The organism is Psychrobacter sp. AOP5-GZ1-6, from assembly GCF_052376345.1.
In the GTDB taxonomy this organism is placed as follows: domain Bacteria; phylum Pseudomonadota; class Gammaproteobacteria; order Pseudomonadales; family Moraxellaceae; genus Psychrobacter.
The window spans coordinates 1-57,671 of record NZ_JBQSVP010000005.1 but is presented as its reverse complement, the minus strand read 5'-3'; the positions used below and the strand labels follow the sequence as shown (position 1 = coordinate 57,671).

General features: G+C 41.1%; 46 protein-coding genes (1 of these 46 running past the window's edge). 5 read left to right on the top strand and 41 right to left on the bottom strand.

Annotated features, from left to right (window positions below; genetic code table 11):
- The 8 genes from yjgA to mazG all read right to left on the bottom strand — a co-directional run.
- Positions 1-41, bottom strand: partial view of a ribosome biogenesis factor YjgA gene (gene yjgA / locus ACT3RN_RS01715; protein ID WP_444518440.1) — the start only. It extends 472 nt beyond the left edge of the window; the window shows 41 of its 513 coding nt (coding positions 1-41); it begins with the start codon at positions 39-41; its stop codon lies off the left edge, out of view.
- Between the two features lie 100 nt (positions 42-141).
- The gene (rapZ, locus tag ACT3RN_RS01710; protein WP_444518439.1) at positions 142-1,107 is read right to left on the bottom strand and encodes an RNase adapter RapZ; all 966 of its coding nucleotides are present in this window, start codon (positions 1,105-1,107) and stop codon (positions 142-144) included.
- A gap of 42 nt (positions 1,108-1,149) precedes the next feature.
- Positions 1,150-2,058, bottom strand: coding sequence for a pantoate--beta-alanine ligase (panC, locus tag ACT3RN_RS01705; RefSeq protein ID WP_444518438.1), 909 nt, complete (start codon positions 2,056-2,058; stop codon positions 1,150-1,152).
- Between the two features lie 41 nt (positions 2,059-2,099).
- Entirely contained in the window at positions 2,100-2,900 is an 801-nt protein-coding gene (panB, locus tag ACT3RN_RS01700; RefSeq protein WP_444518437.1) for a 3-methyl-2-oxobutanoate hydroxymethyltransferase, read from the bottom strand.
- Between the two features lie 149 nt (positions 2,901-3,049).
- Positions 3,050-3,571 carry a 2-amino-4-hydroxy-6-hydroxymethyldihydropteridine diphosphokinase gene (gene folK, locus ACT3RN_RS01695; RefSeq protein WP_444518436.1) on the bottom strand — a complete coding sequence of 174 codons (522 nt, stop codon included), beginning with the start codon at positions 3,569-3,571 and terminating at the stop codon, positions 3,050-3,052.
- A complete protein-coding gene (gene pcnB, locus ACT3RN_RS01690; RefSeq protein WP_444518435.1) occupies positions 3,564-5,840 on the bottom strand; it encodes a polynucleotide adenylyltransferase PcnB in 2,277 nt (758 codons plus the stop codon). Before pcnB ends, folK begins: the two co-directional genes overlap by 8 nt.
- 166 nt (positions 5,841-6,006) lie before the next feature.
- Positions 6,007-6,306 carry a ComEA family DNA-binding protein gene (locus ACT3RN_RS01685; RefSeq protein WP_444518434.1) on the bottom strand — a complete coding sequence of 100 codons (300 nt, stop codon included), beginning with the start codon at positions 6,304-6,306 and terminating at the stop codon, positions 6,007-6,009.
- Positions 6,307-6,377: 71 nt separating this feature from the next.
- Entirely contained in the window at positions 6,378-7,259 is an 882-nt protein-coding gene (gene mazG / locus ACT3RN_RS01680; RefSeq protein WP_087813883.1) for a nucleoside triphosphate pyrophosphohydrolase, read from the bottom strand.
- A gap of 131 nt (positions 7,260-7,390) precedes the next feature.
- On the opposite strand from mazG, the gene ACT3RN_RS01675 reads away from it, so the two are divergent.
- Positions 7,391-8,878, top strand: a complete 1,488-nt coding sequence (locus tag ACT3RN_RS01675; RefSeq protein ID WP_444518433.1) for a phosphomannomutase CpsG — start codon at positions 7,391-7,393, stop codon at positions 8,876-8,878.
- Positions 8,879-8,978: 100 nt separating this feature from the next.
- Here ACT3RN_RS01675 and ACT3RN_RS01670 read toward each other — a convergent pair whose 3' ends face one another.
- The 25 genes from ACT3RN_RS01670 to sdhC all read right to left on the bottom strand — a co-directional run bounded on the left by ACT3RN_RS01670 (position 8,979) and on the right by sdhC (position 42,730).
- Positions 8,979-10,400 carry a UDP-glucose/GDP-mannose dehydrogenase family protein gene (locus ACT3RN_RS01670; RefSeq protein WP_444518432.1) on the bottom strand — a complete coding sequence of 474 codons (1,422 nt, stop codon included), beginning with the start codon at positions 10,398-10,400 and terminating at the stop codon, positions 8,979-8,981.
- A gap of 40 nt (positions 10,401-10,440) precedes the next feature.
- Positions 10,441-12,108 carry a glucose-6-phosphate isomerase gene (gene pgi / locus ACT3RN_RS01665; protein WP_444518431.1) on the bottom strand — a complete coding sequence of 556 codons (1,668 nt, stop codon included), beginning with the start codon at positions 12,106-12,108 and terminating at the stop codon, positions 10,441-10,443.
- A 3-nt stretch (positions 12,109-12,111) separates the two neighbouring features.
- Positions 12,112-12,990: a UTP--glucose-1-phosphate uridylyltransferase gene (locus ACT3RN_RS01660; RefSeq protein WP_444518430.1), complete on the bottom strand. Its 879-nt coding sequence runs from the start codon at positions 12,988-12,990 to the stop codon at positions 12,112-12,114.
- Between the two features lie 172 nt (positions 12,991-13,162).
- On the bottom strand, positions 13,163-14,263 hold the full coding sequence (locus ACT3RN_RS01655) for a capsular polysaccharide export protein, LipB/KpsS family (protein WP_444518429.1): 1,101 nt from the start codon (positions 14,261-14,263) through the stop codon (positions 13,163-13,165).
- A 259-nt stretch (positions 14,264-14,522) separates the two neighbouring features.
- Positions 14,523-15,650 (bottom strand): phytanoyl-CoA dioxygenase family protein, encoded by a 1,128-nt coding sequence (locus ACT3RN_RS01650; protein ID WP_444518428.1) that lies wholly within the window; start codon positions 15,648-15,650, stop codon positions 14,523-14,525.
- 24 nt (positions 15,651-15,674) lie between these two features.
- Positions 15,675-16,667, bottom strand: coding sequence for a GSCFA domain-containing protein (locus ACT3RN_RS01645; RefSeq protein ID WP_444518427.1), 993 nt, complete (start codon positions 16,665-16,667; stop codon positions 15,675-15,677).
- A gap of 476 nt (positions 16,668-17,143) precedes the next feature.
- The gene (locus tag ACT3RN_RS01640) at positions 17,144-18,298 is read right to left on the bottom strand and encodes a tetratricopeptide repeat protein (RefSeq protein ID WP_444518426.1); all 1,155 of its coding nucleotides are present in this window, start codon (positions 18,296-18,298) and stop codon (positions 17,144-17,146) included.
- Entirely contained in the window at positions 18,288-19,217 is a 930-nt protein-coding gene (locus ACT3RN_RS01635; protein WP_444518425.1) for a glycosyltransferase, read from the bottom strand. Before ACT3RN_RS01635 ends, ACT3RN_RS01640 begins: the two co-directional genes overlap by 11 nt.
- 120 nt (positions 19,218-19,337) lie before the next feature.
- Positions 19,338-22,286: a hypothetical protein gene (locus ACT3RN_RS01630; RefSeq protein ID WP_444518424.1), complete on the bottom strand. Its 2,949-nt coding sequence runs from the start codon at positions 22,284-22,286 to the stop codon at positions 19,338-19,340.
- Positions 22,287-22,288: 2 nt separating this feature from the next.
- Entirely contained in the window at positions 22,289-23,353 is a 1,065-nt protein-coding gene (pseI, locus tag ACT3RN_RS01625; RefSeq protein WP_444518423.1) for a pseudaminic acid synthase, read from the bottom strand.
- Between the two features lie 2 nt (positions 23,354-23,355).
- Positions 23,356-24,252, bottom strand: a complete 897-nt coding sequence (locus ACT3RN_RS01620) for an NAD-dependent epimerase/dehydratase family protein (protein WP_444518422.1) — start codon at positions 24,250-24,252, stop codon at positions 23,356-23,358.
- Complete coding sequence (locus tag ACT3RN_RS01615) at positions 24,249-25,388, bottom strand: ATP-grasp domain-containing protein (protein WP_444518421.1); 1,140 nt, start codon at positions 25,386-25,388, stop codon at positions 24,249-24,251. The genes ACT3RN_RS01620 and ACT3RN_RS01615 overlap by 4 nt, the downstream gene beginning before the upstream one ends.
- Positions 25,389-25,395: 7 nt before the next feature.
- Positions 25,396-26,085: a pseudaminic acid cytidylyltransferase gene (gene pseF, locus ACT3RN_RS01610; RefSeq protein WP_444518420.1), complete on the bottom strand. Its 690-nt coding sequence runs from the start codon at positions 26,083-26,085 to the stop codon at positions 25,396-25,398.
- Positions 26,082-27,248: a UDP-4-amino-4,6-dideoxy-N-acetyl-beta-L-altrosamine transaminase gene (pseC, locus tag ACT3RN_RS01605; protein WP_444518419.1), complete on the bottom strand. Its 1,167-nt coding sequence runs from the start codon at positions 27,246-27,248 to the stop codon at positions 26,082-26,084. The genes pseF and pseC overlap by 4 nt, the downstream gene beginning before the upstream one ends.
- Positions 27,248-28,246, bottom strand: coding sequence for a UDP-N-acetylglucosamine 4,6-dehydratase (inverting) (gene pseB, locus ACT3RN_RS01600; RefSeq protein ID WP_444518418.1), 999 nt, complete (start codon positions 28,244-28,246; stop codon positions 27,248-27,250). Before pseB ends, pseC begins: the two co-directional genes overlap by 1 nt.
- Before the next feature lie 204 nt (positions 28,247-28,450).
- The gene (galE, locus tag ACT3RN_RS01595; RefSeq protein ID WP_444518417.1) at positions 28,451-29,476 is read right to left on the bottom strand and encodes a UDP-glucose 4-epimerase GalE; all 1,026 of its coding nucleotides are present in this window, start codon (positions 29,474-29,476) and stop codon (positions 28,451-28,453) included.
- 99 nt (positions 29,477-29,575) lie between these two features.
- Complete coding sequence (gene sucD, locus ACT3RN_RS01590) at positions 29,576-30,451, bottom strand: succinate--CoA ligase subunit alpha (RefSeq protein ID WP_045455414.1); 876 nt, start codon at positions 30,449-30,451, stop codon at positions 29,576-29,578.
- A gap of 152 nt (positions 30,452-30,603) precedes the next feature.
- Positions 30,604-31,770: an ADP-forming succinate--CoA ligase subunit beta gene (gene sucC / locus ACT3RN_RS01585; protein WP_443518626.1), complete on the bottom strand. Its 1,167-nt coding sequence runs from the start codon at positions 31,768-31,770 to the stop codon at positions 30,604-30,606.
- Positions 31,771-31,924: 154 nt separating this feature from the next.
- Positions 31,925-33,379: a dihydrolipoyl dehydrogenase gene (gene lpdA, locus ACT3RN_RS01580; RefSeq protein WP_444518416.1), complete on the bottom strand. Its 1,455-nt coding sequence runs from the start codon at positions 33,377-33,379 to the stop codon at positions 31,925-31,927.
- Positions 33,380-33,588: 209 nt separating this feature from the next.
- Positions 33,589-34,815: a 2-oxoglutarate dehydrogenase complex dihydrolipoyllysine-residue succinyltransferase gene (gene odhB / locus ACT3RN_RS01575; protein ID WP_192991732.1), complete on the bottom strand. Its 1,227-nt coding sequence runs from the start codon at positions 34,813-34,815 to the stop codon at positions 33,589-33,591.
- Positions 34,816-34,968: 153 nt separating this feature from the next.
- Positions 34,969-37,845, bottom strand: coding sequence for a 2-oxoglutarate dehydrogenase E1 component (locus tag ACT3RN_RS01570; protein ID WP_192991731.1), 2,877 nt, complete (start codon positions 37,843-37,845; stop codon positions 34,969-34,971).
- Positions 37,846-38,811: 966 nt separating this feature from the next.
- Positions 38,812-39,522, bottom strand: coding sequence for a succinate dehydrogenase iron-sulfur subunit (locus ACT3RN_RS01565; RefSeq protein WP_192991730.1), 711 nt, complete (start codon positions 39,520-39,522; stop codon positions 38,812-38,814).
- A 212-nt stretch (positions 39,523-39,734) separates the two neighbouring features.
- Positions 39,735-41,585, bottom strand: a complete 1,851-nt coding sequence (sdhA, locus tag ACT3RN_RS01560) for a succinate dehydrogenase flavoprotein subunit (protein WP_192518378.1) — start codon at positions 41,583-41,585, stop codon at positions 39,735-39,737.
- Positions 41,586-41,936: 351 nt separating this feature from the next.
- The gene (gene sdhD / locus ACT3RN_RS01555; RefSeq protein WP_318779507.1) at positions 41,937-42,341 is read right to left on the bottom strand and encodes a succinate dehydrogenase, hydrophobic membrane anchor protein; all 405 of its coding nucleotides are present in this window, start codon (positions 42,339-42,341) and stop codon (positions 41,937-41,939) included.
- Positions 42,342-42,343: 2 nt separating this feature from the next.
- Positions 42,344-42,730 carry a succinate dehydrogenase, cytochrome b556 subunit gene (gene sdhC / locus ACT3RN_RS01550; protein ID WP_075101402.1) on the bottom strand — a complete coding sequence of 129 codons (387 nt, stop codon included), beginning with the start codon at positions 42,728-42,730 and terminating at the stop codon, positions 42,344-42,346.
- 1,067 nt (positions 42,731-43,797) lie between these two features.
- Between sdhC and gltA the strand changes: the two genes are divergently transcribed.
- Entirely contained in the window at positions 43,798-45,078 is a 1,281-nt protein-coding gene (gltA, locus tag ACT3RN_RS01545; protein WP_192518376.1) for a citrate synthase, read from the top strand.
- Between the two features lie 85 nt (positions 45,079-45,163).
- Here gltA and ACT3RN_RS01540 read toward each other — a convergent pair whose 3' ends face one another.
- On the bottom strand, positions 45,164-46,078 hold the full coding sequence (locus ACT3RN_RS01540) for a hypothetical protein (RefSeq protein WP_192518375.1): 915 nt from the start codon (positions 46,076-46,078) through the stop codon (positions 45,164-45,166).
- 37 nt (positions 46,079-46,115) lie between these two features.
- Positions 46,116-46,646, bottom strand: coding sequence for a type IV secretion protein Rhs (locus tag ACT3RN_RS01535; protein ID WP_444518441.1), 531 nt, complete (start codon positions 46,644-46,646; stop codon positions 46,116-46,118).
- Between the two features lie 290 nt (positions 46,647-46,936).
- Here ACT3RN_RS01535 and ACT3RN_RS01530 point away from each other — a divergent pair, with 290 nt between their 5' ends.
- Both ACT3RN_RS01530 and ribBA read left to right on the top strand, forming a co-directional pair.
- A complete protein-coding gene (locus ACT3RN_RS01530) occupies positions 46,937-48,226 on the top strand; it encodes a replication-associated recombination protein A (RefSeq protein WP_192518374.1) in 1,290 nt (429 codons plus the stop codon).
- A gap of 349 nt (positions 48,227-48,575) precedes the next feature.
- Complete coding sequence (gene ribBA, locus ACT3RN_RS01525; protein ID WP_192991729.1) at positions 48,576-49,688, top strand: bifunctional 3,4-dihydroxy-2-butanone-4-phosphate synthase/GTP cyclohydrolase II; 1,113 nt, start codon at positions 48,576-48,578, stop codon at positions 49,686-49,688.
- A gap of 142 nt (positions 49,689-49,830) precedes the next feature.
- On the opposite strand, the gene ACT3RN_RS01520 is transcribed toward ribBA, so the two are convergent.
- The 6 genes from ACT3RN_RS01520 to ACT3RN_RS01495 all read right to left on the bottom strand — a co-directional run bounded on the left by ACT3RN_RS01520 (position 49,831) and on the right by ACT3RN_RS01495 (position 55,832).
- Entirely contained in the window at positions 49,831-50,322 is a 492-nt protein-coding gene (locus ACT3RN_RS01520) for an acyl-CoA thioesterase (protein WP_192991728.1), read from the bottom strand.
- 68 nt (positions 50,323-50,390) lie between these two features.
- Entirely contained in the window at positions 50,391-51,326 is a 936-nt protein-coding gene (locus ACT3RN_RS01515) for a hypothetical protein (RefSeq protein ID WP_442440031.1), read from the bottom strand.
- Positions 51,327-51,506: 180 nt separating this feature from the next.
- Positions 51,507-52,460 carry a uroporphyrinogen-III synthase gene (locus ACT3RN_RS01510; RefSeq protein ID WP_444518415.1) on the bottom strand — a complete coding sequence of 318 codons (954 nt, stop codon included), beginning with the start codon at positions 52,458-52,460 and terminating at the stop codon, positions 51,507-51,509.
- A 96-nt stretch (positions 52,461-52,556) separates the two neighbouring features.
- The gene (gene hemC, locus ACT3RN_RS01505; protein WP_192518370.1) at positions 52,557-53,591 is read right to left on the bottom strand and encodes a hydroxymethylbilane synthase; all 1,035 of its coding nucleotides are present in this window, start codon (positions 53,589-53,591) and stop codon (positions 52,557-52,559) included.
- A 324-nt stretch (positions 53,592-53,915) separates the two neighbouring features.
- The gene (locus tag ACT3RN_RS01500) at positions 53,916-54,653 is read right to left on the bottom strand and encodes a LytR/AlgR family response regulator transcription factor (RefSeq protein ID WP_192518369.1); all 738 of its coding nucleotides are present in this window, start codon (positions 54,651-54,653) and stop codon (positions 53,916-53,918) included.
- A gap of 339 nt (positions 54,654-54,992) precedes the next feature.
- Positions 54,993-55,832 carry a histidine kinase gene (locus tag ACT3RN_RS01495; RefSeq protein WP_225739066.1) on the bottom strand — a complete coding sequence of 280 codons (840 nt, stop codon included), beginning with the start codon at positions 55,830-55,832 and terminating at the stop codon, positions 54,993-54,995.
- A gap of 413 nt (positions 55,833-56,245) precedes the next feature.
- On the opposite strand from ACT3RN_RS01495, the gene argH reads away from it, so the two are divergent.
- Positions 56,246-57,619 carry an argininosuccinate lyase gene (gene argH, locus ACT3RN_RS01490; protein WP_192518366.1) on the top strand — a complete coding sequence of 458 codons (1,374 nt, stop codon included), beginning with the start codon at positions 56,246-56,248 and terminating at the stop codon, positions 57,617-57,619.
- The last annotated feature ends 52 nt before the right edge of the window (positions 57,620-57,671 follow it).

Sequence of the window (57,671 nt, the reverse complement as noted above, 5' to 3'; positions counted from 1 at the left end):
GTGCGCGAGACGCGCATATCCTGTTCTTTCCAGTCAATCATAAAAGCTTTCCAAAATAATAAATAATAAAATTAACAGGAGCATGTCCTCATTTTAGGAATAGTCATAAAAATGAAGATATGCCCCAGTGTTTACCAATAACTACCAACGATTTTTTTCACGATGTTTCGCCAGCACTTTTATACTTTGCGGCATAACATCGGCAAGACGACGTTGTAAATTATCGGTGATGAATACTGAACGATGCTTACCACCAGTACAGCCAATGGCCACTGTCACTGTATGGCGGTTATTGTGTAAAAATTCGGGCAACCAACGGGTTAAAAACTTATCTATATCATCAGTCATCTCAGCCACTTCTGGATAGTCAGCAAAAAATGCGGCAACTTCCGTGTATAGACCTGTCGAAGTACGCAATTCAGGATTCCAATGCGGATTCGGCAAAATCCTCACATCAAAGACAAAATCTGCATCAATAGGACTGCCATATTTAAAGCCAAAAGACAGCAGATTAATCACAATCTGATTGTCCACGCCGACATGTTCACGCAAGCTGTCTTTCAATTGATGAATATTCAAATTGCTGGTATCAATTCTGATATCGGCATGACCTGCGATAGGCTCTAACAGCTCCACTTCTTTTTTAATCGCGGCAGGTAGATTAAAAGCAATGTGCTTGGCATTATCACTATCGATATCCTGTGACATCAGCGGATGTACGCGGCGTGTCGCATTAAAACGTGCTATCAAAGTGCTCTCTTGCGCGGTCACATACACCACTTTGACCGCATGCGCCCCGTATGTTTTCTTTAAGGATGCATGCATCTCTGCAAAGTTGGATAGATCCGCTCGCGGTGTTCGAATATCAACACCAAGCGCAATACGACGAATCCCACTTTCATTGACCAATTTATGCGCAGCATCCGGCAATAAGGATAACGGTAGGTTATCAATAGAATAATATCCTAAATCTTCTAAGATATTCAATACTGAGGTTTTACCTGAGCCTGAACGCCCTGATACCACTAGGATACTGAGCTTGTCGGTTGCTATTTTACACGCTGCCTGCTCAGATTGACTGTTATTTTCACCCTGACTCACATCCATGATTCACCCATTCTAGTCCATTGCATCCTGCAAATTACTATGTCACAACGATTGATCCACCGTCACCAATTGATTGTCTAACAAACGTGCACGTCCTAGCCAAGCAGCGACTAAAATCATCAAACTCTTATTTTCTACATTAAAAGTTACAGTATCATTAGTGAGTGACTCTAGCGTATCGGTTTTAATGTCTAAATAATCAATAATGAAGCCAGCATCCGTAATACGCTGATGCGTTTCTGCTAGCAACGACTGAACAACTTGTTGGCTCTGTTCGCCTCTCTCTAACTGCTTTGCTAAATATTGTAGCGCTTGATGGATAACAGGTGCTGCCTCACGCTCAGTAGCACTTAAATATTGGTTACGCGATGAGAGTGCCAAACCATCTACAGCGCGGACAATAGGTGCCCCTATAATTTCAATCGGATAACTTAAATCACGTACCAATTGCTTAATAATCGCTAATTGTTGATAGTCTTTTTGTCCAAAAACAGCCATATCCGGTTGTACGATATTGAACAGTTTAGAGACGACAATACCAACACCGTCAAAATGCCCAGGGCGTGATTGACCACATAATTGAGTGGTAATAGCTCCCGCGAGAACGGAAGTCGGCGGCGGTAATACAGGGTACATCTCTTCAATACTGGGCGCAAACACATAATCAGTATCGACCGTTGCTAGCTTAGCGACATCCTCATCAAGCGTGCGAGGATAACTATCAAAGTCCTCTCCCGCGCCAAATTGAGTAGGGTTAACAAAAATACTAACCACCACGATATCAGCATGTTGCTTGGCTATTTTTACTAATTCAAGATGACCAGCATGCAGATTGCCCATCGTTGGCACTAAAGCGATACGCTGTGGGCCATCTTGATTGTCAGTTTTTTGTCCACGATAAGACTGTAAAGCCGTACGCAATGCGGAGATGTGATGATGAATGATTGGCATGGTTAACTATTCTTCTACTGATAATCGTAAAAACTAAAATGTTAGCTAAACTGGTGCTGCTCGGTTGGGAAGCTGCCTTCACGTACTGACTGCTGGTAAAGGGCAAATGCGCCTTCGATACTGCGCGGGCTATTACGCTCATCGGTCAAAAAGTCATGAATAAAGCGCGGGACACGGCCGTGCGTCATACCTAGCATGTCATGCATGACCAACACTTGACCATCCGTATCCGCACCAGCACCAATCCCAATAACTGGCACTGCGACGGCTTCCGTCACTACTTTTGCAAGCTCAGCAGGTACGCACTCTAACACTAGCAGCGCAGCACCTGCCGCAACGACTGCTTTCGCATCAGCAAGCAATTTATCAGCCGCTTCGTCACCACGACCTTGGATTTTATAACCACCAAACACATTAACTGATTGCGGTGTTAATCCTAAATGCACACAAGTAGGCGTCCCTGCTTGCGCCAAAGTCGTGATTAAATCGCAAAGCTCACTACCACCTTCAATCTTAATCACATGCGCGCCCGCCTGCATCAGCTGGCGACTATTGGCAACTGCTTCTGGTAGGGTGACATAACTCATAAATGGTAGGTCAGCCAAAATCAGCGCGTGTTGATTGCTACGGGCAATATTGGCTGTATGATAAGCCATATCATTGACAGTCACGGGTAACGTTGAGTCATGACCTTGCACCACCATGCCCAAACTGTCACCGATTAAAATGGTATCAATCTCTGCTTTTTCCATCATGCGTGCAAACATCGAGTCATAGCACGTTAAGCAAGTGAACTTGATGCCATCTTTTTTGAATTTTTTTAAAGTAGATAACGTCGTCATATGATCCTCGATTAACCTTTAGTACCTTTTAGTACCTTTAGCTGTCTCTAGCTATTATTCTGATTGTGATCAAAAATTTTAGCAATCGTTTGGTATAGCCAATCTACTATAAAAGAGGTGAACGCTGTCACTCTTTTATAGTAGATTGGCTACAGTAGTTTTAAGCCTGTCCAATCTTTGCTAGGCGGATAATCATCTATCGACTTGCTAGCAATGATAAGCGCTGGAGCTAACTCTCGCAGTGGTAATAAGACAAAATTACGCTCAAACAATCCAGCGTGCGGTACGGTTAATTGTGGCTCAGTGATTTGCGCCTTACCGTATAACAAAATATCGACATCCAAACTACGCTCACCCCAACGCCGTATTCGTGCACGCTTAGCCTCTTTTTCTAACTGTTGACAGTAGGCAAGCAACTCAAAAGGCGGCAATATCGTCTCAAACCCAGCGACGGCATTAACAAAATCAGGCTGATCTTGCGGCCCCATAGGCGCTGAAGCGTAAAACGAAGAAACACGAACCGCACGTATTTGATTATGCTCTTGCATCGCTGCGATTGCCTGCTGCAAATGTTCTACTGGTGAACCCAAGTCGTTAGACAAATTGCTACCCAAACCTACGTAGCAGGTTACCCAATTCGCGTTGCCCGCATCATTAGTAATATTAGACATTGTCATTACTAGGCTGGCGACGGCGACGTTTCGATGGGATAGGGCCTTTATTGTCATTCACACTACTCATACCAACATTGCCGTTAGCAGCTTGGCTGGTTTTAGCAGACTTTGCTTCTGTCGTTCTGGCTGGTTTTTTAGCGCTTTCAGGTGTCGTAACCTTCGCCACTTTTTTGCGCTCAACCGTTTTTTTAGCCGGAACATCTGTTTTATCAGTAGGCTGGGCTGCTGGCTTAGGTGCTTTTTTTGCATACTTTGCTGCAGCTTTAACATCGTTGTTAGTCGTCACTTGCATCTCTGTGTTACTAGCAAGATTTATACTCTCTACACTCGGCTGACGACGGCGACGCTTATGCGGTATCGGCTCGTTATTCATACTGACGAGCGCAGGCGATCTTGCTACCGAACGAGCCACAGATGAAGGCATAACCTCTGGCTGTGTTGCTTTTGGCTGCTGAGCTTGATTTGAGCGATCAGGTTTACTATCAGCCTTACTATAAGAGTTGGCATCAGAACTAGTATCCTGATTTTTTAGCGCTTTCTCAGTTAATACACTCTTATGGGCAGGTTTTTTCTGCGCCGCCTCTTGACGACTATCAGGTTTATCACCATTTGATAGCTGCTTCTGCAATGGTGGCACAACTTTTTCGTTCTCAATTACAAAGAGTGGTGCAGGCTTGGAATGATGGCGTTTATTTGCCGCTTGGTTGCTGCTATTGGCAAGGGATAGCTGTCGTAACTGAGCAAGCTCATGGCTGTCTTGACTTACTTGCTGCGATTCATAGTACTTGTTGTTATTGCTACCAGATTGCTTAACAGAGGCTGATTGACTGACAGCGCGGCGACGGCGTGCTGGAATATTTGACGGGTCATTTACCATATTCTGCTCATTCCTACCCTGCTCACCAGTATCATTGGCTTTGCTGTGCTTGGTATTTTTTTGATGAGATATTGAGTGATCGATGCTATTTGACTCTGAATTTTGATGATTACGCCCACGACCACGCTGCGCTTGTTGCCCTTTTTTATACGCACCGCGACGAATATTTTCATCAAAATCATCAATGACTTGCTGCTGCTCTCGTTCAGACAATGTCTGATAGGTCTGCCACCAATCGCCCATACCATTGGTCGACTCTGATAACGGATGCTCAGCATCACCGCATTGCTCACGCAATAACAAAAAGTCAAAACCTGCGCGAAAGCGTGGATGCTCAGACAGCTGAACGATTTGTTTGCTACGCGGGGCTGCAAGTCTTGGCTGCAATATCCAGATATCACGGATAAACTGCTCTGCAAATTTAGGAATCGCGGTCTTGATACGTTGACGATCAATCACTTTACCAGCGGCGTGCATTTGCGCTTCAGCAAACGGCATATTGCGCTTCTTGGCTTTTGCCAACTGATGCAGATAGTTTTCCCACAATAGCGCAGCATAAAAGAACGCCGGATTGATACTTTTGCCCGCAGCAATACGTTTGTCAGTATTAATAGCGACTTGATTGACCAATGCGCTTGGCTCAGATGGTGGGTAGATGATTAAGCTATCAATCGCCCCCGACTCAAACAATAGCGGCAATAATGGCACCAGATAACCACCGGTAAACATCTTCTGCGTCTCATCATAGAGACGATGCGGTGATATTTGCTCAAGCAATGCCCAATTGCCATCATGAAACTGATCGGCTAACTCGTCATCAAACTCAAAACCGAGCTTGGCTTTGAAACGTAAAGCACGCAACAAACGTACTGGATCTTCTTCGATACGCACTGGCGCATGGCCGAGCAGACGAATGATTTTATTATCAATGTCGTCAAGCGCACCGCAAAAATCATGAACCACACCTTTAAGCGGTTGATAATAAAGCGCGTTGATAGAAAAATCACGACGAGAGAAGTCTTGTTTGATATCACCCCAAACATTATCACGCAGGATCATACCGTCTTGATTGGTATTAGCATCATTGGTTGGTGGACCACGGAAGGTAGCAACCTCAATCAACTCACGGCCTGAATACACGTGCGCCAACTGAAAGCGGCGACCGATAATGCGGCAGCGCTTGCCAAAGACGTCTTTGATCTCATGCGGCTTGGCATCAGTGACAGCGTCAAAGTCTTTTGGACGTAAACCCAATAAGGTATCACGCACGCCGCCACCGACGATATAGGCATCAAACCCAGCTCGGTTTAAGGTGGCAATCACGTCAGTAATGGAATTGGGTAATTCAGATTTATTCAGTTCTAACTGCTTGGCGGCACGCTCGGCCATGCATCTACTCCTCGCCGGTATTCTTTAACCACCCCTGATGAACACAGCGTTTATCAGGCGGATGTACCTGCTAGTTTAACAAATTTTGCGCCTAGTAGGTGTGTTATGACTGATACTTACGTGCTATTTTGTCAATATTGGGGTTAATTAAAGCAAAATACTGCCCTTAATCTTGTACGCGTAAACGTCCTCGATTTTTCTCAACCGTTTTTGCACCGATACCTTTGACCTTTGCTAACTCATCCACTGTCTTAAAATCACCAAACATCTCACGATATAAAATAATCGCTTGGGCTTTGCTGCTGCCGATACCGTTTAATGAAACGAGCGCGCCTTCACTAGCACGATTGATATTAATGGTGGCTTGGTCACGTACCTGTATTTTGGCACTTTCTTGCGCCAATAGATATTTATAAGCCCTTTGAGGATTATCAAAACAAGGCGCAGCTTGAACACTGTTCAACATAAAAACCGCCAATATTAGACTGAAAACAGCCATATTGACTAAGCTAACAAATGAGACCTTATGATAAACGTTCATGACGATCGTTCATGTTGTTTCGCCGCTTCCCATAACGCATCCATCTCTGTTATATCGCTGTCTTCTAAACGCTTGCCAGTCGCAGCTAACTGCGCTTCAATATAACCAAAACGTGATTTGAATTTATGCACACACGTTAAGGTGGCTGCTTCTGCATCAAGATTGAGTTTACGCGCCACATTGACGAGCGCAAACATACAATCACCCAGCTCTTTTTCAATATCGCTAATATTGGCTTTGCTTATGTTATATTCAGCAGCATCTTTTGATTTATCTATCAATTCAGCCTTTAACTCGGCAATCTCTTCATCTAGCTTATCAAAAGCACCGCTAACGCCCTCCCAGTCAAACCCTAACTTTGACGCCTGTTTTTGCACATCTTGCGCTTGCATGAGCGCACTGCCCGCCTTGGTATTGTCTAAACGACGTTTTGGTTTGCCTCGTGCCTCGCGCGCTTGCTGCTCTTCCACTTTAATCTCATCCCAACGAGCTTTTACCGCCGTGTCATCTTCAAGGGTTTCAGCCTCAAAAACATGTGGGTGACGACGAATGAGCTTTTCTTGTAAAGTGGTGATAACATCGCTCATGCCAAAGCGACCTTGCTCAGCATACATCTGACAATGAAACACCACTTGCAGCAGCACATCGCCCAGCTCGCCTTTGATATCCTCATCGTCATTACTTTGTACCGCTTCGCCCAGCTCATAAGCTTCTTCGATGGCATAAGGAATAAGGCTGTGATTGGTTTGCTTTTTATCCCACGGACAGTCAACACGTAGCCGTGCCATCAAAGCCAATAAATCGTCTAATTCACCACTAGCAGTTGGCGTTCCTTGTGCTGGTGTAGGCGCTACTATTTTATTGTCGAGAGTATTCATAAGGGAGGCTCTTATATTTTTGCTTATCGTTCAATTTAGCAGTTAGTGTAGCATTGAACGCTTATTAGCTTATAATTATGCTATCTATTTTATTATTTTACCACTGCACATGCGCAAGGAATTTTATCATTATGTCTACGTCTGCGACCATTCGTTATCAGCCAGAAACTGCATTTAATCCCATTATTATTGATTCATTTAAAGCTTATGATATTCGCGGCGAGCTTGGGGTAAATCTAAACGAAGCCATTGCTTACCGTATTGGTCGTGCTTTTGCACAGATTTTATTTCAGCGTTATGGTGCGGCGGTTGAGGCTCATGACAATGATATGGTAAATCTAAAACCTGTCATCGTTATTGGTAGTGACATTCGCCATTCAAGCGAGCAATTAAAACAAGCGACCATCGCTGGTATTCTCGATGCTGGTGTCAATGTGATTGACTTGGGCATGAGCGGTACAGAAGAGGTCTATTTTGCCACCAGTTATTATCAGGCATTGGGTGGTATTGAGGTCACAGCCAGCCATAATCCTATTAACTATAACGGCTTAAAATTGGTTAAGGAACACTCAAAGCCGATCAGTGGCGATGATGGTTTGGCAGAGATTCAAGCATTGGCAGAGTTTGGGCAATTTATCACTAAAAACCGATCAGGAGCCTTGCAGTTATTAACTGATAAAAGCGCTTATATCGATCATGTCATGACTTTTATTGATACTGATAAGCTCAAACCCCTCAAATTAGTGATTAACTCAGGCAATGGCAGTGCGGGACCCGTGGTTGATTTATTGATTGATAAGCTTGCACAAGCTGGCGCGCCAATTGAAGTAGTTAAGCTACACCATACGCCGGATGGTAGCTTCCCCAATGGCATCCCCAATCCTATGATCGAAGCCAATAGAGTGGCGACTCAACAAGCTGTTTTGGAAAATAAAGCCGACCTTGGTATTGCTTTTGATGGTGACTTTGATCGCTGCTTTTTATTCGATGAATATGGTGAATTTATTGATGGTAGCTACATCGTCGGCATGCTCGCTCAAGCATTTTTGAATAAGTACCCAAATGAGTCAATCGTCTACGATCCACGTGTCATTTACAATACTGAAGCCGTGATTAAAGAGCATAACGGTAAGGCTGTCATCAGTAAATCTGGACATTCATTTATTAAGCAAGTCATGCGTGACTCTGGCGCTGTTTATGGCGGCGAGATGTCTGCGCACCACTATTTCCGTGACTTTTTCTATTGCGATAGCGGCATGATCCCTTGGCTGCTCACCATCGAGCTGTTGTCTGTCACCGGTAAGATTTTATCAGAATTGGTTACTGGCTATATTCAAGCCTATCCAAGTTCAGGCGAGCTTAATTTTCGTCTCACCACTCATGATGCACCAACGATTATTAGCGCTATTGAGGAAAAATTTAGCAGCGAAAATCCGACCAAATCAACCCTTGATGGCTTAAGTCTTAACTTTGGCGAGTGGCGCTTTAATCTGCGTGCTTCCAATACCGAACCACTGATCAGATTAAATATTGAAAGTCGTGGCGATAAAGAGTTATTAGCTATTAAAATTCGAGAGATTCAACAGTGGCTAGCGGCACAAGGTGCTGTACCAGCGTAAACGAATACGACTTAATATGGGTGATTTCGATTAAAAATCAAAAAAAGCTCGCTGATAATTATCAACGAGCTTTTTTAGCAACTGAAAAGCTTGAATAAAGCTATTTAGACCGACCAATGCCCATATAGTCACCTACCAGACTATCGATCTGCAATCGTGTCAGTGCATTTTGCGCATCAAATACTGGCATCGCGTGTTGATTAAGCTTGGTAATATCTAGTTGATCTTGTGGCGACCAACTAACGATAAAAATCGCCTGTGCGGCACTTAGCTGCTGATAAGGATTATTAATCAATTGCAATAATGATTGCTGCTGATAAAGCATGGCAAGTTCATCTTGTGCTTTATCGCTATATACTAAAGTACGAATATTATAAGACCATAATAACGCTAGCAATGGATGTATGGCTGAGCCTGCGGTACGTCCTGAGCCTGATTTATAACTACCGCCCCAAATTATCACCGTTTTATTGTCAATAAATCCATCAAAATATTGCCAGAATTTGCGGAATATCAGCTCTTTCTGGTCTTCATTGATGTGCATGACTGACTGCAATAGCGGCATATCTAAACTGTGTGTTTGGCTGGACTGCTGTAATTTAGACAATTCAGTAGGTAGTGTGTTACCACCAAAGCCCCAGCCTGCTTGCAGATAACTGCTGCCGACACGCGTGTCTAGCCCCATGATACGACTGACTTGCTTGATATCTACCTGTTGACTGTCCGCCAAGCGTGACATCTCATTCATAAAACTCACTCGCGTCGCCAGCATCGCCATGATACTGCTACGGGCAAACTCTATCGTTGCGATATCAGCGTGATGAGCGGCACGCGCATGCTGCATTAACGGCTTCAATACTTCTAGATGCTGGCTACTGTTGGCTGTTTTTTCACCAAGCAACCACAGTGAGGGATTTAACATTGAGCTATAAGCATCACCGTCTTGCAAGAATACAAACGGCACATAGTAGACCCACGCGCACTGCAAATTTTGCGCCAGTGCTGAGACCACCCCTAGTTTCTCAATGCCACTTATAATCACGGGTAGCGATTGCTGATGACTGTGGTTGAAGGCAGTAATCCAGCTGGCTTCTGCCCATACTGGCTTGATACTGTCTAAAAATAACCAATAAAGCGCAACGGTGCTTTGGTCGTCAATCTCATTGCTCTCATTGCTCTCATTGATGTGACGACTGTCACTAAAATTTGTCGTTTCATAATATTGTATTAACGTGTCAGCGCTAGCCGGTAATGCTGTACTGATAATAACCTGCTGCTGCTCATACATCTGCCACAGTGCTTGTAAATGATGTTCAAAGCCGTATTGTTGTATTTGCTGCGTCAATAGCTCAATATCTGCATAAAGATGCACGCGCTGACCTAGACTTGCCAGCACCACGGCGCTAGTAATGGTCTCAATGCTATGACCAATAAGCACACAAACTTGCTTGCTTGCAGTGCTTTGTGATTTAGATTCATGCGTATATTTAGGTGTATTGTCATTTATAGAAACAGCGCTCATGCGTTCACCTTTAATGATTATTGACTTAGTAGCAAAACGATCAAGACAACTGCTGAATATGTTTTAACAGCTGGTTAGTGGAGCTGTCAAACTGACTCTCACCTGCTTGCTGCATGGCTTGATGTACGGACTCCGCCATTTGTTTGCCCATCTCGACGCCCCATTGATCAAACGGGTTAATATCCCAAATGCTAGCCATGACATAGACTTTATGCTCATAAAGCGCAATCAGCGCTCCCAAACTGTGCGGCGTCAGCTCATCGATTAGCAATGTCGTTGACGGCTGATTGCCACGGTAATATTTATATTTATCCGCGGCAGAAGCTACTTGAACCTCAGTCTCTTGAAGCGCGGCATTACCAAAAGCCAGCACTCGGCTCTGTGCTAGACAATTGGCTAAAGACAGTTCATGCTGCTGCTGTAATGGCGCGTTTTGCGATTGACCACTATAGCGGCGCACACAAGCAATAAAGTCACAAGACACCTGCTGTGTGCCTTGATGTAGCAACTGATAAAAGGCATGCTGAGCATTGGAGCCAATTTCACCCCACAGAATCGGACAGGTATCATAATCAATATGATCCCCGTGTTGGGTGACCGATTTACCATTACTCTCCATCTCAAGCTGGGTTAAGTAGCTTGGTAAATAGCTGAGACGACCATCATAGGGCAATACGGTATGAGCATTTACCTGTAAAAAGGTACTGTTCCAAACAGCAAGCAAACCCAACAATACTGGTAAATTTTCTGCAAAATCTGCTTTGGCAAAATGCTCATCCATACTATGAGCCCCAGCCAATAATGCTTTAAACCCATCTATACCGATACGAATAGCAATAGCAAGACCAATCGCCGACCATAAAGAAAAACGCCCACCAACCCATTCCCAGAGCTGTAGCTGATGCTCAGGATGAATACCCCACGCACGCATTTTTTCACTATTAGCAGATATACCAATAAAGTGGCGGCGTAGCACACTGTCTTCAGTACCTGCACGCCGCTTGGCAGTGGCAAGCAGCCATGACAATGCTGTCTTAGCATTAGATAACGTATCAATAGTACCAAAGGATTTAGAGGAGATGATAAACAAGGTCGTTTCAGGATTGAGGTGCTTGAGCAAATTATCAAGCTGAGTACCGTCCATATTAGAGACGAAATGTACTTCAATGTCGGTATCTGCCCACTCATCCAGCGCGGTCGTCGCCATAAGCGGACCAAGGTCAGAGCCACCAACGCCAATATTGACCACATCCGTAATAGCTTTACCAGAAAATCCGCGCCATGTACCACTACGGACACGTTCAGATAAACGTGCTACTTGCGACAGACTATCATGCACATCAGCGACGACGTTTTGCCCATCAACGTCTAGTTTGGCAGACTTTGGCAATCGTAGTGCTGTATGCAAGGCAGCACGCTCCTCACTGGTATTGACCATCGCCCCTTGCATCAGTGCATCAATCCTTGTGGACAATTCACAGCTTTCTGCTAACTGCAACAGAATTGCCAGCACCTGCTCGTCAATACATTGTTTGCTATAGTCCATATATAGCGCGCCAGCTTGCATGCTAAAGCGCGTTGCACGACTGTCATCTTGTGCAAACAAAGCTGCCAGTGACCATGGCTGCTTCGCGAGCATTTGTAGCTGCTGCCAGTATGTAGAGTTTCGAGCACTGTTATAAGCGCTATTGCCCTTTATCTCAGCCATCAGCTATTCATCTTCTGCTAATTGCTGCTTGGCAAAATAGATAAATGCTTGCATGTATGAGCGCATATCGCCTGCATCATAGCTGTCGCCGCGCATGGTCGTGACATTCACGCCGTATTCGCTAATCAAGGCATCGATAGCATCGGTCAGCTGAATCTCACCACCGACCGAGGCTTTGGTATTGGTCAAATAGTCAAAAATTTGATTGCTAAAGACATAACGACCAACCACTGCTAACTTAGAAGGTGCATCGGCTAAGTTAGGCTTTTCTACAAATCCTGCGACTTTAAAGCTAGTATTGGTATCTGATTGCTCATCAATCTCAATAGCGTCGCTCAGCTTAGCAATACCATATTTATGCACATCTTCATCGGCAACATTATCGACCAATATTTGTGAATGATTGTCTTCAGCAAAAGCATCAATCATAAAGGCTAAGTTATCAGTAGTCATATCACCAGTAAAAGGATCAAGCACAACATCAGGTAATAATACGGCAAAATCATGCTCACCAATAATCGGGCGCGCAGCGAGCACTGCATGACCCAAACCTAATGGCTTACCTTGACGTATCATCGAGACTGTCACATCTTTTGGTAGCCAGTTTAAACTATCAGCCAGCTCGTTTTTGCCTTTTTGGCGCAACTGGCTATCTAGCTCGGCATTGATATCAAAGTAGTTTTCAATCGCACTTTTTTGCGCATGACCAACCAAGACGATGTGTTTGATGCCAGCAGCGATTGCCTCTTCGACCACATAATGAATGGCAGGACGATTACCTAGTGGCAGTAGTTCTTTTGGCACAGATTTGGACAATGGCAGCATACGAGTGCCAAAGCCTGCAACGGGTATAACAGCGTGGGTAATACCAAACTTAATCATGTAATAAAAGCTCGCAAATATTAATAAATAACCATTAACTTAGAGTTTTTTGAATAAACGCTTTCTATAGATTTAATCAGCATTATTTTATAGCCGGTTCAATATGAAAGAAATACGGTAAAAATAGTATTCTGCTGTAGTAAGTTTTTTGACTTTTAAAGTTCAACATTTATTAGTTCTTAAAACCCATATAATTAGATCTTTCAACTAATAATTTTTCAATAATATGCTCGACCTCAACTTTTTTCCCATTACTAAAATCAAAATACTTAGGATACAGTATATAGGCAGCCGCAAGTATCTCTTCTATTGTCAGCTTTGCTTTTCGACGAGAGTTTGGCTGACGATCATCCGTAACGCCCCAACCAGAATAGAAAGGGCAACCAAGCGTTGTGACTGGTATATTTCTTAATAAAGCTTCAAATCCGGCTTGAGAAGTTATTGTATAGACATGATCAATTGTCTGTAGTGACTGAGCAAGCGGGATATCATTCACTAATACCTTACAGATATCTGCTACTTCCTTTGGGTCTGAAAGCCTTTTACGCTTTTGAAGTAACACGTCTGGATGAGGCTTATAAATTACTTGGGAAGTAGGATTTTCAAGTACGGCCATGCGCACTAAGTCATTATTAGTGATGGGAACAGAGCAACCATATTTTATAGATGCATCATCTTCAACTTGCCCAAGTACCAACACTCTTTTTTTGGTTTTTTCTCCATAAACGCTATCAAGATCAACATCAGAATTATGATTATATTTGCTTATCCCAGTATTGAGTAAAGCATCCTTTAGCCGTTTAGCACGTGCCATCAACTCTGAATCTGATGCAAAGTCATAAGTGTTGAGAATATCTTCTAAATCAGAAGCTTCTTGTGCATTGAAGTAAACTGTCTTTGAGTCAAAGCTCAATGACATAGGTGGAGTATGCTCAGAACCCAAACCGACTGAACGAATAAAACCATCTTCGACATACGTAATTCTTGCATTACTGTCTTTAATAGTTTTAGGTAGAAGCATGCCCCAAACGAGAACGTCTATATCGTTATTGAGTATATGAGGCAAATACTTTCTTTTAACTAACGATTCATTCAAGTTTATAGGAATATATACAAGTGTTCTGTCTGGATAAAGGCTCTGTAAATAAGGCCTCTTCCACTCTTTTATATTAAAGGCGAAAATAGTTCGTTGAGTGTCAATTTTAAGATTTTTACGATGATTGATAAAATCGTGGAAGAACTGCTTCGGGTCACGTATTAACTTTCGGGTCAATCGATACAGTATCATTGAAAAACCTACTAAATATTAATTGTTCGTAATGCACTGAAAGGCAGTAAGGCTATAACAATATTATATCTAAAAATAATGAAGACTATAACTTAGTCTAATACATTATTGATATTACTTTCTTCAGCTCCTCTAGTATTAAAAATTACACGCAGGAAGCAATGCTATAATCTAATTTTAATTTTCCCAAAAGCTTTAGGCCAGCAAAAGCTGGCCTAATAATGACTTTTTATAACCATATAAATTAGATATAGTTCTGCATAAAGCGAACGCCAGAACGCTGTGCGTATTTCCGAACCAATTCGGCAGCTTGATTGACTGTTTTATTTTCACTTTTTGCAGCAAGAGAAATTTTTCGCTCTGTTTCAGGCCATGGTCGACCGAATAATGAGTTAGTATATTGAACCTGTGCCATTAAGCGATGTTTACTAAGAGGGTTAGCCCCCTTATGTAATGCACTAGTATCTACAAGAAAAACCGTTCCTGCTGGACCGACGATATTAACTTCATTATCCATAAGGCCTGATTGGATTACTGCGCTGTCCGCATGCCGTCCATCTGCCCACATTTTCAAGGGTCTGCTGCGATGCGTACCTGGTATTAATGTATGTGGTCCAGCTTCCATATCTACATCGGTTAAATATATGAAAAGCTTCACAAACTGCAAGCGATGCATATCATGATGATAAAGCTGTGCCGTATCTGAAAGTTCTCTTTGCGACTTAACTTCGCGGGCCGAATTTAAGAAAGCGACAGGAGTATTGAAAATCGGCGGTACACCCATATACTCCTGAACCATAGCCAATAAGATTGGATCACTTGAAATTTCGTACATTTCCTCAAACGTAGCTATTGGACCGTGCTTTCCTTTAATCTGTAAAGGGGCATCATCTGTTCCAGCAATCGCCTTTTCGACATCACTGCCACAATCAGCCTCCATACTACCCAAAATTTTGTTTTTTAATTTCTCAACTATTTCCGCAGGTACTTGAAGTTTTGTTTTATAAAACCCATGGTGCTTAAGATGATAAAGCCCAGTCTTCACAGTGTTTATAGCATCAACATCTTCACCAAAAATAGTTTGAGAGTAGTCATATTCAGTCTTGCCAACATGATCTGAAAGCACATTACTAAATACGCGATTGCTACGTCCCTGTGTTTCACTAAAGGCTTCTCGGAAAAGCTTGTAAGTTGTTTCATCGTTAATGCCCGTTTTAGCATAACGTTCATAACCTTCGAGCACTTTGCGTACCGTCCAAGACGGACTCAAATAATTCTCAAGATTCATTGCTAAATCTTGAGCGGCACTTGTTTCAAGTCGAACACTGTAATCTCTCGCTTCAATCAGAAGCTTATCAATCGGCTGATACATTAGTAATCCTTTTAATCAAATCGATCAGTTTAAGTCTGCATGCGTTTCAACAAAAGCATCGACAATTCGATTGACAACCCAATCTGAAACGTGACGCCCATCATCTTCACGAAAACTTTCAGGGGAGTTATGCATGACAATCTCGTACGATGGAAAGTATGAAACCTGTTCATACTCCCTAACGATTTGCCCGATTGCTGCTCGCAAAATCCCTTTACCTTCAGAGTTTGCAACTAAGATATCGTTATCAGAAAAAGTACGTGCTAAACTAACTGGAGATAATGTAAAAACGATCTGCGCATTTGGTCGAACCGTTTTTATTATTTCAGTAATTTTTTTCAAGTTTTCGTAGTTTTCAGAAAAAGTTGACATGTGAAACTCTGTCTCGAACTCTCCAGCCCCTCCCGAATACCCTGGTTTTTGACAAGCGATTTTCCCACTAGACAAGTTTCGAAACACTTCAGCCATACCAAAAGTTATAATAAATAAATCTGCTTCGCTGATTCCTTTATCAACTGCAGTGTTGCAATGAAACACTGCTTCTCGAAGATCTTCGGGAGTACGTCCGATTACCATACGACGGTAAGGATCCTGATATATTGTATTGCCACCCCAATACGGGTCTTTATTAATAGTCCAATAGTCGTCTTCCGATTGCTTCCACTCTCCAATATATCGCTCAAATTCTTGGCGCACAGTGAAACTATTAAAATAATCCATGTGAGGTCTATTTGGAAGACGATCAATTTTGAAACGCTCAGTATCCATTACAATTTCTTGCATAGGCGGGCCAACTTCAAAGCCTTGCCCATTCAATGCTGTACGTATTCGCTCTGCAAAGCAGCTACCAACAGCAAAAATTTTATCAGTTTTTTTGAAAAGTGGTTTCTTAGTAGTTGTTAGCAGATTATTTTTAAAATGGGTGCTCCATCGTGGATTTGGCTTATCTCTAGCTTGAATTTTATCCAGTCTAGCTAATGGGTTTTCAGAAACACTAATCTCTGGTATTTCGCTCATCTCAATTCTTCTCCATTTGCCGTAAATGTTAGGTTTGAAAGCCATATTAGTTATGTTAGTTATGTTAGTTATGTTAGTTATGTTAGTTATGTTAGTTATGTTAGTTATGTTAGTTATGTTAGTTATGTTAGAATAATGCAGAATAAGCTTAACAAAGTCAAGTTGATGTATTTTTAATCAGTATAAATTATTATATCTACTCTTAGGCTCCCATACGAAAACTTAAAGCATATTACGAAAGCCTGCCATCCTTGTTAGAAATTTACATTTTAGCTTTTTAAAGACTTATTCTTATTTATAAGATTAGATAAATTAATACATTTAATTATTACAACTTATGCTAGTGTCCTAATATAATTTATAGTTGCGAAATTCGATACTATTAACTCGTTCCAAGTAGTAACAATTGAGATTTAAGATAGATTACTATTCATTACTAAAGCATGCCTATTTATAAATAAAAAAATTTAATATTATTATATTTTATTAAGCAATTTTAGATACCTATTTTCGAATTTTTCATTCTTACTGTTTAGTGAAAATGCTAGTTTAAATGACTCTAAAGCCGCTGACTCATTCCCCTCTTCTACCTGCATATTACCTCTAGCATAATAAGCCTTGGCATAATTTGGGAACTTTTGAATTAAAATGTCCAAAAGGTGTAAGCTCGTCTTCTTATCACCTAACATTCTGAGAGTATGTGAGTATTTAAATAAGTAATCAGCATTATTAGGCGCTATCATGATTGCTCTTGCCAAATAATCCATTGCCAGCTGATACTCTTCTTTTTGTAGATAACTGTCTCCAATCATATACAACGCACTTTCAAAAGCTGGAAACTTAACTAGTACTTTATCAGCACAAGCAATGCACTTATCAAGATTGTCAGATTCAAAATTATGATATGATTCAGTGAGGTCAGAAAACAATTCATCATCATATATGTTGAAGTTTCCTAAATTTGAGAACAAATCTTTTTCAATAAGACCATCAGAAACAAAACTCGTTAACAACGTATATAATTTACTAGAACGCGAAATCACTGACGGTACATAATGATCGACACCTAAAAGCGAATGAATTTTAACGTTTTCGAATTTTCTGATATAACTTGCATTGATTAAATCTTTAGGAGTAGACTCCCCAATTATCATATATATTGTTTTATTAAAGTGAGCTATCTTTTCTAGTAAAAAGTCTTTTTTTACTATATCTTTTTCTAAGTGCTTTATACTTCTAGAATGCTGCTCTCCTAGTATAGTCTCAGCTGGAAATGACAAGATATTTGCGTTTAACTCTATTCCATAATGGATAGCCGCATGCCCACCCATACTGGTTCCAACAGAATATACGTCCTTAATACCTAAATAATCTATCCATTTTCTGAGGCAGAATATTGTCTGATCCAAGCTTGTGCCTAAGCTTGGAATACCATTGAGATACCATTGATTAGAAGGATCATTAACAAAAATTATATTCTCATCAATTTCTCTGCCAAGCTGCCAAAAATTAAATTGATTCTCTTTCATGTTAATTGCAGAAAAGAGAATCACCAACTTAGATGAACCTGATCTAATGAATATAGAATGGTTATCACCTTTCAGAGGTGATGGAAGCTCGCTATCGCTCATGGTCTAATAACTTATCAAGTATTCTTTGATAGCCATGCTCATCAATAATCGCTTTGAGACGTTGGCTATATGATTCTACCAAGCTATGTTCACTTAGGAACTCTACTAGACTATCTTTGAGATTGCTTTCATCAAGTGTGTCAAATGTTGAGATGTACTTCATCCCGCCCAGTTCGTCCCAACCCACACATTGGTTGATTTGATTATCAGCAATAGGGATTAGTAGCGCTGGAATGCCAAGATATGCTGCTTCAAATATAGTAGTACCACCGCCCATAATAGCGAAACGACAGGTTGACATTATTTCTGCCATACTATCAGGATTGACAATAAGCTCTATATTTTGATGGCCGTTTAAGCTGATCCAATCAGATATCTCTTTGATATTTTCGTTTTTATCACTAACTATTATGGTTAGCTTCCAGTGCTTCTCTGTAATAGATTGATAGCATTTCTTCAAAATATAAAGAATCGCACCTCTATCGCTACCACCCCCAAAAGTCATCAAGATTTTCTTTTCTTTGTGATTTTCCTTGAGTGTAGGACTAAAAAATATGGGTCGTAAAATACAATATTTAGGACCCAATAAGAACTCTACATCATTATATAAAACATCTTTGCTATAAAACTCAGATTTCTCATGTGGGCTACCATTTACTACTAAATTAGCAGCAAAATTTTGCTTTTTACTGGCATCATATTGCTGAACAATTCTTATGCCTTTTTCACGCAACTTTGTTTGATGCTCTCCATCAGACCTATAATCGTCAATAATAATATGTTTGGAGTCATACTTCTCCAATACACTAAGATGAAAATCAGCTTCGCCTTGTGAGCTAGACCAATTTTCTCGAGGAATCCACTCAATAAAAATATCTTCATCAGTTTCATTTTTTAGGCTATTTGGTGGTCCCACCATTACGACACCATACCCTCTTGTACTTAACGATTCAGCAAGTACTCTGCACCTGACCAAATGGCCAAATCCAACCGTAGCACTTGCTGAACATCTTATAACGACTATATCCAATTTCTAATCCTATTCAATAATTTCCAAAGCCAATTTTCTTACGTTCTGATCGCCTTTGGTTAAATAACGATTTACATCTTTATTAAACCAGTATGGCGGGTAAAGAACTTTATTGGTGACCGGCCTTGAGTGATATCTATAGTCTGTCGTAAACAGACTACTGCCCATATAAAAAAGCCATAGGGCTGACCTATACTTTAATTCACTATCAACCACAAGTTCAGACTCGCCTCTCAGCATTTTTTCGAAATGCAGTCTATTTTTCGGCGAAGGGTGCCCTACTGGATAGTCAACTGTCCCAAAATGTCCGCACAGAATAGTTGGAATATCCATTACACCCAACTCAATACTTGAAGTACCGTTATAGACAATGGCAAAGTCTATTAAGTCTTTCAAATCATCCATTTTGAACCAATTATGATCCAAAAATATAGTGTTTTGATTTTCTTTCTCAATGATGTCTCTAAATACTGCATTTCCAAATGTTGAAATTTGCTGGTTAAGTTCATGTGGATGAGGTTTAATAAGTAGCAGGGTGTCTGTGCCATCGACCGTTTGAATAGAATGATTAATCCAGTCCTTCATATCTGAATGTGCAGCGCCTCCATCAAACGGAACTCCTGAATCATAAACAACCTTACCAAACGCACAAACAACTCTCTTACCAGACGCTTTCCAATTCTTAATATATTGAATCGCCGCTCTCTTCTCAACAGAATCATCATCGTAAGAGATTGATCTTTTTACGTTTGTAACATTACTAACCGTTTGTAAAATTTCCTCTGCACGATATGTATTTTCTTGATAGAAAACTTCAAACTCTTCTGGTAATGGAAAGCTAGCCGATCTTGTATGAGGATACTTCGTCATATTTCTGACAACACATTTGGACGATATATTGGTCGAAAAATTAGAAAAGTAGTTTTGATATCCGTTTGCAGAATGTACGCAAAAGAAATCTTCAGGATTGCCGTATTGCTCACAATAGAAACGATAAAGCGCATCCGGCAATCTTGCATTAAACTGTACAATAAACCCAATTCTTAAACCAATATCATCTTTTGATTTAAAGATATTGTCTAAAACAGTTGCTGCCGATTTCGTTGTAGTATAAATATTTTCTAAATATTTGTTTAATGATGGGCAAGTATAATCTACGTCATAAATACGTTTATTAATGGCTGACTCTTCCCATACAACATGAGATAAATCGATATCCTTCCATTTCATTTGACCTTTATCTAAGGCAAGGTCAAATTCAACATCAAGTTTAAGCTTAGAACCTCTCTTTATTTCTCTATTCATTGTTATGGTATCAATAAATTCATTGATGTATTTATTATTGGTTTTTTCTGTGGGCAAAAGGCCTTCTGAAAGCGGTATGACGGCCCAACCAAGTCTTTTGAGTTCCATTAGAAGCACAATAGGGGTTTTTCTCAATTGCTCTATAGATCTTGGGGTGATAAAAATCACTCCCTTTGGATCTTTAGGTTGAGGTACACTTTGATATAATATGGCGGTATCTTTCAAAAACTTGAGCTCGCCTACTCTCTTAACTAATGACCAACTGGTATATGGACATAAATTATGGCTTCGTGACAAGAGAGAGATATGTACACCTCGAGTAATTTCCTCTGCTTCTTCAAATTTCTTGAGCCTATGAAGTATTTTCACATAGGAGAGAGCATTTTTAGTTTCTTTTACCTTTCTTGGCTGCTTAGAAAAAAAGTTATAAGCTAATTGATACTCTTCTGCTAATACAGCCCATTCTAAGAAATGCTGAATGTCTGAAGCGTGCTGAGGATCTTTATCAGCTAGGCTTAGGATTCTTTTAGATATATCATAATTTTCTTTATCATCTTCCATAAGTGTAAAGGCGGCAGTCCAAACTGTTGACTGCCCTTGCTTCGACATTGCTATTTCAATGATTGCATCCTTAGCTGGTCTATAGATATCCTCCTGCCCTAACGACCTTCCTACATTCATTATTGTTCTTAACGTTTTTACATCTTTCAATGTTCTAGCAACCAAAGACTGACTCACAAAGTTATTAATTTCGCTTTTTAAAGAGGTATATAGCGAAGTCGCCAAGTCATAGTGCTCATGATAGCTAGGGAGACGCCTTATACCTTCTCTTCTAATAGCATAAATAACTTTTAGTTTTTTATCTAAAGTTTGGGACTTATCGAATGCTGATTGACATATATTTAAGTAATTATGCTGAAGCTTACCTTGCAAATACGGCTCAGCATAAAACAGAATAAGATCAGAGGTTAACTCAGGATCTTCCAAATCTTGTTCTGTTAATAAAAAGTCTAAGTCATCATAATTTTTACTTTTTAAATTATCACCATCTGCCCACTTCATATTTTCTCTTGCTATGAGATCAAGTACTCTCCAAACCTTTAACAGAGCGACTAACTGCTTATCCCTAACTTTGATACTTAATATTTTGTTTAGCTTTAGCTTTACGACTTGTTTTGAAATAAGATCTGATGCTTCTTCAAACCTTTCTTCCTTAGCTAAAGAAACGACCGTCAAATATATCAATAAAATACTATCTGGGTTCTCATTTAGAAGTTCAGTAGAAACAATACCTAAATTATGTAAACCTTTCTCTGAAGTTAACAGTTCTTCAAGGTGCACACCGTATTTTCTGCGAGAAGTGACTCTTAACTGTTCATTGTCTACCAATTCTTGTAACGTTTCTTTTATATCACTACCATGATGTTCATTTGCTTTGACAATAAATATATCTTTGGCTTTTAGAAATTGTGATTCTTTAGCTTTTAAAAAGTCTTTTGCTTTAGAAAATTCTTTAGAATCAAGAATTTCTTTTATTTTTCTGAACTCCTTCTTTTCTAAAAAATCATTAGTCTCTAAGAGTTCTTTCGCTTTAGAAAACTCTTTAGAGGCTAAAAGATTTTTTTTTGCTTTGTTGAGCCAGTAGTGAGTCATAATTAATTCTCTAATTGATTCCAATCTAACGGTGTACCTATATCCAAATCTAATGCAGCCCGTTTTCCAATCACTTCATCAAAGTATTTTGGTGATAAACCATGCCCAGGTCTTATTCTTCTAATATTTTCAGTGGTAATCAACTCACCAGCTTTGATGTCATTAACAACATAAATAGATCTTCTATTTTTTCTAGCCAAGGTATCAGCTTCACTCACTCCATAGGATACCTGTCCCATAGCTTCAGCAGCAGTTTTGCATTCAGTAACAAGCTGTCTGAATTGACTTGGCGTCAGAGAGAATGCAGCATCAATGCTATCTTCATCATCTTCTAACTTAAAATGCTTCTCTATAACAGTCGCACCTAATGTTGTAGCCGCTATTGCGGAGCCTATACCCAAGGTATGGTCAGACAAACCTACTTGACAACCAAACAACTCTTTCATGTGAGGGATAGTTCTTAAGTTTGCTTCTGATGCTGGCGCTGGATAGCTACTAGTACATTGCAAAAGCGTTAGCTGAGTACAGCCATTTTTCAAAGCCGTATTAACAGCCAGATCAATTTCAGCAATAGATGCCATACCAGTAGATATAATCATTGGCTTCTTAGCCTGGGCAACATACTTAATCAAAGGTATATCTACACACTCAAACGAAGCAATCTTATATGCTGGAACGTTTAATGATTCTAATAAATCTACAGCTGCTTCATCGAACGGTGTACTAAAACATAAAACATTTCTTTCACGGGCTCTATCAAAAATAGCTTTATGCCATTCGTACTTTGTCTGAGCCTCTTCATATAAGTCATACAACCTTCTACCATACCATAAGGACTTTTTATTGGTCACTTTAAAATGCTCATGATCCAAGTTTAAAGTCATTGACTCGGGTGTAAATGTTTGCAGTTTTAAAGCATCCACACCTGTTTGTGATGCATGATCAACAATCTTCAATGCCTGTTCGAGCGATGCGCCATGGTTACCTGACATCTCTGCAATGATAAAAGGAGTTTGTTCATTTTCTTTTGAACTCCCTTTGTATAAAACTTCTTTTAATGTTTTCACTTTCAGTCTTTCCTTATTTCATAAGCTTCTTTCATGTCAATCAAAGATTTTTCTAAATCAAATCTAGGTGACCAGTTCAGATGCTCTTTAATTTTTTGTATCGATAAAAAGTTGCTTTGATTGTGTTTTTTGATACCTAATGAAACTTCAATATTTTTTTCATTATTGAAAATTAAATTTGCTGTTTCAGCCATTTCTAAGATCGAATAAGCCTTTCCACCACCTATATTGAAAGTACCTTCAGCCTCTTTATTGACTACTAAAAGTATGGCATCAATGACATCTTTGATATAAATCTCATCTAAGTAGAACTCATTATCTTGAGCAATAATCTTTTGTTTTTCATTAGCTTGCTTTATAAATTTCATTAAAACGGGTGTGTCTTTTTCTCCAACACCATAACACTGAGAGAATCTTAATACTGTGCTTTTTATACTGTTTTTCATACAATAGTAATTAACTAACTGCTCTCCAATTAGCTTTGAGAGCCCATAGATAGTACTAGGATTGGTAATCGTATTTTCTACGTATGGCATGCTATCAGTTTCTGAATAAACACCAATGCTAGAAGCTAAAACAACTTGCTTAATGTTGGATTCACAAGCAGCTATAAGCAAGTTCTCAGTCAGTTTGATGTTTGGCTCAATAAAACTAAGTAGTTTTGGGTTAGTCTCATCTTTCGTCAACCTTTGACCAGCCAGATGAATTAAAACATCATCTTCACGGAGAATATCTCTCAAACTATCAAGCTCATAAGTTGTTTGTACAAAACTTACATTCTTATGATTACTTTGATTTTCAGAACTTCTAGTTAAACAGACAATTTCAGAATGCTGCTTGGCGGATTCGACTAGATGTTTGCCTATAAATCCAGTAGCACCTGTAACTATTAGTCTCATTCATTTACCCATTTGTCTTTTGAAAATTCAGCAACATAGTAACCTACGACTTCTTTCTTTCCATTGATTATATTAATGGAGTCTCCGTTAGAGTATCTATATTCATGATATAAGGCATTCGCTGGAATAGGAAAGCTTTTCTCTTGAAATGTTTGGCTTGGTTCTGAGTGTTGAAAGATTAATTCGTAATATTGACTATCTTTTAACGCTACAGGTTGAGTGTTCTTATGATCATTCAATAGAACCTCAAGTGTCTCAGTTAAGAAGTTTCTATCTGTAGCATCCTTGATGAGCCTCCACACATGACATCCATCCAATCTTGGAGCAATCTCAATAATCTTGACACCTTTTGTTGTGGCTTTCATTTGAAAGTACAAAGGCCCATTCTTAATGTCTAATGCTTTAACCACGTTGTGAACTAACACAACAGCCTCTTTTTGAGCATTTTCATCAATATTGACACAAGGTATCACATGCCCCTTTGGTATGCCAAAATAATCATCATTGTAAGTTAGACGTTCTGAGAGTGTGTCAAATATAATCTGGCCATTTGAAACTAGTACATTGCATGATATTTCCACACCATCCAAAAAATCTTCAATGATTGCAGTATTATTCGACGAGAACTGTTTGGCATTCAGAATTGACTCTTGCAATTCTTTAAGATTATTTACCTTTTGTACGCCTCTTTGTCCCTGCGCATTTGATGGCTTCACGATACATGGGAATGTATCCCAATCAGAACTATCGCTAATGTCATCAATTTCTATATAATTTACATAGCTCAGCTTAGCATCATTCAGAAATCTTCGCAGTTCTTGCTTATTATCGAGCAAGCGAATTAGATCTTCTGAATAAAAAGTAGGTAAGTTAAGTTTACTGGAAACTTGTACAACTGATTTAATAGCTGTATCTGAAGATACTGAATAGACCAAATCCACGTTGTTTTCTATTGCGATTTTTGATACGGCATCAATGTCCCGAATGTCAACTTCAAAGAACTTATCAGTATATTTAACACCAACTTCATCAGATCTGTTCGAACAACCGATGACAAACCATCCTAACTCTTTCATGGCTTTGATTAGATCAAGCTGACCCGAATTTGTACCCAAAATCAATATTGTATTCTTCATATCCATCCTATTTATTAATTATTTGATACATATATTCAGCTCTTTCCCAATCTTCTAGTGTATCAATATCTTGAACAAAGTGTCTTGGTATGACCACTCCGGCACTATCAGAGTCAAACATATTTTTTGTGGATTCAACTTTTATTTTTTTCCAGTAAAATTGACCAGCGTCTTGATATGCTTCTTCCAAATCTTGGCTGCGGCTATTAAAGTTTTCTGGCCAAAACATTTCACAATGACCATTCTTGTCTAGCTTAAAGGTTCTTTGTATAGGAAATGGCATTGTTGAGCAGCTAAATACATTGACGACATTTGAGTCTTGTAGTTTATTATCAGCCTCTATTAGGTATTTTTCTTGAATGAGAGGCGCTGTAGCGTAGATAGTACAAAGATAATCATAATCATAGCCTTCTTCTTTTAAATACGCTAAAAAATGAGTAATGACATCTTTCGTTGTTGCGAAGTCATTACTAATTTCTTTAGGCCTCAAAAAAGGAACATCAGCACCATACTCTCTTGCAACAGCAGCTATTTCTTCATCATCTGTAGATACAACTACTTTATCAAAGCATCCACTTCTTAAAGCAGCTTCTATAGAATAAGCAATAATTGGCTTTCCACAAAAATCTTTAATATTTTTGCGGGGAATACGCTTACTTCCACCCCGAGCAGGAATTAATGCAACACTTTTTTTCATAACAAGATATTCCTTAATATCTGGACAACATACACTTGCTCTTCTTCTGATAATTCAGGATACATTGGTAAACTAATCGCCTGAGAGTAATAGGCTTCTGATTCAGGAAAATCTCCCTCCTCAAAACCTAATTTACTTTTATAATAGGGTTGCAGATGGACAGGAATATAGTGAACATTCACACCTATGTTAGCTATACGCAACATCTCAAATACTTTTTTATGAGTCACGTTGATGTTGTTAGTATCCAATCTTATGACATACAGATGTAAACCTGAATGACCTTGAGAATCTTGATATGGAGTCATTAAAGGCAGATCTTTTAAAAGCTCATTATAGCGCTTAGCTACTTCATGGCGCTTTTTAGTGATGTCATTTAAACGTTTCATCTGTGACACACCGAGCGCTGCCTGCAACTCAGTCATACGATAATTAAAACCTAGATCAACTTGCTGATAATACCAAGGGCCATCGGGTTCGTGAGTCATTAACTCGGTATCACGAGTAATACCATGACTACGAAGAAGATCCATCTTTTGCGCTAACTCATCACTATTAGTGGTAGCGACACCACCTTCTGCAGTAGTAATAATCTTAACTGGATGAAAACTAAAAATAGTGATATCTGAATATTGGCAATTACCTATAGGTTTACTTTGGTAGCTACCACCTATTGCATGAGACGCATCCTCAATAATCGAGAAGCCATACTCTTGTGACAATTTATATATAGTCGCCATATCACAAGGTTGTCCGCATAAATGTACAGGAATAACAACTTTAGGTAGTTTATCCTGTTTCTTAGCGGTCTCAAGCTTCTGTTTTAAAGACTGAACAGATAAGTTATAAGTCTGCGAGTCAATATCTACAAAATCGACAGTAGCACCACAGTATAAAGCGCAGTTTGCTGAAGCGACAAAAGTGATAGGAGTAGTCCAAACAATATCACCCTTTCCTACATCTAATGCTAGGCATGCAGCATGTAGTGCCGAGGTTGCACTATTCATCGCAAGCACATGTTGAACGTTACAATGATTTTTAATCGCTTGTTCAAACTCTGGTACTTTTGGACCTTGAGTTAAATAATCAGACTTAAGGACATTGACGACTGCGTCAATATCCTCCTCTGTAATATTTTGGCGACCGTATGGGATAAATTCCATTATATTTTACCAATATTATCTTTATTTTCTTTTATCCAAGACTCAAGTTCTTCTCTTGGCATCCATTCTGTGTTGTTATCGCTTGAATAAACAAAACCTTCTGGAACTAATTTACCGTCTTTTACCCTTTCAGGAGAATGACCCCAATTGTTAATGGTTGGTAAGATTTTAAAGTGTTCAGGATACTCATATGTATAATAAGAATCTTCAGCGCCAATCATTTGCTCATGTAGTTTTTCACCCGGTCTTATACCAACTACTTTAGTTTTAGCTTCTGGTGCTACAGCTTTTGCTACATCCATAATATTCATTGATGGAATTTTTTTAACATAAATTTCACCACCTTCCATATCTTCAAAAGCATGCCAAACTAGTTCAACACCTTCTTCTAAGGTGATCATAAAACGTGTCATACGATCGTCTGTAATAGGCAGCTCACCTTTTTCTTTGATAGATAAAAAGAAAGGTATTACTGAACCACGTGAACCCATTACATTACCGTAGCGAACCACACCAAATTTACTAACATGCTGGCCACTATAAGCATTACCTGCGACAAAAAGCTTATCCGAAGTTAGCTTTGTAGCTCCGTATAAATTAATAGGGCTGCTCGCCTTATCAGTAGAAAGAGCCACTACATTTTTGACACCTTTATCGATACAAGCATCAATCAGATTCATAGCACCATGTACATTAGTTTTAACACACTCAAAAGGGTTATATTCTGCCGTAGGTACAATTTTAGTTGCTGCTGCATGTACAACGTAATCTACGCCGTCTAAAGCACGATACAAGCGTTCTTTATCACGAACATCACCAATGAAAAATCTAACTCTATTGTCGCCTTCAAAAAGTTTCGCCATTTCCCATTGCTTCATTTCATCTCTTGAAAAGATTATAATTTTTTTGGGATTATATTTTTCTAAGGTCATAGGAATAAATTTGTGACCAAATGAGCCAGTACCACCTGTTACTAGTATCGTTGAATTACTGAGCATGCATCTTTCCTTAATTATTTATATATGTTGAGATAAAAAAAGCCATAGTAATAAGATCACCATGATTTTTCAATGTATTTTTAGTACGATATTATTATAGAATAATATATTCTCTGTCATAATTAGAAAATCCCCATAATTAGAAAATTTCGATATCAGAATACTCTTTAATGTGTAGCAATATATATAAATGAATATTAATATTTACCTGTACCCATTAGGATTTATGCTTTGCCAACGCCACGTATCTTGACACATATCAGTAATTGATAATTTTGCTTGCCACTCTAACAGGTTTTTCGCTTTATCGGCACTCGCATAGCAGCTTGCTATATCACCAGCACGACGATCTGTAAACTGATAAGGAATATCTTTTCCAGATACATCGGAAAATGCAGATACCAATTCTAAAACAGAAGTCCCTTTACCAGTGCCTAAGTTAATGGGTAAGAATCCTACTGATGCCACTTTTCGCTCTAAATAGTTCAGCGCAGCAACGTGACCTTGCGCCAGATCTGTGACATGGATAAAATCACGCACACCAGTACCATCAGTAGTTGGATAGTCATTACCAAAAATATTAAGTTTGGCAAGCTTACCAACAGCGACTTGCGAGATATAAGGCATCAAATTATTAGGTATGTCATTAGGGTCTTCGCCAATCTGCCCTGACAGATGTGCCCCTACTGGATTAAAGTATCTAAGAGGTATCAGGTTCCAGCTGTCATCAGATACGGCTAGGTCTTCTAATATGTGCTCAACTGCCAGCTTGCTCTGACCATAGGGATTGGTACAAGAGCGCTTTGAGTTCTCATCAATTGGCAATACTTCAGGATCACCATAAACAGTCGCAGAGGAAGAAAAAACGAGGTTTTTGACATCATACTCAGCCATCACTTGTAGTAAGGTAATGGTGCCACTGACGTTGTTATTGTAGTATAGCAGTGGCTTGGCAACAGATTCACCAACTGCTTTTAGTCCAGCGAAGTGAATCACGCCAAAGAAATGATGAGATAAAAACACTTGTCTAAGTGACTCAGCATTGCGAATATCGCCTTCGATAAACTCAATAGATTGACCAATGAGATTTGAGACACGATTGATTGATTCACGACTACTATTAGATAAGTTGTCGTAAACTACAATCTCATACCCAGCTTCATGCAGGGCGATACAGGTGTGTGTGCCAATATAACCTGCACCACCCGTGACTAGTATCTTGTTTTTCATAAGTTTATTTTTGAGACAAAAAAAGACACCCCATTGTAGGAGTGTCTTCTCGATATTTCAATGCAGTTTTGGTAGTTAAACTGTAGACTTATGCCTATCTTACCAACCAGTAACTTCTTTTAATTTCTCGCCAAGCTTAGATGGGTCACGTGTATACGCGATACCAGCATCTTCAAACGCTTTGAATTTCTCTTCAGCAGTACCTTGACCACCAGAGATGATTGCACCAGCATGACCCATACGCTTGCCTTCTGGAGCGGTAACACCAGCGATATAACCAACAACTGGCTTAGTCACATGGTCTTTGATATAAGCAGCCGCTTCTTCTTCAGCAGTACCACCGATCTCACCGATTAGGATGATCGCTTCAGTTTGTGGATCTTCTTGGAACAGTTTCAATGCGTCAATTTGGTTCATACCAGGGATAGGATCACCACCGATACCGATACAAGTTGATTGACCAAAACCAAGCTTAGTGGTCTGAGCAACGGCTTCATAAGTCAATGTACCAGAGCGTGAGATGATACCCACTTTACCTGGCAAATGGATATGACCTGGCATGATGCCAATTTTGCACTGACCTGGCGTGATAACACCTGGGCAGTTAGGACCAACCATGCGTACGCCTTCAGCTTCTTCGATATAACGTTTTGCTTTTAGCATGTCTAAAGTAGGCACGCCTTCAGTAATAACGATAATCAATTTAACACCAGCATCTACCGCTTCAACGATAGAATCTAGTACAAATGGTGCTGGTACATAGATAACAGAAGCGTCAGCTTGGGTGGCTTCCATAGCTTCTGCCATCGTGTTGAATACTGGTAGGCCTAGATGCGTTTGACCGCCTTTACCTGGCGTTACGCCGCCGACGACTTTAGTACCGTACTCAATCGCTTGTTCAGAGTGGAACGTACCATTCTTACCAGTAAAACCTTGTACCAATACTTTGGTATCTTTATCGATTAATACACTCATTATTTATTCCTTGTATTCGGTTGTCTTGCAATAGCCACTTGATGATGTGTTATCCATTAAATGTTAATGATCAATTCATACCAACAAGCTGCTATTACGCGTTGACTACTATGCTTAAGCACGTATATTTAAAGGACTACGCCTCAAATATATTAAGCTTTAACAGCATCGACAATTTTTTGAGCCGCATCTGATAGACCTTGGGCAGAAATCAATTTCAGACCAGATTCTTCTAGGATTTGCGCGCCTTTTTCAGCGTTGTTACCCTCTAGACGGACAACAACAGGTACTTTTACGTCAACTTCTTTGATAGCAGCGATAATCGCTTCTGCAATCATGTCACAACGTACGATACCACCGAAGATGTTGATTAGAACACCTTCAACGCTGCTGTCTTCAAGAATGATCTTGAATGCTTCAACAACGCGATCTTTAGTTGCGCCGCCGCCAACGTCCAAGAAGTTAGCAGGCTTGCCGCCGTACAATTTGATGATATCCATGGTAGCCATTGCAAGACCAGCACCGTTAACCATACAACCGATATTGCCTTCTAGAGCAACATAGTTTAGGTCAAACTCAGCCGCTTTAAGCTCACGCTCATTTTCTTGTGACTTGTCTTGTAGTGCTGCGATTTTAGGCAGACGATACAGTGCGTTTGAATCGATACCAATTTTGCCATCAACACAAACGATTTCGCCATTTTCACGAACGGCTAATGGGTTGATTTCTAACAAGGCAAAATCGTTATCGATGAATGCTTGATAAGCACCCGTCATCAATTTAACGAATTGATTGATTTGCTTGCCTTCTAAACCTAGTTTGAATGCCACATCACGTGCTTGGAAAGGCATCAAACCAACTAAAGGATCAACGTTTACTTTAAAGATTTTTTCTGGTGTCTCATTTGCGACTTCTTCGATATCAACGCCGCCTTCGGTTGATGCCATGAACGTTACGCGACGCGTAGAACGATCAACGACTGCACCAAGATATAGCTCAGTTTGTACTGGGTACATATCTTCTGCAACCAATACAAAATTAACTGGTTGACCATCAGCGTCAGTTTGGAAAGTAACCAAGTTAGTACCGATTAGCTCTTCAGCAACTTGCTTGGCTTCTTCACGAGTTTTAACCAGCTTTACGCCACCCGCTTTACCGCGACCACCAGCATGTACTTGCGCTTTGATAACCGCAATGTCTGTTGGCGTTTTATCAAAAGCAGCAGCAGCTTCATCGCCGTTATGGGCAATAATGCCTTCTTGAATCGGCAATCCGTAGCTTTTTAACAGCTCTTTTGCTTGATACTCATGTAAATTCATTGATTGTATCCTTTATTTTTTACAATTAATAAAAAGTGAAAATGAGTGCGCATATGTATATTAGACGTCCGTCTGGCGCACTCATGACGGTAGTGACCGCTTTTACCGCGATCCTACCGTCAGGTTATAAGTCAGTACTTATCAAACTAACTACTTATTTCTTACGCTTTTTGCGCTGAATGGCGTGAATTGCACGGCCATCCGCAGACAGAGCAGCTTCATGCACAGCTTCTGAAATGGTTGGATGCGCAAATGTCATCAATTGTAGATCTTCGATACTAGAGACAAACTCCATCGCGATCATGCCTTGATGGACGATATCACCAGCACCAGCAGAGATAGCATGCATACCTAGCAAGCGATCTGTTTTAGCATCAGCAACAACTTTAACAGAGCCTTCCGCTTCACTTTGAGCAAGTGCACGGCCGTTAGCTGCTAAGTTGAATGAGCCAGTTTTAACTTCATAGCCAGCTGCTTCAGCTTCCTGCTCAGTCATACCAACCCATGCGATTTCTGGGTGCGTATAAATGACATTGATAATGGTGTCATAGTTTACCTGAGGTTTTTCGCCATGAATACGCTCAACAGCCATCATACCTTCTTCCATCGCTTTATGCGCAAGCATAGGGCCACGGACTAAGTCACCAATAGCATAAACGCCATCAAGATTGGTTTTACATTGATCGTTTACGTCAATAAGACCACGCTCAGTCAAGGTAATACCACTGTCTTCACCAAGCAGTTTTTCAGAGTAAGCACGGCGGCCAACACAAACGATAAGCTTATCAAAGCTTTCCTCAGATGACTCACCTTTCGTTTCGCTCGTGACAACGACTTGATCGCCTTTCACTTCAGCATTGGTCACTTTGGTATCAACACGGATATCAAGGCCTTGTTTCTTCAGTAACTTACCAGCTTCTTTAGCGATATCTTTGTCAGCAGCGGCTAAGAAACTTGGTAGCGCTTCATAAACAACCACTTCAGCACCTAGGCGACGCCATACTGAACCAAGCTCAAGACCAATAACACCAGCACCGATAACGCCTAAACGCTTAGGCACTTCAGTGAAATCAAGTGCGCCAGTAGAATCAACGATACGATCGCCGTCAGTTTTGGCTACAGGAATATCGATAGGCACCGAACCAGCAGCAAGGATAACGTTTTTTGCGGTAATGGTGGTTTCGCTGTCGTCTGCTAGAGCCGTAAACTTGACTTTTTTGTCAGCGCCTTTACCGTCAACCAATGTGCCCCAGCCTTGTAGCCAGTCAACACCATTACCTTTTAATAGTGCAGCGACACCGCCGGTTAATTGCTTAACAATGCCTTCTTTACGAGCAATCATTTGCTCGACATCGATAGCAACATCGCTAGTGCTGATGCCATGCTCAGCAAGGTCGTGTTTGGTCGCTTCATAGCGATGTGAGCTATCAAGCAATGCCTTTGATGGGATACAACCAACGTTCAAACAAGTACCACCAAGTGCAGGCTCGCCTTTGTATAAACGTTTTTCGATACAAGCAACACTCATACCTAATTGACCTGCACGGATAGCAGCTTCGTAGCCACCAGGACCGCCGCCGATGACGACTAAATCATAACTGTCTTTCATAGTAGGTTCCTATTTTTAATTTTATTTATTATATAATTCGAAAATCTCTCGTATATAAATAAGCGCTGTTTGACCCAGTACATTTTTATTTGATAATCAATATACCCTATCAGTCAAAACATGCTTTTTTATGCGTAGAGAGCTAGTACGATCAATCTAATCAATATTAAAAAGCTTGTATCAGTGGTTGCCGATACAAGCTTAAGCGCTTACAGGTCTAATAGTAACATGGCTGGATCTTCGACCAACTCTTTAATAGTAACTAAGAACTGTACTGCTTCTTTGCCATCGATCATACGGTGGTCATAAGACAGCGCAAGATACATCATTGGTAGGATTTCCACTTTACCATCGACAGCCATTGGGCGTTCGTTGATAGCGTGCATACCTAAGATCGCAGTTTGTGGTGGATTCAGGATAGGTGTAGACATCAATGAACCAAATACGCCACCGTTTGAGATAGTGAACGTACCGCCAGTCATATCATCTAGACCCAGCTTACCTTTCTGTGCAAGGCCACCAAGCTCACGAATACGGCTTTCAACATCAGCCATGCTCATGCGATCGGTATCACGCAATACTGGAACTACCAAACCACGGTCTGAAGATACTGCAACACCAATATCATAGAAACCATGATAAACGATGTCATCACCGTCTAGTGATGCGTTGACTGCTGGGAAACGTTTCAAGGCTTCTGTCGCTGCTTTTACGAACAATGACATAAAGCCTAAACGTACGCCATGACGTTTTTCGAACTGTTCTTTGTACTTAGCACGCATGTCCATCAATGGTTTCATGTTCACTTCGTTAAACGTAGTCAACATAGCCGTGTCTTGTGATGCTGACAACAGACGTTCAGCCACGCGTTTACGCAGGCGTGTCATTGGAACACGTTTTTCAGTACGCTCACCCACCGATTCAGCTACTGGACGGCCGCTATCAGACTTGATGCTGCTGTCCGCTTTCAATGTTGGGTTTGCCATGTCAGTTTTGGTCACACGACCGCCACGACCAGTACCTTCAACATCTTTAGGGTCTACACCACTCTCTTTCGCTGCTTTACGAACGGCTGGGCTCTGATCTTTATGATCCGCATCATTGCTCGCATTTTGAGCAGGCGCTTGTGCCGGCTCGCCACCATCTGCCGCTTGGGCTGATTCAGCTGGTGCTTCTGCAGCAGGAGCCGCAGCGGCACTAGCACCGGCTTCAAACTGAGCGATAAGCTCGTCAGACAAAACAGTATCATCAACTTGTTTGACGATTTGAGTGACAACACCATCATCTGGTGCCACAACTTCTAGTACTACTTTATCAGTTTCGATTTCGGCCAATAGGTCATCACGGTTAACTTGTTGACCTTCAGCAACATGCCACTCAACGATTGTACCGTCAGCAACAGATTCTGGAAAAACGGGGGCTTTGATATCAGCCATCGATAGACTCCTTAGATTTGGATATTCATATTTGTTATTAAGTCGTGATAAACAGTCAGTGCCATCTTGGATAGTGACCTTAAGTAATACTATCTAGATTGTGTTACAGCATACTGACTGTTATCGCCTGATTCATTTATCTTCAATAATCTGTTATTTAGACAACTCATCGACACTGATACCCAGACCACCAGCGATCAACGCTTGTTGCTGCTGAGCGTGCAGTTTTGGTGAACCTGTTGCAGGTGCTGCACTCGCAGGACGGGCCACCGGCTCCATGACTTTCGCCTTGGTTGGGTGCGGTACCACGATACGGAACATATGCGGTGCTAAGTAATACCAAGCGCCTTGGTTAAGCGGCTCTTCTTGCGTCCATACGATCTCAGTCAAGTTACTGTATTTTTCAATCTCAGCAATCAAGCGCTGCTCTGGCAATGGATAGAGCTGTTCGATACGAACGATAGCCACATGATCTAAACCTAATGCACGGCGCTGCTCAAGCAAATCATAATAGACTTTGCCGCCACATATCACCATACGCGTCACTTTATCAGCGTTGTGATCGTCGATCTCTGAAATTACAGTTTCAAACTTACCATTAGCAAGCTCTTCTAGATTTGAAGTCGCAAGCTTATGACGTAGCAAGCTCTTCGGTGACATAACGATCATTGGTTTACGGATTGGGCGTATCGCTTGACGGCGTAAGGCATGATAGATTTGCGCAGGCGTCGTAGGTGTGATGACTTGCATGTTGTCTTCAGCACATAACTGTAAGAAACGTTCAAGACGCGCAGATGAATGCTCAGGACCCTGACCTTCAAAGCCATGTGGTAACAACATGGTTAGACCACAGACACGCTGCCATTTAGTCTCACCACTTGAGATAAACTGATCGATAACAACCTGTGCACCGTTAACAAAGTCACCAAATTGCGCTTCCCAAACGATCAAAGCGTTTGGTACTGTTGTTGCATAACCATACTCAAAAGCCAATACGGCTTCTTCTGATAGTAATGAGTTATAAGTCGCAAAACGGGCTTGTTTTTCACTGATATGAGCAAGTGGCACATACATGCTACCGTCATTGACGTTATAAATCTCACTATGACGATGTGAGAATGTACCACGACCGACATCTTCTCCGGTAATACGTACCAAGATATCATCATTATCAACCAATGAAGCATAAGCCAATGTTTCAGCTGCACCCCAGTTCAATGGCTCTTCGCCTGTTTGCATTGCCAAGCGTTGGTCAACTACTTTTTGAACTTGACGTTGTAGCTTATAGCCTTCTGGCATTTGTGCCATGCGACGACCATAACCTTTTAGGGTTTCGATATCGACACTAGTATCCCAGTCATCAACCAAATCATGACCCAAATAAGGAGTCCAATCTACAAACAGCTCTTCGTTAGGCTCATTGACTAGCGAACTGGCAACATAGTCACCACGATCTAAAGACTCACGATATTCATCTTCATACTGCTTTTCTTCATCGGCACTTAAAATACCAGCTTTGATAAGCTTCTGTGCATAAAGTGTGCGAGTGGTTGGTAGCTTTTTGATAACAGCATACATGAGAGGCTGAGTGGCCGATGGCTCATCTGCTTCGTTATGACCGTTACGGCGATAGCAGAACAGGTCAATAATAATATCTTTATCAAACTCATGACGGTAATCTAATGCCAATTGGGCAGCAAACACTACAGCTTCAGGATCATCACCGTTCACATGTAAAATAGGTGCATGTACCATTTTTGCGACGTCAGTACAGTATTCAGTTGAACGAACATCTTCTTGACGGCTAGTGGTAAAGCCTACTTGGTTGTTGATGACAATGTGTACTGTACCACCAGTGGTATAAGCACGAGTTTGTGACATTTGGAAAGTTTCTTGGACCACACCCTGACCAGCAAAAGCAGCATCACCATGTACGACGATTGGCAATACCGAGTTACCAACTTGATTGTCTCCAAGTGATTGATCACTACGGCGAATCTGACGGGCACGTACTGAGCCTTGTAACACTGGCGCGACGATTTCAAGATGCGATGGATTAAATGCTAAGGCCAAATGAGCCTCACCACCTGGTGTCATCACATTAGATGAGAAACCGTTGTGGTATTTCACATCACCTGAGCCTTTTTCTGGCTGAACCTTACCATCGAACTCATCAAATAAGTCTGCAGGATTTTTTCCCAAGATATTGACCAATAAGTTTAGGCGTCCACGGTGCGCCATACCAATGACCATCTCTTTGGTACCGTAACTACCAGCACGCTGGATGATTTCATTGACAGCAGGAATAAAGCTTTCACCGCCTTCAAGACCGAAGCGTTTTACACCAGTATATTTACGTGCCAAATACTTTTCTAAGCCTTCAGCCGCTGTCAAACGCTTAAGAATAGAGATGCGCGTTTCTTTATCGAACTCGATATGACCTAAGTTGCTTTCTAGATATTTTTCCATCCAGCGTTTTTCTACGCTAGTGGTTACGTGCATATACTCGACACCAATGTGGCGGCAATAGACACGCTCCATAATTTCAATAATTTCACGTAAAGGTGCTTCACTCTTACCAATATTTAAATCATTGGTAGGAAATACGGTATCAAGGTCGGCTTCTGAAAGGTTGTGATAAGCGAGGGATAAATCTTCCACTTCAGCACGTGGTTCTAGATTTAATGGGTCAAGATTGGCGCGGCGATGACCACGGCGACGATATGCTGAAATCAACTGCTGCACACCCATTTGCTTGGGGTTGGCACAATCTGTTGAATTACTAGTGGTTGATTGACTACTACTCTTGCCTGCTGTCTGGTTGCGGGCGAGCAACAAAAACTGTTCTTTAATAGCATTGTGTTGAGCATCGTTTGGCGATTTGTACTGTTCAAAGTATGCTTGCCAATCGCTGTCAACGCTATCAGGATCATTAAGGTATTGCTCATAAAGAGCTTCTATATACTGGCCGTTATCAGCCGCCAGTTCTGTATGGCCTGAGCCTTTTGCTTCTTTAGTTATACTATTCATAATAATCGTCTATTTGATAGATAAATGAATGGAATCGTGCTTATTATTGTGTAATCTGTCGTACGTTAGATGCCAACGCCTATAATATCTATATTAAAAATATAATTATTTGTGAACGTCCGGTTTTCTTATCCAACTCGTTTCACAATATTAATTTATATATACTACTAGGGCATGTCCTCAATTCAATCGATAGTTATCTAAATGGGTTAAAAATAGCTAAATCTTGCCAAACGGCGTCAAATAGCTGACTAATATCTCGATATTATCTGCTCTATTTTCCTTGTTTGACGGCAATTTATCTCATTTTTATCACCATTTTTAAAATGAGGACACGCCCTAACCATAACCAATTCATTGATAACCAGTTGTCTATAAATCATCAATGCAGCACCTAGCTACTTTCACCACTGTTATTCGCTATGTCTAAGATATTACAAATTTTCTGCCCAACATACACTGCTGTATAGAGTAACATGACTGTATTTTATGACATAGTTTGTTTGTTCAATACTAGGTATTTAGGTAATGAATAACTATTATCACTTCAGCCACCTGATAATAACTTTATCATGATTTTTAAGATGTTTTGGTACTTTATTACTAGGGCTTGTCCTAGCACCGGAAAGCATGCATGACTGATATTTGTTCATCACAATATCGTCCGTATATAACCATGCACTATTCTAACATCTAAATTAACCAATATCTCTTAATGAGTGCTTACCGATAACGCTAATTATATAGTTTGCCTATGTATATATCATGATTTCTTACACACAGCCAACGTATTGTTAGCACAGCCTTACCTTTAGTAATTTATCACTTTCTCAGCTCTAGGCCCTGCCCTAAATCTGAGTATGAAATATCAAACCATCTCTAAACTATACGCATAAAAAACACCACCTAATCATTAGGTGGTGTTTTTTATGCAGTATCTGCAAAAAACCATGCAATTATAAACGATTAACCTGCTTGGTCAATCAACATATTACGTAGATGACCAATCGCTTTGGTAGGATTCAATCCTTTTGGACAAACTGACACACAGTTCATGATGCCACGGCAACGGAATAAGCTGAATGGATCATCTAAACGAGCCAAACGAGCTTGAGTATCACCATCACGGCTATCAGCCACGAAACGATAAGCATGCAATAGTGCTGATGGACCTAGGAATTTATCAGGGTTCCACCAAAATGATGGGCAACTGGTTGAGCAGCAAGCACATAGGATACATTCGTATAAGCCGTTTAGTTTTTCACGCTGTTCAGGTGACTGTAAACGCTCTGTCGGCGGTGCTGGCTGATCATTGATTAAGTACGGATGTACTTTTTCATATTGCTCATAGAATTGGTTCATATCAACAACCAAATCACGAACCACTGGTAAACCTGGCAATGGACGAACCGTTACTTTTTCTGGCAAGGTATTCATGTTGATTAGACATGCTAAACCATTTTTGCCATTGATATTGACGCCGTCAGAGCCACAAATGCCTTCACGGCAAGAGCGACGGAAGGTAATAGTCTCATCTTCCTTTTTAAGACGTAATAACACGTCAAGCAACATGCGATCTGAGTCTAGTAACTCAATCGTATAAGTTTGCATGCGTGGCGCTGCGTCCACATCAGGATCGTAGCGATAGATTTCGATGGTGCGAGTACCTCGGCTCATAATGCTAAACTCCACACATAGGTGATGGCGGGCATACATAGGTTGCAACATAATAACACTAGCTATCAATCTATAATGATATGTAATATCAAATATCGATTAATAGCCTAATAGCGCTGGCAGGTGCATGTAGCTAGCGGTCACCTTTTTAATAAGTTAATAAAGAATAAAACATTAACGCTGCTGCGTTATATCATACGTCATATCTAAAATTAATAGACACGGACCTTTGGCTCGATATAGTCAACGGTTAATGGTACTTTGCGGACTGGCTTATAAACAACACGATTGCCTTCAGAATACCACAAGGTATGCTTCATCCAGTCATGATCATTACGACCATTTGGCGCATAATCATCATCTTCTGGACGATCATAATCAGACACACTATGAGCACCGCGGCTTTCGTGGCGCATCGCTGCTGATATCATTGTTGCTTTTGCTACTTCATACAAGTTAGCGACTTCAAACGCCTCGATACGAGCGGTATTAAAGACTTGTGATTTATCAGCCAAATGAATTTGGTCGATTTTATCACCTAGCGCTAAAATCTTTTTAACGCCTTCGTCCATAATAGCTTGCGTACGGAATACGCTAGCATGTGTTTGCATTGTTGCACGAATCTCATCAGCCACTTCTTGCGCGTTATAACCTTCAGTAGATTGCTGCAACTTGTCTAGACGACGCATAGTGAAATCAAGCACACGTGGATCTAATGGTTTGTAGTTATGGTCTGCATGGTGGAACTCATCAACGATGTGCTTACCAGCAGCACGACCAAATACAACTAAATCAAGTAAAGAGTTAGTACCTAAACGGTTGGCACCGTGCACACTCACACAAGCACACTCACCGATTGCGTAAAGACCCTTAACGACATTGCCTTTCGTATACAAGCCTTCTTCATCAGTACCAGCTTCTAAGTCAGGTGTAACTACTTGACCATGAATCGTCGTTGGAATACCGCCCATCATGTAGTGAATAGTTGGAATAACTGGGATAGGCTCTTTAGTGATGTCTACGTTGGCGAAGTTTCTGCCAATTTCAAATACAGATGGTAGACGTTTCATGATGGTATCTACCCCTAAATGCGTCATATCCATGACGATATGGTCAGCATTAGGACCACAACCACGGCCTTCTTTGATTTCTTGGTCCATAGAGCGTGATACGAGATCACGTGGCGCCAAATCTTTTACAGTAGGTGCATAACGCTCCATAAAGGCTTCGCCATCTTTGTTACGCAAGATAGCCCCTTCACCACGGCAACCTTCAGTCAATAGTACACCTGCACCATGAACACCCGTTGGATGGAACTGCCAGAACTCCATATCTTGTAATGGAATACCTGCACGAACCGCCATGCCAATACCGTCGCCAGTATTAATATAAGCGTTGGTAGAAGCGGCAAAGATACGACCTGCACCACCTGTCGCTAGAACAGTAATCGGTGACTGGAATACAGCGATAGTACCTGTTTCTTGCTCAAGTGCGATAACACCATTGATGTTACCAGCTTCATCTTTGATCAAATCAAGCGCAATCCACTCAATGAAAAACTCAGTACCTTGCTCTAGGTTTTTTTGATACAAAGTATGTAGTAGCGCGTGACCTGTACGGTCAGCAGCAGCACATGCACGTTGAACGGCTTTTTCGCCATAATTCGACGTATGACCGCCAAATGGACGCTGATAAATCGTGCCATCTTCGTTACGGTCAAACGGCATACCCATGTGCTCAAGCTCATAAACGACTTTTGGCGCCTCACGGCACATGTACTCAATCGCGTCTTGGTCACCTAACCAATCTGACCCTTTGACGGTGTCATAAAAGTGAAAGTGCCAGTTGTCGTTGCTCATGTTACCCAAGCTTGCACCAATACCGCCCTGAGCCGCAACAGTGTGCGAACGGGTTGGGAATACTTTGGTCAAGACTGCAACCTTCATACCTGCTTCAGCCAAATGTAGTGAAGCACGCATACCTGAGCCGCCCCCACCAACGATGACTGCATCGTAGTTTAGGGTCTTAATGTTACTAATGGTATTATCTTGTCTAGTTGCCATTACGGTTTTCCTAATGCCTGTTAATGCTTAGAATTAAATAAAAAAGCTGTATCAAGCATCATCTTATTACAGGGCTGAATGTCATATTTATTCAGCCATTAAATGCGATTACTTAATAGGATGACGCAAACAACTTTTGGCCACTTAATTTGCATATCTATCGTTATATTAGGCTAGTTTCTTTTACTTTCAAATTGATTGGCTGTCTTTAAATGACCGCTTAAGTCAGAAACTGCCCAATGCTATGACTATTATTGGCTATAACGGATGGCTTTTAAATCATTCAGCAGCCAATAGTGTTGCTGAGCACACCCGCTATTGTTATAGATAGTAAAGGTATAAATTATTGGGTTAAACGGCGACTACACCGAATCCACTACCCCAAAAAATCATGATACCCCAAAATAGAAAGACTAAAATAGCGATAATCATTAATGACTGTAGCACTAAACGTAAACTTGCTGCGCCTGAGCCTAATTTGCCAGTGGTAATATAGTCAGTAAATACTGTCCACATACCTACCCAAGCATGACCAGCCAATGCAAGTACAGCAACTAAGCTGAATAAACGCATAGGCAAGCTAGTCATAAATGATGACCACTCAAGATAAGTGACATCGCCATGGGTCAAAAAGAAGCCCAACAACACCACACTATAAACGGCTAAAACAACAGCGCTGATACGCTGGATAATCCAATCACGTGAGCCTGAGCCGGTCAGACCAGTAGCACTTTTTATTCCTGAATCATTTTTAATCATTAGAACATCACCCATACAAATGACGCGACAATTAGAATCGCTGCAATCACAAAACTGACCTTAGAAGCGGCACGGCCAGATTTTAGCTCTTCGTTCATGCCCATGTCAGCGAATAAGTGTTTGATGCCCATCACAAAGTGATAAGCAATCGCGGCAACAAATATCCATGCTAAAAAGCGCACGAGTACGTTGTCAAATACGGTCTCAAAACTCTCAGGCGATGCCAGTGAGTTCTGCAGGAGCCATAGCATGACGGGAATCAATAAAAATAAAATAATGCCAGATATACGATGCAAGATTGAAGCAATTGCGATCGGTGAGCGATTAACGCTAATCACTTGGCTTAAAGGCAGATCAATAGGTCGGTTGCTTTTCACAGCGGGCATCCTTTTTGCGGTTATACTCCTGTATCTGCTATCAATGCTTTATATAAATATTATATAAAGCAACGAGCAACACATGAGACGAATAAAGTAAGGAAGGGCTAGCTGACGTAGTTTAATTTGCGCTAAAGTTAGAAGGCGAATACGTCTTATACTATAATACGTTTTATACTATATAGACGATCCAACATAGCTCATTGAGCTAATGCATCCCCTCATCAATAAAATTTTTACTGACGTTCTGACAGTAAAGATGAGGCGTTTGATAAATCGATTAACTATTCTATTTTTACTGATTGCCATTAACAAAAAAAAGATAACGCCATTGTGTCATCTCTATGGTATCACTTTTCTATGGTATCACTTTTGTTAAGATAAACTTTATTATTGGCTGTTTAAAGATAGAACAATTAACAAAAATATCCAAACGACAGGCTGGTTTTGGTCTATAAGCTGGTTATCCAATCGTAATAAAGCATGAGTAAAGCAAAACTTTACAGATTACTCAACTAAGATTATCGCTTAATCTGCGCAAAGCTAGTGCCAGTTAAATCCCTCTAATTATAAAATGCCTGAGCACTAATTACAAATTTATCCCCTAAATACTGGTTATTAGTGATGAATTAACAAAAAGCTGGCTATTTGCAATATGAATTCATTAATATTACTCACTTCTTATGCACCAAAAACTCAAACTCAATAGTCGTTCGTTCATACTCTGTCTGTTTTATAGTCAATAGACCTAATTTTTTTGGTCAGTAATCTTGCCAAAAACGCTTTAATATTATAATGTTAATGAGAATCATTGCTTTTTATAAAAAAGGGTTTTTGACACCAAATTACTTATTGGACATATTTTGATACAAAAATTACAGGGGATAAACGCGGCTAAACGGTACGAATGAGCAGTATTGATAGTAAAAGTCTTTTCAAATCACAGGGAATTACTGCTAATATACTCTGCGTATTAAATGAGTTAGATGTATTTTGAGCATTTGACTGACGATGACGCGAGGGTATGCGTCCGTAATAATTTTATTCTAACAAGCTAAAACAATGGAGAGCAATTTATGGCTGACAACAATGCCAAACTAACCGTCAATGATGACGAATACGAACTGCCTATTATTAAAGGTACTTTAGGGCGCCCAGTTATCGACATTGCTGCTCTACAAGGCTCAGAATTTTGGTCTTATGACCCTGGTTTTAAAGTAACTGCCCCTGTTGAATCAAAGATTACTTATATTGATGGTGGCAAAGGCGAGTTATTACACCGCGGCTACCCTATCGATCAGTTAGCAAACAATGCTGAATATCTAGAAGTTGCTTACGCCTTAATTCATGGCGACCTACCGAACGCTGAACAAAAAGCAGATTTTTTTGAAAAAATCCGTAAACATACAGGCGTTCACGATCAACTACGTAAGTTCTTTGAAGGTTTCCGCCGTGATGCGCATCCAATGGCTATTATGGTAGGTGTCGTTGGTGCCTTATCTGCGTTCTATCACGACAACTTAGACGTGAGCAACGAAGAGCACCGCGAAATCACAGCTATCCGTCTAATCGCTAAGATGCCAACGCTTGCCGCAATGAGTTATAAATACTCACAGGGCGAACCGTTTATGTATCCGCGTAACGACTTTAACTACGCTGAAAACTTCTTGTACATGATGTTTGCAACACCTGCGGATGTTGACTATCAAACCAACGATGTCATCACTCGCGCCATGGACAAGATCTTTACATTGCATGCTGACCACGAACAAAATGCGTCAACATCTACTGTACGTCTAGCAGGTTCTACTGGTGCAAACCCTTATGCTTGTATCGCTGCTGGTATCGCTGCTCTTTGGGGACCATCACATGGCGGCGCCAACGAAGCTGTTCTTGAGATGCTAGATGAAATCGGTACTGTTGAAAATGTACCTGCATTCATGGAAAAAGTGAAGAGCCGTGAAGTGAAGCTTATGGGCTTTGGCCATCGTGTCTACAAAAACTTTGATCCACGTGCACAGGTTATGAAAGAGACTTGTGATGAAGTATTAGGCGCGCTTGGTATCAACGATCCTAAGCTTGAACTAGCAATGGCGCTTGAAAAAATTGCATTAGAAGATCCGTTCTTCGTTGAGCGTAACCTATATCCAAACGTTGATTTTTACTCTGGCATTATCTTAAAAGCCATTGGTATTCCAACGTCAATGTTTACAGTGATCTTCTCACTAGCTCGTACTTCTGGTTGGATCAGCCATTGGTTAGAGATGCACAGCACTCCGTTCAAAATCGGTCGTCCACGTCAGTTATACACTGGTGAAACGCATCGTGACTTCGTTGAAGTTGCAGACCGTAAATAAGTAAAGGCCTCTTTATTGCATAAAAAATCCCGCCATCGTGCGGGATTTTTTATGCTTTAGGACTTTTCTGAATGGCTAGCAACTTTTATTTAAATGATTCTAATGTTTGCTCATATTTGGCAATTTGCTCATCATAGCCTTCAATCGTTTCGTTGAATTTGGTCATGAGTGTTTCAAACTCCTCTTGCTGATCAGCTTTCATCTGCTGCATATCAATGACCTGCTGGGCCTCTATCTGTTCCCACACCTGATGCTGAATGATCAGACGTGCCAACGCAGGACTCTTTGCACTGACTCGCCCCGCAATTTCTGCGCTTTCAAACAACTGTGGCACCAATGTCGCAATATTGATGAGTGTATTCACATCTTCTGCGTTCAGTGATGTGGTCACAGGTTGGTAAAGCGTATCCATCGCTTGTTGATAGCTTTCAATGATTTGCTCTTCTGTTAGCAATACAGGCTTGCGCGGTTCGAGACTGATACGCTTTAAAACCGTTAAGTCACGCTCACCCACCTCGGTACTGGTATTAATATCAGCAAGCGGCGCAGTCTCGCTATCTCCTACAGTAGAATCTACCGACTTAGTAGGTGTTGTCTCTACTATATCTACACTGGCCACTTTATTTTTACTATCATCAACGGTATCGTTGGCCTTAGCAGAACTGGTGTCAGGATTTAGTAGCGAGTCTGGATTTTCTGAGGCATCAGCCGCTTGTAATGACTCATACTCCGCCTGTAAGCGGCGCTGTAACCCCTGCATTTGTGTCACGTAAATGGGCTGATATTGCGCTATTCTGGCAGCAGCTGACTCACTCTGCGGCATGGGTTCATTGTCTTTGGCATTTTCCTGTGCACTGGTCTGACCGTCCTCCAATATAGGCTGAGTTTCCGACTGCTGCTGACAACCTGCCAAAAACAGCATTCCCGTTAGTGTCGCCATAAGTAAAGTCGTAGGAGGGCGAGCATTAATAGCAAGCTTTGCTGGAAAAAAATTGATCATGAGATGAGACATCCTTATTAGCACAAAATATTAAAAGCTAAACTATCAATGAACTATCGGTACGAGGTTTTTGTGCGATAGGGTTTACGGTCAAAAATGGAATACAGGCTTCTAATGCTTGGCAGTCCTGTTTACGCTGATGACGAATAAAATAATCCTGCACCATACGCGCCTGCTGTTCGATACCATACTTAAAAAAAGGCTTGCCTATCTCAAGTACATAATCATAACGACGATCAATAAGCGCTCCACGCACTACTTTTATACCTTGCTGTAACTGCCATACATGGGTTAACTCGTGTATCAACCAGCTTTGCTTACCCAATGAAGCCTTGCTAAAATCCGTAATCCAATCTGCTGGATGAAAATAAATATTGCCATTGGGACTGACGGCATAGTTCTTTAGTACCCACCACGCGGTCTTAAGCTGAACCTCATCGAGATTGATACTGTTACCAAAAACCGAACGGGCCAGTGCTACCTCTCTAACGGTCAATAGACGTGAAGACTGTTTTGCACTGCTAGCTAAATATCGATTTGAAAAACGCTTAAATATCGATTGAGACATCATTAATCTAATACCTTATGCTTGATAGGCTATTTCTAATAAATTATGCTTGATGAACAGTATTTATTAATTCTGCTCATCAATGTGGCTAAGCTGTTAATAGGGATAAACTCTAAAAACCAAAGCGTTTGGGACATAAGCTGTACACTTAGCGAGCTTTCATTAACATTAGCCTATGATAGCTTGTAGCGTGCACGATACGTGCCAAATATCATTTTCCAAACCGCTAGCATCTTGAAAAACCGATCGTTATATAGTCATTCAAACATTCCTTTGTAATAGAGAGCCTTATGCCACCTAACTTTCACGCCGACACACCACTTGCCCAGCGCATGCGTCCTAGTCGCCTTACTGCTATTATTGGTCAAGAGCATTTACTAGCGGTAGGGGCACCATTACGATGTTTGGTCGAACAAGGACATCTGCCATCGATTATTTTGCATGGCGAAGCAGGTATTGGTAAAACTACTATTGCCATGCTATTGGCGAATGCTGTAGGTAGACCTTTTCATGCATTATCTGCGCTAAATACTGGTGTTAAACAGTTACGTGAGGTATTAGATAACAAAGACTCGCTCGGCTTTGAGTCTCCTGTAGTATTTATTGATGAAATTCATCGTTTTAATAAAGCTCAACAAGATGCATTGCTAGGTGCCGTAGAGGCCGGTGACATCACCTTGATTGGCGCTACCACTGAAAACCCCTCGTTCAGTGTCAATAATGCGCTGTTATCACGTTGCCAAGTGTATCGTTTGGAACCACTGACACCAGAGCAAATAAGTGCGGTATTACAGCGGGCTATTTCAGAAGATACTATCCTTAAAGAACTAACGATTGATTTGCGGGCACAAGATACGATCAGCCAACTGGCACATGGTGATGCTCGAAAGGCATTAAACTTATTAGAGCTTGCCACTCAAACAGCGGATACCAATCAGTCAACCGTCATCATCGATGATGAGTTGGTCGCTCGTGTCGCTCAGACCGCGCTAGTACGCTACGACAAAGATGGCGAGCAACATTACGATATCGTCTCAGCGATGATAAAATCTATACGCGGCTCAGATCCAGATGCTGCCTTATACTGGATGGCGCGGATGCTGGTAGGTGGCGAGCCTGCTGACTTTATCGCACGCCGCTTAGTTATTTTGGCCAGTGAAGATATCGGTAATGCCAATCCTAATGCCCTCCTCCTTGCTGATGCAGCATTGCGCAGTGTGCAATCAATTGGTATGCCAGAATCACGTATTATATTGGGCCAAGTGGTGGTTTATCTGGCAACCAGTGCCAAAAGCAATAGCACTTATAAAGCTATCAATGCAGCGATGGCGTTGGCAGAAAATGATTCCTCTCCTGTGCCGCTCCATCTACGCAATGGTGTGACCAAGCTGATGCGTAATCAAGGCTATGGTCAAGATTACGTCTATCCCCATGACTATCCCCATCATTATTATCCGCAATCTTATTTGCCAGAGAAATTAATGGGCACAAGCTTTTACGAGTTTGCAGACAATCAGCGAGAACAACATAGCAAACAATTTATGGATTGGCTAAAAAGCCAAGCAGCAAGTAATGACTAACCACGTATAGACGTGCCATCTTATTATGTAACGTGCTCTTTAATGCCTGAATAGTAGTGATTATTGATAATACTTATGACTATTTTTGACATACTGAACGATATAGTGGGAAGATGCCTCAGCACGTTGTGATGAAAAGCGTTAAAATAACCTCATAATGAACTATACAAGCAATTAAGTGAGTCACCTTTATATCAAATGATATTGCTTATAGCGCGCTTTGCTTGACCGTAATAGCGCTTTGCTTGACCGTAACAGCGCTTTGTATTATCTACTGCTCTAATAGATAGATAATGCTTTAGATTCCAAATCACACCTATCTATAAATAATAAAATATTGAGATTTACTATGAGTTTAAATACGATTCCTGAGATTATCGAAGATATTCGTGCTGGAAAAATGGTCATCTTGATGGATGATGAAGACCGCGAAAATGAAGGCGATATCATCATGGCAGCGACCCATGTTCGTCCTGAAGATATCAACTTTATGATTACCCATGCGCGTGGCTTAGTTTGCTTAACCTTATCACAAGCACGTTGCCAACAGTTGGCACTGCCATTGATGTCAGATCGCAATGAAGCAAAATTTAGCACCAACTTTACCGTCTCAATTGAGGCCGCAGAAGGTGTTACCACAGGTATTTCGGCAGGTGACCGTGCTCGTACGGTTCAAGCGGCTGTTTCTTCTTCAGCAAAACCTGAAGATATCGTCCAACCTGGTCATATCTTTCCAATCATGGCACAAAATGGTGGCGTTCTGCATCGTGCTGGCCACACAGAAGCAGGTTGTGACTTGGCACGATTGGCAGGTCTTGAACCAGCAGCAGTTATTGTAGAAATTATCAATGCCGACGGTACGATGGCACGCCGTGACGATCTAGAAGTATTTGCAAAAGAACACGACATCAAAATAGGTACAATTGCTGAACTCATCAACTACCGTATCGCAAATGAACAAACCGTAGAAGAAGTAGAATCATATCCGTTTGAAACTGAGCACGGTACTTTTACCTTGCATCGTTTCCGTGAGTTTGGTGCTGAAGAGACACATTTAGCGTTGGTAAAAGGCGATGTCAGCGAAGGCGTCAGCACCGTACGTGTTCATGGCTTCCATCCATTGCGTGATTTATTCGCCGCTAAAAATGACATGACTGGTCGTAGTGGCTGGAGCGTACAGTCGGCACTAAAAGAGATTAATGCATCAGAGCGCGGTGTGTTAGTTTGGATTGGTAACAATCAACCCGTTGATCTCGGCGATGCATTAGATAAAGCTGCAGACAATGAGTCGCAAACTACCATCACGCAACAACCATACCGTAGTATCGGTGTTGGCGCTCAGATACTGCGTCATTTAGGTGTTCGTGACATGCGTCTATTGTCATCACCAATGAAGTTTTTTGCATTATCAGGTTTTGATTTAAATGTGGTTGATTTTGTTCATGCACCGCAGCAAGACTAATATGTGTTTGCATCATTGATGCAAGCATTTAAGCTTAAATAAAAAGGCATGCTACTCTAGCGTTAGCATGCCTTTTTCGTATTCGATGATTTTATTTATTATTTCAACTCATGTACTTATACAGAGCAATATTTTAATGCTTTTAAGTCTCAGGTGTATGGCCCACCTTTTCTTCTAAGGCTAATAGCCGCGCACGCTCCTCGGCTGTCCATGGCAACTTATCCTTTCCATTACTATCTAGACGTACCACAACTGCTTCAGCAATGGCAACGATTGCCTGTTGGGCTGTGCTGTAATAGGTGTATTCCATTACGATACTGGTTCTACCCAAGCGCTGACAACGTACGCCTAAGAGCAAAGTATCTGGATAAGTCACTGGACGCAAGTATTGACAGCTAGACTGAGCTAATACTGTGACCATACTGCCGTCAAACATGCCCAATGCCTGTAAATAAGCAATACGTGCTGACTCAGAGTAACGATAATAAGTGACATTATTTAAATGATTAAAGGCATCCATTTCACCCCAATGAATGGGTTGATGATGAATAATCGAATAATGTGCCAACTCAGCAGGGATGTTTTTTGCTCGCTTACTGACTGTTGATGGCACTGTTTCTTTAGTATTGGTCATAATAGCTCACTTTTAATTCTATATTATTAGCCATACATCTTTTTAAAAGGACACAACGCCTATCGGTGCTAAGGGTTGTCCAAAACTTGCGTGGTCAATAATGGTGTTGGTTTCGGTGCTTTGGCAATCAATTGATCCAACCAGTCTAAAACTTCTGAAATATCCGTAGGAGCTGATTTGGTTTGTAAATCATTTTCGTTAGGTGTTTTTATTGTATCTATTGACCCTTGCACGGCTGAAGTTTGTGCGGCTGGTTTTCTAGGAACTAAAAACTGCAACTGCGTTCGCGCTTGCGTCAAATAACTTATAAGTTGATCATGCTCACGCATATTGCTGGCTTGAGTCGCTAAATTCAGGGTCATAATCACTTCATGAATCGTAAGCTGCGTACGCGTGAGACCTATATTATTATCGGTAATCTTCGTCTGCATGGAGGTATTAGATACACGTTCACGGCTTTGCAAAAAATCTTGAATATTTTGGATGGCTAAGTTTTGTAGCTGCCAAGGGTTGGGTTGAGCACTGCTTGCCTGTAAACGCTCGATATCTTTCATCAAGTTTTGCTTGATAACGATGGTCAATGCTGGCGCAATTTCATTACTGCTTTGTGAGAGCTGCCAATGTAGACCTCGCAATAACTCAATTGCGGCACTATCGTTACTATCTACCAATAATCTATCAACAGCTCGGAGTTGAATACGTAGTAAATCCAACTGATTTTGAGCTTGGTTGCTACCGTTGTTACTAACCTCTGGCAACGTCTGCTGACTCATCGAAAATAAGCGATCATCCATCTCATTTAGACGGCTAACGATTTGCTCATTGCTTTGTAGGCGCTCATTAATGTTCTGCTGAAAACGCTGTTGACTGATATATAACCAAAATAATGCAGCGATAAGCAACAAAATCAGCAGCCATTGTAATCGCACCAACAACATGTTCGCTTGTTGTCGCTGTTGAGTGGCGGAGGGTTCATCAGGTAACGATTGAGGATTAAATGACATCAGGCAGTGCCTTTATTGATAAATTCAAATACATGTGAAGCAAATAAATATAAAATGTTGTTGTTAAGCCGTGATCTTCTTTTAAAGATAGTGATAAATGACAGCCAAAGCAGATAAACAGTGTCGATAATATTGCAATATTAACCAACTATTTGAAAAAATTCGCAATTTAGGTCACCATTAAGTAAATTGAGGCTGCACCTTGATAGCAGCGAGAATAGTTTCTGGCGCCAAGTTTTCCACACGCCAATAGCTTAATTGTTGTGCTGCGATCATATTGGCTAAGCGCTCACCTAATACGACATACTCAAAGTCTGATAGCTCTAGCGTGATCGCTTCGTCGCGAGCATCTTGCACAATACCGGTCCAATGCTCAAAAGCAGCGCCACTGCTAATCACAACGATTGGCTTGGGCGGCTCCGATAGAGCTATGTTTTGACTTGAACAATATGTCGAAAATTCTTGTAACCACTGCTGATACTGTCTACTTGCCTCAACAGGCATCTTGCGCTCATACCAAGCGATACTATCGATATGCACACCACGCGCTTGTAACGTATCCACCAATAGTCGTCGTCCACCGAGTCCACGCCATATCAACAGTTTATCACCTGCTTGTAAACGATCAATCTCAGGCATCGCTAACATACCCTCATTATTGGCAACGCTAGGCTGTAACACCTGATAATTTGATGCACGAATATTGGTATCATTTAATACAGTCGCAGTTGCTTCACCGACAGCAATCAAATGGCTTGGCGCTCTTAAATCCTGAAGCTCTGCCTCTTTGCGCTCATCTCCACTCTCCTGAGATTGCTGAACATGGTATTCACATTCAAGTGCTTGCCAAACCGCTAGGCCCGAAGCTGCCGCAGTTGGACTGACAATCACCAATGCCTGATACTCACCTGCTAGCCATTGCCGCATCCGTACCATATCATGGTCAGTTATCGGCCGTGACTGTAGCGCCAACATTGGTATCTCAATCACACTAAATCCTGCCGTCTTTAGGTGCTCCGTCAACGCTGCCGCACGCTCTACTGGCCGCGTATTGATGATTATTTGCGGTAGCGATGACTTGTTATACGGTTGAGTATTAGAGGTGGGATTGGCGTGATTTAACATTGATGACATAGACGTACCATGGCAAACGGCGAAGAAGTTTACCTGACTATAGTTTCACCATTATTGATGCTGAAACTATAGTGAAGGTAATAAAATATTGACGTGTTATTCAGGGTGATAAATCGCTGACAAAATGTCACCAGCTCCATCAGCAAGCAATAGCTTTGCAACATCAATACCCAGTTGATTGGCTTGTGTTTCTTGTGCTTCTTGGCTGCCGACTAATGTGACCCGTTTTTCTGCTCTTAACAGTTCACTACCATCTGCTTGACCTACTCGACCACGTAGCCACAATACATTACCATCGTCATTATTGCCATCATCACCGTTGTCATCGTTGTTAGCATCGGTTTCATCAGCCATCTGTAAAACAGCGTAAGCTGCAATCGGAACTTGGCAACCACCTTCTAGGTGACGGTTTAACGCACGCTCAGCGATGAGGCGAATACGGGCTTTGTCATCATTCAACGGTGCAAGTAGTTTAAGTACCTCTTCATCGCCTTCACGACACTCAATCGCCAGCGCGCCTTGGCCAACTGCAGGTAAGCAAGCATCAATCTCAAGCTCCCCGCGTATGCGCTCGTTCAACTCAATACGCTGCAAGCCACTGGTCGCGAGTATAATAGCATCATACTCACCAGCATCTAGTTTACCCAGGCGAGTACCCACGTTACCGCGTAAGGTTTTGATCTGCAAATCTGGGCGATAAGCTTTAATTTGACACTGACGACGCAAACTTGATGTACCAACAATAGCACCTTGTGGTAACTCATCAATATTATGATAAGTGTTAGAAACAAAAGCGTCCGTTGGTGAGGCTCGTTTACAATAAACCCCGAGTGTCAAGCCTTCAGGAAGTTGCATCGGTACGTCTTTTAATGAATGTACAGCAATATCGGCTTGTTTATTATACAGTGCTTGCTCAAGCTCTTTAACAAACAAACCTTTGCCACCAATTTTGGCCAATGGTGTATCCAAAATTTTATCACCTTTAGTGACAATTTTTAGCAAGTTAACAGTCAAATTAGGATACATCTCTAATAGACGATCACGAATATGCTCAGCCTGCCATAGTGCTAAAGGGCTCTGACGTGTGGCAATATTTAATGTGGTCAATGCAGGTTTCTGTGAATTGCTCATAAAAGGCCTCAATAAGTTAGATACTATAATCTTGGTGCTGTTTATATTAGTTCCAACCATGTCGGTGCTAAACCCTACTGCAGATTTCCTACCAAAGATGAACGGTATAAACCAGTTATAGTAATTGCTGACGCAAAAAAACACCCCTATTTAAGCATAAATAAGGGTTTGATGATATGGTGTGATTAAGCTGTGTTCTCAATTCGATCAATAGTGATCTAAATAGCCTAAAATAGCTAAGGTTTGCCATTAGCGCCAAGTGGTTTGATTTACATAGGTTTCATCTCTGTACCAGTCCAACTTGCGATTTTACTTTTTTATAAATTACATACTTTGAATCTTGTCACGTAACGCTGGCAAGTGACGACGGCCCACTGCCAATGTTTCATCGATACCTTTAAAGCGTATCTGATACTGCCCCGCATCCAAGGTTTCTAAGTAGTCTAAATAGCTAAGGTTGATAATGGCATTACGATGCACCCGAAATAAACGATCTTCAAACTCTTGTTCCAGCTCTTTGAGTGTCTCATCAATAAGTACAATACCGCCCTTGTGGCGTACTTTGACATACTTTTGGTCAGCAGTAAAATAATAAATATCTTTGATTTTGATCAGTTCAACGCCTCGGTGGGTACGAGCAGCGATATGCTCACGTACTGGCCGCGTAGTTGGGTCTTCGAGCTTACGAATTTCATTCAATTGGGCCGCATTTAGATTTTTTGCTTTGTCGAGCGCCTCTATCAACTCGTCTTTATTGGCTGGTTTCAATAAATAACCAATAGCATTGGCCTTTAGCGCTGCAATCGCATAATGATCATAAGCGGTGACGAATATAATCGCTGGCGGATGTTCAAGTCTCGCAAGCTCTTGCGCGCAGCGAACTCCATCCATCTCAGGCATACGAATATCTAACAATATAATATCAGGCTGCTCAGTTTTGACGGCGATAATGGCTTCCGTACCTGTTGTTGCTTGAGCAACCACCTGATGACCTGATTCTTTTACAATGCGGACCAAACGCTCACGTGCTAGTGGCTCATCATCACAAACTACAATACGCATTTAAACTCCCATCTTGAGACAAACTGGATATTTTAATAGATGTCACATACATATTATCATTCATCGTCACTTACCTAGCATTATTATATTAAATACAGTTATAAATAAAAGAAATTAACTCTACAATAATCGATAAAATGTGGATGATAACAGATCTGGTCTACTGTTATTACTTTACATCGTACTCGTTATGTTTAATCACCAATGGTTAAACATAATGAATCTTTGCCTTATATAAATACAAGTTAAAACAATAATATAGACATTAAGTATAATGCAATAAGTATGCCAAGCCTTATTCACTAAAAGATATAGAGCTAAAACAAGTCATAAAAAATATCATAAGCTGACATCTTGGAGAGGATAGTCAATGATAGTAATAATTTGAGTATTGGTAACGGTACTTTTAATATCAGCGCTTTGACCAAAGTAAGAACGTAAACGCTCAGCTTGAATGTAAAAATTCATGTTTTGGCGTAAATCATGGTTAATAATCAGCGTTTTTTTGGGTAAGTCAACACTTATCACAATTGCTACTCGATGCATCTCCCACGTTACGTTAATCTTGATATAAACAACTTCGGTCGTCAGCTCAACCACATTTAGTAGCATGCGCTCCAATATGCTTTGTAAGGTTAGGGCCGTGACGACCATATCATACATAATATCTTCGTCAGGCAGGTGCCAGCTCACTTCAAGCTTATCTGCCAAACGGCTCGACTCGATCGCCAAATAATGCTCACAAAGAGCTATCTCTTCTTCGAAGCTAATCTCTCTTGCGCCATTAAAGCTAGCACGAAATAGTGCAGAAACGTTCTGTAATAAAGCGGAAGCTCGTGGAGGATTGGATTCGATAAGTGACACAAGCGTATTAATGGTATTAAAGAAAAAATGCGGGGACAGACGCGCTTTAATCACATCATTTTGGGCACTTAATTTTTGTTCGAATGACTGTTTTAGGGCATTCACCTCACGATAGCGACGTAAAAAATACAGTAAAAATACTAGGGTAAAGCCACCGCCAATCAAGGTATCAAACACGATGGCTAAAATAAATGTTTGACTATTATATTCAGACCAACCCATATTAATCGTAATGAGCTGAACCAAAGCTATTGAAATAGCACTAGCCGTCATAAGCAAGGCCACGACATACAGACTGACTTTAGGTATATTCATGCTTTTGAAGACTGGTCGCAGATAATCTATAATATATAACGATGGCATAATACTAAGTATGTTTTGAAGCGCCGCGCACATAAATTGAATTAAAAAGTCCGACCAAGTTGCAATATCATAACGACGCACCACCGTAAGAAACAGTGACCAAAAAAATATATATAGCAGCCATTGCCAAGGTTTCATGGTTTCCATGAGCTTAGGTATAAAAAACTCTAAGCGCTCCGCTAGTAAGGCAACCTCATCCTTTGCTATACTTGAGCTCTTATTCTCTTGACTTGTCTTGTACCGATATGAACGCCAATTCTTCAAACCCTAGTAATCCCGAATCAAATGTAACCGCATCTGTCTCTAATTCTAACACAGATGTTTCCAAAACAAATAAAACCCCTACCAACAGTGAGGGTCAACAGATGTGGGGTGGTCGCTTTAGTGAAGCGACGGACAGTTTCGTTGCCGCCTTTACCGCCTCTGTCGGCTTTGATCAACGCTTTGCACGTCACGACATTCAAGGCTCAATCGCACACGCGACTATGCTTGAAAAGTGTGAAATCTTAACGTCTGATGAAGTTGCCACCATCATTGATGGTCTACAGCAAGTATTACGCGAGATCGAAGCCGGTGAGTTTAACTGGTCAATCGCACTTGAAGACGTACATATGAACGTTGAATCTCGCCTCACTGACGTGATCGGTGCAGTTGGTAAAAAACTGCATACAGGCCGAAGCCGCAACGATCAGGTGGCCACCGATATTCGTCTTTGGTTACGTGAAGAGGTAGATAACATCATCGCCTTATTAGTACGTCTACAGAGCGGGCTACTTGATCTGGCTGAGCAACATACTGATACGATCATGCCAGGTTTTACCCATTTGCAAACCGCTCAGCCTGTAAGCTTTGGTCACCACGTCATGGCATGGTTTGAGATGTTATATCGTGATACCGAGCGTCTGGTCGACGCACGCCGCCGTATCAATCAAATGCCACTGGGTAGCGCTGCTCTTGCTGGTACTACGTTCCCAATCGACCGTACTATTACTGCTGAGTTGCTTGGTTTCGATGGTATTTGCCAAAACTCACTTGATGCCGTATCAGATCGTGACTTTGCCATTGAATTTACCTCTGCCGCGTCTATTCTCATGATGCATATGTCACGCATGAGTGAAGAGATTATTCTGTGGATGTCAGCCCAGTTTAACTTTGTGCAGATTCCAGATCGTTTCTGTACGGGTTCATCAATCATGCCACAAAAGAAAAACCCCGACGTCCCTGAATTGGTACGCGGTAAAGCGGCACGTGTTTTCGGTCAACTTATGACACTGCTTAGCCTGATGAAGAGCCAGCCACTGGCCTATAACAAAGACAACCAAGAGGACAAAGAGCCGCTTTTTGATTGTGTTGATACATTGACTGGCTCACTTCTCGCCTTTGCTGATATGCTACCAAACATCACGCCAAATAAAGAAAGCATGCGTGCGGCCACCATGAAGGGCTACGCAACCGCGACTGATTTGGCTGATTATCTAGTACGCAACGGCGTGGCTTTCCGTGACGCTCATGAAGTGGTCGGTAATGCTGTGGCTTTGGGCATCAACGAAGGTGTCGATTTGAGCGATTTGTCACTGGCACAGCTCCAACAGTTCAGTGATGCTATCGGCGATGATGTATTTGATTACCTAACGCTAGAAGGCTCATTAGCAGCGCGTGACCATCTAGGTGGCACTGCGCCGAACCAAGTCAAACAAGCCGTAATCAATGGCCGCAATCGTTTAAAAGCCTTTGCTTAAAGGTTATTTAAACGTCGACTAATTGATTTATTTAAGATTGAAAACACCCGCT

What these genes read in the sequence shown, in the direction of transcription:
- ACT3RN_RS01565 (WP_192991730.1), bottom strand. Translation starts at nt 39,522, where the DNA reads ATGAGCCGAGGTACTCGCACCATCGAAATCTATCGCTACGATCCTGAT.
- ACT3RN_RS01535 (WP_444518441.1), bottom strand. Translation starts at nt 46,646, where the DNA reads ATGTCTCAATCGATATTTAAGCGTTTTTCAAATCGATATTTAGCTAGC.
- ACT3RN_RS01645 (WP_444518427.1), bottom strand. Translation starts at nt 16,667, where the DNA reads ATGAGCGAAATACCAGAGATTAGTGTTTCTGAAAACCCATTAGCTAGA.
- mazG (WP_087813883.1), bottom strand. Translation starts at nt 7,259, where the DNA reads ATGAATACTCTCGACAATAAAATAGTAGCGCCTACACCAGCACAAGGA.
- panC (WP_444518438.1), bottom strand. Translation starts at nt 2,058, where the DNA reads ATGCCAATCATTCATCATCACATCTCCGCATTGCGTACGGCTTTACAG.
- pseB (WP_444518418.1), bottom strand. Translation starts at nt 28,246, where the DNA reads ATGCTCAGTAATTCAACGATACTAGTAACAGGTGGTACTGGCTCATTT.
- ACT3RN_RS01540 (WP_192518375.1), bottom strand. Translation starts at nt 46,078, where the DNA reads ATGATCAATTTTTTTCCAGCAAAGCTTGCTATTAATGCTCGCCCTCCT.
- odhB (WP_192991732.1), bottom strand. Translation starts at nt 34,815, where the DNA reads ATGGCTGATATCAAAGCCCCCGTTTTTCCAGAATCTGTTGCTGACGGT.
- ACT3RN_RS01620 (WP_444518422.1), bottom strand. Translation starts at nt 24,252, where the DNA reads ATGAGACTAATAGTTACAGGTGCTACTGGATTTATAGGCAAACATCTA.
- ACT3RN_RS01660 (WP_444518430.1), bottom strand. Translation starts at nt 12,990, where the DNA reads ATGATTAAGTTTGGTATTACCCACGCTGTTATACCCGTTGCAGGCTTT.
- sucC (WP_443518626.1), bottom strand. Translation starts at nt 31,770, where the DNA reads ATGAATTTACATGAGTATCAAGCAAAAGAGCTGTTAAAAAGCTACGGA.
- galE (WP_444518417.1), bottom strand. Translation starts at nt 29,476, where the DNA reads ATGAAAAACAAGATACTAGTCACGGGTGGTGCAGGTTATATTGGCACA.
- ACT3RN_RS01630 (WP_444518424.1), bottom strand. Translation starts at nt 22,286, where the DNA reads ATGACTCACTACTGGCTCAACAAAGCAAAAAAAAATCTTTTAGCCTCT.
- pseF (WP_444518420.1), bottom strand. Translation starts at nt 26,085, where the DNA reads ATGAAAAAAAGTGTTGCATTAATTCCTGCTCGGGGTGGAAGTAAGCGT.
- sucD (WP_045455414.1), bottom strand. Translation starts at nt 30,451, where the DNA reads ATGAGTGTATTAATCGATAAAGATACCAAAGTATTGGTACAAGGTTTT.
- ACT3RN_RS01515 (WP_442440031.1), bottom strand. Translation starts at nt 51,326, where the DNA reads ATGTCATTTAATCCTCAATCGTTACCTGATGAACCCTCCGCCACTCAA.
- lpdA (WP_444518416.1), bottom strand. Translation starts at nt 33,379, where the DNA reads ATGAAAGACAGTTATGATTTAGTCGTCATCGGCGGCGGTCCTGGTGGC.
- ACT3RN_RS01530 (WP_192518374.1), top strand. Translation starts at nt 46,937, where the DNA reads ATGCCACCTAACTTTCACGCCGACACACCACTTGCCCAGCGCATGCGT.
- argH (WP_192518366.1), top strand. Translation starts at nt 56,246, where the DNA reads ATGTGGGGTGGTCGCTTTAGTGAAGCGACGGACAGTTTCGTTGCCGCC.
- folK (WP_444518436.1), bottom strand. Translation starts at nt 3,571, where the DNA reads ATGTCTAATATTACTAATGATGCGGGCAACGCGAATTGGGTAACCTGC.
- ACT3RN_RS01495 (WP_225739066.1), bottom strand. Translation starts at nt 55,832, where the DNA reads ATGAATATACCTAAAGTCAGTCTGTATGTCGTGGCCTTGCTTATGACG.
- sdhA (WP_192518378.1), bottom strand. Translation starts at nt 41,585, where the DNA reads ATGGCAACTAGACAAGATAATACCATTAGTAACATTAAGACCCTAAAC.
- sdhC (WP_075101402.1), bottom strand. Translation starts at nt 42,730, where the DNA reads ATGCCCGCTGTGAAAAGCAACCGACCTATTGATCTGCCTTTAAGCCAA.
- rapZ (WP_444518439.1), bottom strand. Translation starts at nt 1,107, where the DNA reads ATGGATGTGAGTCAGGGTGAAAATAACAGTCAATCTGAGCAGGCAGCG.
- hemC (WP_192518370.1), bottom strand. Translation starts at nt 53,591, where the DNA reads ATGAGCAATTCACAGAAACCTGCATTGACCACATTAAATATTGCCACA.
- ACT3RN_RS01510 (WP_444518415.1), bottom strand. Translation starts at nt 52,460, where the DNA reads ATGTCATCAATGTTAAATCACGCCAATCCCACCTCTAATACTCAACCG.
- pcnB (WP_444518435.1), bottom strand. Translation starts at nt 5,840, where the DNA reads ATGGCCGAGCGTGCCGCCAAGCAGTTAGAACTGAATAAATCTGAATTA.
- ACT3RN_RS01635 (WP_444518425.1), bottom strand. Translation starts at nt 19,217, where the DNA reads ATGGTGGGACCACCAAATAGCCTAAAAAATGAAACTGATGAAGATATT.
- ACT3RN_RS01650 (WP_444518428.1), bottom strand. Translation starts at nt 15,650, where the DNA reads ATGTATCAGCCGATTGATAAGCTTCTGATTGAAGCGAGAGATTACAGT.
- pseC (WP_444518419.1), bottom strand. Translation starts at nt 27,248, where the DNA reads ATGGAATTTATCCCATACGGTCGCCAAAATATTACAGAGGAGGATATT.
- ACT3RN_RS01675 (WP_444518433.1), top strand. Translation starts at nt 7,391, where the DNA reads ATGTCTACGTCTGCGACCATTCGTTATCAGCCAGAAACTGCATTTAAT.
- ACT3RN_RS01500 (WP_192518369.1), bottom strand. Translation starts at nt 54,653, where the DNA reads ATGCGTATTGTAGTTTGTGATGATGAGCCACTAGCACGTGAGCGTTTG.
- ACT3RN_RS01640 (WP_444518426.1), bottom strand. Translation starts at nt 18,298, where the DNA reads ATGAGCGATAGCGAGCTTCCATCACCTCTGAAAGGTGATAACCATTCT.
- ACT3RN_RS01685 (WP_444518434.1), bottom strand. Translation starts at nt 6,306, where the DNA reads ATGTTGAACAGTGTTCAAGCTGCGCCTTGTTTTGATAATCCTCAAAGG.
- ACT3RN_RS01615 (WP_444518421.1), bottom strand. Translation starts at nt 25,388, where the DNA reads ATGAAGAATACAATATTGATTTTGGGTACAAATTCGGGTCAGCTTGAT.
- ACT3RN_RS01520 (WP_192991728.1), bottom strand. Translation starts at nt 50,322, where the DNA reads ATGACCAATACTAAAGAAACAGTGCCATCAACAGTCAGTAAGCGAGCA.
- panB (WP_444518437.1), bottom strand. Translation starts at nt 2,900, where the DNA reads ATGACGACGTTATCTACTTTAAAAAAATTCAAAAAAGATGGCATCAAG.
- ribBA (WP_192991729.1), top strand. Translation starts at nt 48,576, where the DNA reads ATGAGTTTAAATACGATTCCTGAGATTATCGAAGATATTCGTGCTGGA.
- gltA (WP_192518376.1), top strand. Translation starts at nt 43,798, where the DNA reads ATGGCTGACAACAATGCCAAACTAACCGTCAATGATGACGAATACGAA.
- pgi (WP_444518431.1), bottom strand. Translation starts at nt 12,108, where the DNA reads ATGGCTGAGATAAAGGGCAATAGCGCTTATAACAGTGCTCGAAACTCT.
- ACT3RN_RS01670 (WP_444518432.1), bottom strand. Translation starts at nt 10,400, where the DNA reads ATGAGCGCTGTTTCTATAAATGACAATACACCTAAATATACGCATGAA.
- ACT3RN_RS01570 (WP_192991731.1), bottom strand. Translation starts at nt 37,845, where the DNA reads ATGAATAGTATAACTAAAGAAGCAAAAGGCTCAGGCCATACAGAACTG.